At 59.5% G+C, this 57,671-nt stretch carries 37 protein-coding genes and 1 pseudogene (1 of these 38 running past the window's edge); 16 read left to right on the forward strand and 22 right to left on the reverse strand.

Annotated elements, in window-relative coordinates:
- Positions 1–335 precede the first annotated feature (335 nt).
- Positions 336–1,094 (forward strand): hypothetical protein, encoded by a 759-nt coding sequence (locus ACK6BI_RS19430; protein ID WP_409318341.1) that lies wholly within the window; start codon positions 336–338, stop codon positions 1,092–1,094.
- A gap of 129 nt (positions 1,095–1,223) precedes the next feature.
- On the opposite strand, the gene ACK6BI_RS19435 is transcribed toward ACK6BI_RS19430, so the two are convergent.
- From ACK6BI_RS19435 to ACK6BI_RS19465, 7 genes are all read right to left on the reverse strand, one after another.
- Positions 1,224–2,543 carry an MFS transporter gene (locus ACK6BI_RS19435; RefSeq protein ID WP_409318342.1) on the reverse strand — a complete coding sequence of 440 codons (1,320 nt, stop codon included), beginning with the start codon at positions 2,541–2,543 and terminating at the stop codon, positions 1,224–1,226.
- Positions 2,544–2,708: 165 nt separating this feature from the next.
- Positions 2,709–4,037: a sigma-54-dependent transcriptional regulator gene (locus ACK6BI_RS19440; protein WP_409318343.1), complete on the reverse strand. Its 1,329-nt coding sequence runs from the start codon at positions 4,035–4,037 to the stop codon at positions 2,709–2,711.
- Positions 4,037–5,797, reverse strand: coding sequence for an ATP-binding protein (locus ACK6BI_RS19445; protein WP_409318344.1), 1,761 nt, complete (start codon positions 5,795–5,797; stop codon positions 4,037–4,039). Before ACK6BI_RS19445 ends, ACK6BI_RS19440 begins: the two co-directional genes overlap by 1 nt.
- Positions 5,798–5,854: 57 nt before the next feature.
- Positions 5,855–8,704, reverse strand: coding sequence for an RHS repeat-associated core domain-containing protein (locus ACK6BI_RS19450; RefSeq protein ID WP_409318345.1), 2,850 nt, complete (start codon positions 8,702–8,704; stop codon positions 5,855–5,857).
- Between the two features lie 19 nt (positions 8,705–8,723).
- The gene (locus tag ACK6BI_RS19455; RefSeq protein ID WP_409318346.1) at positions 8,724–11,504 is read right to left on the reverse strand and encodes an RHS repeat-associated core domain-containing protein; all 2,781 of its coding nucleotides are present in this window, start codon (positions 11,502–11,504) and stop codon (positions 8,724–8,726) included.
- Positions 11,501–15,964: a SpvB/TcaC N-terminal domain-containing protein gene (locus ACK6BI_RS19460; RefSeq protein WP_409318347.1), complete on the reverse strand. Its 4,464-nt coding sequence runs from the start codon at positions 15,962–15,964 to the stop codon at positions 11,501–11,503. The genes ACK6BI_RS19455 and ACK6BI_RS19460 overlap by 4 nt, the downstream gene beginning before the upstream one ends.
- A gap of 152 nt (positions 15,965–16,116) precedes the next feature.
- The gene (locus ACK6BI_RS19465) at positions 16,117–17,640 is read right to left on the reverse strand and encodes a fumarate hydratase (RefSeq protein ID WP_260520759.1); all 1,524 of its coding nucleotides are present in this window, start codon (positions 17,638–17,640) and stop codon (positions 16,117–16,119) included.
- Between the two features lie 369 nt (positions 17,641–18,009).
- On the opposite strand from ACK6BI_RS19465, the gene ACK6BI_RS19470 reads away from it, so the two are divergent.
- The 3 genes from ACK6BI_RS19470 to ACK6BI_RS19480 all read left to right on the forward strand — a co-directional run bounded on the left by ACK6BI_RS19470 (position 18,010) and on the right by ACK6BI_RS19480 (position 20,944).
- On the forward strand, positions 18,010–19,116 hold the full coding sequence (locus ACK6BI_RS19470) for a diguanylate cyclase domain-containing protein (protein ID WP_409318348.1): 1,107 nt from the start codon (positions 18,010–18,012) through the stop codon (positions 19,114–19,116).
- Positions 19,109–20,044: an iron-sulfur-binding ferredoxin reductase gene (locus tag ACK6BI_RS19475; protein ID WP_409318349.1), complete on the forward strand. Its 936-nt coding sequence runs from the start codon at positions 19,109–19,111 to the stop codon at positions 20,042–20,044. The genes ACK6BI_RS19470 and ACK6BI_RS19475 overlap by 8 nt, the downstream gene beginning before the upstream one ends.
- 150 nt (positions 20,045–20,194) lie before the next feature.
- Positions 20,195–20,944, forward strand: a complete 750-nt coding sequence (locus ACK6BI_RS19480) for an enoyl-CoA hydratase-related protein (RefSeq protein WP_409318350.1) — start codon at positions 20,195–20,197, stop codon at positions 20,942–20,944.
- Positions 20,945–21,177: 233 nt separating this feature from the next.
- Here the strand turns inward: ACK6BI_RS19480 and pyk are convergent, their stop codons facing one another.
- Entirely contained in the window at positions 21,178–22,629 is a 1,452-nt protein-coding gene (pyk, locus tag ACK6BI_RS19485) for a pyruvate kinase (protein WP_260520754.1), read from the reverse strand.
- Positions 22,630–22,800: 171 nt separating this feature from the next.
- Between pyk and ACK6BI_RS19490 the strand changes: the two genes are divergently transcribed.
- Together ACK6BI_RS19490 and ACK6BI_RS19495 are read left to right on the forward strand one after the other, a co-directional pair.
- Positions 22,801–23,184 (forward strand): tetratricopeptide repeat protein, encoded by a 384-nt coding sequence (locus ACK6BI_RS19490; RefSeq protein ID WP_409318351.1) that lies wholly within the window; start codon positions 22,801–22,803, stop codon positions 23,182–23,184.
- A 216-nt stretch (positions 23,185–23,400) separates the two neighbouring features.
- Positions 23,401–23,760, forward strand: coding sequence for a PilZ domain-containing protein (locus tag ACK6BI_RS19495; RefSeq protein WP_065258563.1), 360 nt, complete (start codon positions 23,401–23,403; stop codon positions 23,758–23,760).
- 153 nt (positions 23,761–23,913) lie between these two features.
- Here the strand turns inward: ACK6BI_RS19495 and ACK6BI_RS19500 are convergent, their stop codons facing one another.
- A complete protein-coding gene (locus ACK6BI_RS19500; protein ID WP_409318352.1) occupies positions 23,914–24,315 on the reverse strand; it encodes a DUF6124 family protein in 402 nt (133 codons plus the stop codon).
- A 461-nt stretch (positions 24,316–24,776) separates the two neighbouring features.
- Here ACK6BI_RS19500 and ACK6BI_RS19505 point away from each other — a divergent pair, with 461 nt between their 5' ends.
- From ACK6BI_RS19505 to ACK6BI_RS19520, 4 genes are read left to right on the forward strand one after another with little or no spacing between them, the layout of a single operon-like run.
- A complete protein-coding gene (locus ACK6BI_RS19505) occupies positions 24,777–27,446 on the forward strand; it encodes a hypothetical protein (protein WP_409318353.1) in 2,670 nt (889 codons plus the stop codon).
- Positions 27,443–31,066 (forward strand): Tc toxin subunit A, encoded by a 3,624-nt coding sequence (locus ACK6BI_RS19510; RefSeq protein ID WP_409318354.1) that lies wholly within the window; start codon positions 27,443–27,445, stop codon positions 31,064–31,066. Before ACK6BI_RS19505 ends, ACK6BI_RS19510 begins: the two co-directional genes overlap by 4 nt.
- Before the next feature lie 58 nt (positions 31,067–31,124).
- A complete protein-coding gene (locus ACK6BI_RS19515; RefSeq protein ID WP_409318355.1) occupies positions 31,125–35,270 on the forward strand; it encodes a neuraminidase-like domain-containing protein in 4,146 nt (1,381 codons plus the stop codon).
- A 2-nt stretch (positions 35,271–35,272) separates the two neighbouring features.
- Positions 35,273–39,289 carry a hypothetical protein gene (locus ACK6BI_RS19520; protein WP_409318356.1) on the forward strand — a complete coding sequence of 1,339 codons (4,017 nt, stop codon included), beginning with the start codon at positions 35,273–35,275 and terminating at the stop codon, positions 39,287–39,289.
- A 29-nt stretch (positions 39,290–39,318) separates the two neighbouring features.
- On the opposite strand, the gene ACK6BI_RS19525 is transcribed toward ACK6BI_RS19520, so the two are convergent.
- The 6 genes from ACK6BI_RS19525 to ACK6BI_RS19550 are packed head-to-tail and all read right to left on the reverse strand — an operon-like array spanning position 39,319 to position 46,038.
- On the reverse strand, positions 39,319–40,650 hold the full coding sequence (locus ACK6BI_RS19525) for a DUF58 domain-containing protein (protein ID WP_409318357.1): 1,332 nt from the start codon (positions 40,648–40,650) through the stop codon (positions 39,319–39,321).
- Positions 40,647–41,648 carry an AAA family ATPase gene (locus tag ACK6BI_RS19530; protein WP_409318358.1) on the reverse strand — a complete coding sequence of 334 codons (1,002 nt, stop codon included), beginning with the start codon at positions 41,646–41,648 and terminating at the stop codon, positions 40,647–40,649. The genes ACK6BI_RS19525 and ACK6BI_RS19530 overlap by 4 nt, the downstream gene beginning before the upstream one ends.
- On the reverse strand, positions 41,645–42,811 hold the full coding sequence (locus ACK6BI_RS19535) for a DUF4350 domain-containing protein (protein WP_409318359.1): 1,167 nt from the start codon (positions 42,809–42,811) through the stop codon (positions 41,645–41,647). The genes ACK6BI_RS19530 and ACK6BI_RS19535 overlap by 4 nt, the downstream gene beginning before the upstream one ends.
- On the reverse strand, positions 42,808–44,352 hold the full coding sequence (locus ACK6BI_RS19540; RefSeq protein WP_409318360.1) for a DUF4129 domain-containing protein: 1,545 nt from the start codon (positions 44,350–44,352) through the stop codon (positions 42,808–42,810). The genes ACK6BI_RS19535 and ACK6BI_RS19540 overlap by 4 nt, the downstream gene beginning before the upstream one ends.
- Positions 44,339–45,316, reverse strand: a complete 978-nt coding sequence (locus ACK6BI_RS19545) for a stage II sporulation protein M (protein ID WP_409318361.1) — start codon at positions 45,314–45,316, stop codon at positions 44,339–44,341. The genes ACK6BI_RS19540 and ACK6BI_RS19545 overlap by 14 nt, the downstream gene beginning before the upstream one ends.
- A complete protein-coding gene (locus ACK6BI_RS19550; protein WP_409318362.1) occupies positions 45,313–46,038 on the reverse strand; it encodes an RDD family protein in 726 nt (241 codons plus the stop codon). Before ACK6BI_RS19550 ends, ACK6BI_RS19545 begins: the two co-directional genes overlap by 4 nt.
- Between ACK6BI_RS19550 and ACK6BI_RS19555 the strand changes: the two genes are divergently transcribed.
- Both ACK6BI_RS19555 and sbcB read left to right on the forward strand, forming a co-directional pair.
- Complete coding sequence (locus tag ACK6BI_RS19555; RefSeq protein WP_409318363.1) at positions 46,037–46,222, forward strand: hypothetical protein; 186 nt, start codon at positions 46,037–46,039, stop codon at positions 46,220–46,222. The two genes, ACK6BI_RS19550 and ACK6BI_RS19555, sit on opposite strands and share 2 nt — an antisense overlap.
- Positions 46,219–47,649 (forward strand): exodeoxyribonuclease I, encoded by a 1,431-nt coding sequence (gene sbcB / locus ACK6BI_RS19560; RefSeq protein ID WP_409318364.1) that lies wholly within the window; start codon positions 46,219–46,221, stop codon positions 47,647–47,649. The genes ACK6BI_RS19555 and sbcB overlap by 4 nt, the downstream gene beginning before the upstream one ends.
- A 98-nt stretch (positions 47,650–47,747) precedes the next feature.
- Here sbcB and mvaT read toward each other — a convergent pair whose 3' ends face one another.
- On the reverse strand, positions 47,748–48,125 hold the full coding sequence (mvaT, locus tag ACK6BI_RS19565) for a histone-like nucleoid-structuring protein MvaT (RefSeq protein WP_409318365.1): 378 nt from the start codon (positions 48,123–48,125) through the stop codon (positions 47,748–47,750).
- A gap of 338 nt (positions 48,126–48,463) precedes the next feature.
- On the opposite strand from mvaT, the gene purU reads away from it, so the two are divergent.
- Both purU and ACK6BI_RS19575 read left to right on the forward strand, forming a co-directional pair.
- Complete coding sequence (gene purU / locus ACK6BI_RS19570; RefSeq protein WP_409318366.1) at positions 48,464–49,312, forward strand: formyltetrahydrofolate deformylase; 849 nt, start codon at positions 48,464–48,466, stop codon at positions 49,310–49,312.
- An 86-nt stretch (positions 49,313–49,398) separates the two neighbouring features.
- The gene (locus tag ACK6BI_RS19575) at positions 49,399–49,575 is read left to right on the forward strand and encodes a hypothetical protein (protein ID WP_409318367.1); all 177 of its coding nucleotides are present in this window, start codon (positions 49,399–49,401) and stop codon (positions 49,573–49,575) included.
- Here ACK6BI_RS19575 and ACK6BI_RS19580 read toward each other — a convergent pair.
- The 5 genes and pseudogenes from ACK6BI_RS19580 to ACK6BI_RS19600 form a co-directional block, all read right to left on the reverse strand.
- Positions 49,559–50,557, reverse strand: a complete 999-nt coding sequence (locus ACK6BI_RS19580) for a lysylphosphatidylglycerol synthase transmembrane domain-containing protein (RefSeq protein WP_260520738.1) — start codon at positions 50,555–50,557, stop codon at positions 49,559–49,561. The genes ACK6BI_RS19575 and ACK6BI_RS19580 overlap by 17 nt on opposite strands.
- The gene (locus ACK6BI_RS19585; protein WP_409318368.1) at positions 50,554–51,330 is read right to left on the reverse strand and encodes a DUF2334 domain-containing protein; all 777 of its coding nucleotides are present in this window, start codon (positions 51,328–51,330) and stop codon (positions 50,554–50,556) included. Before ACK6BI_RS19585 ends, ACK6BI_RS19580 begins: the two co-directional genes overlap by 4 nt.
- Complete coding sequence (locus ACK6BI_RS19590) at positions 51,323–52,435, reverse strand: glycosyltransferase family 4 protein (protein ID WP_409318369.1); 1,113 nt, start codon at positions 52,433–52,435, stop codon at positions 51,323–51,325. The genes ACK6BI_RS19585 and ACK6BI_RS19590 overlap by 8 nt, the downstream gene beginning before the upstream one ends.
- Positions 52,436–52,563: 128 nt before the next feature.
- Positions 52,564–53,328, reverse strand: a complete 765-nt coding sequence (locus ACK6BI_RS19595; protein ID WP_371320922.1) for a methyl-accepting chemotaxis protein — start codon at positions 53,326–53,328, stop codon at positions 52,564–52,566.
- Positions 53,329–53,421: 93 nt separating this feature from the next.
- Positions 53,422–54,453 (reverse strand): annotated as a pseudogene (locus tag ACK6BI_RS19600) (cache domain-containing protein); the annotation flags it as partial.
- Between the two features lie 188 nt (positions 54,454–54,641).
- Here ACK6BI_RS19600 and ACK6BI_RS19605 point away from each other — a divergent pair.
- Positions 54,642–56,129: a helicase HerA-like domain-containing protein gene (locus tag ACK6BI_RS19605; protein ID WP_409318370.1), complete on the forward strand. Its 1,488-nt coding sequence runs from the start codon at positions 54,642–54,644 to the stop codon at positions 56,127–56,129.
- 9 nt (positions 56,130–56,138) lie between these two features.
- On the opposite strand, the gene ACK6BI_RS19610 is transcribed toward ACK6BI_RS19605, so the two are convergent.
- Positions 56,139–56,594 (reverse strand): DUF721 domain-containing protein, encoded by a 456-nt coding sequence (locus tag ACK6BI_RS19610; RefSeq protein WP_409318371.1) that lies wholly within the window; start codon positions 56,592–56,594, stop codon positions 56,139–56,141.
- A 309-nt stretch (positions 56,595–56,903) separates the two neighbouring features.
- Between ACK6BI_RS19610 and secA the strand changes: the two genes are divergently transcribed.
- On the forward strand, positions 56,904–57,671 hold the beginning of the coding sequence (gene secA / locus ACK6BI_RS19615; RefSeq protein ID WP_409318372.1) for a preprotein translocase subunit SecA. Its footprint extends 1,971 nt past the window's final position; only the first 768 of its 2,739 coding nucleotides appear in the window; the start codon lies at positions 56,904–56,906; the stop codon falls past the right edge of the window.

Genomic DNA, 57,671 nt, shown 5'->3' on the forward strand with positions numbered 1-57,671 from the left:
GATTCGATATTCGTTGGCGGTGTGTCTTGCATGGGTTTCATGCTACGCCAACTAAATTGATTAAAAAGCGCAAAATAATGCTAAAAACAATCGATTAACTTGATATTAAGGGCGGCGCATTCAGTTCGTCTCGTCGTGGGAGCGAGCGACGCGCAGTCAATCGATCAGGTAAGTGCAGGATGCGGCAGGGGCATTAACCGGTGATTAATGGCCGCTTTTGCAGTGTGTGACAGATTTTTCATACATTCCCGACCGGTTTTTCACCCTCGCAACGCCAGTCTGCCGGCGGCCAGAAAACCAAGAACCGGCCGTCACACACTGGAGCTTTACCTGCAATGAACAAACTGCCTCAAATCACCCTGGCCTTCTGGGTCATGAAAATCTGCGCGACGACCCTGGGGGAAACCGCGGGGGATTTGCTGTCGATGACTCTCAACGTCGGCTACGCCATGAGCTCGCTGATCCTGATCAGCGTGTTCGTCCTGACGCTGGTCACGCAACTGATGTCCAGGACCTACAAACCGCTGCTGTACTGGATCGTGATCCTGTCCACCAGTACCGCCGGCACCACCATGTCCGATTTCATGGACCGTACGCTGGAGCTGGGCTACGCCACCGGTTCCATGATCCTGATCGCGATCCTGCTGGCGATCTTCGCGGCGTGGCGCCTGAGTGGCGACTCGCTCAACGTCACCAAGGTGCAGAGCTTTCGCGGCGAGATGTTCTACTGGATGGCGATCCTGTTCTCCAACACCCTGGGCACTGCGCTCGGCGATTACCTGGCGGACGACTCGGGCCTGGGTTTTGCCGGGGGCGCATTGTTGATCGGTTCGGCGATTGGCGTAGTGGTACTGCTCAAGTACTTCACGAAGATTTCGACCGTCGCGCTGTTCTGGGTGGCGTTCGTGCTGACCCGGCCGTTCGGTGCGACCTTGGGCGACCTGATGACCAAGTCCCATGAGAAGGGCGGTCTGGATTTTGGCACCATAGGTTCGTCGGCGGTGCTGGCGGGGATTCTGCTGGTGATGATCGTGGGCGCGTCTTTTGCGCAGAAGCGTTATGGCGGCAAACAGGGCGTTGCCGAATTGTCCTGATACCGAGGTGACTTCAATCGCGAGCAAGCTCGCTCCCACAGGGGCAGTTGTACGCCGATCCAATGTGGGAGCGAGCTTGCTCGCGATGGGGCCAGAACAGCCACCTTTGCAGTGGCTGAATAAACCCGGTCAGTCAGTGACGATGCGCGAATGTTTCTGGGTGTCTTTCATGGTGATGTACACCAGCAGGGACACCGCGATGCACGCGGTCACGTACCAGTAGTAACCGGTTTCCATGCCGATGCTCTTGAACCACAGCGCGATGTATTCGGCGGTGCCGCCGAAGATCGATACGGTCAGTGCGTACGGCAGGCCGACGCCCAGGGCGCGGATTTCGGTCGGGAACAGTTCGGCCTTCACCACGGCGTTGATCGAGGTATAGCCGCTGACGATGATCAGCGCCGCCATGATCAGGAAGAACGCGCCCCACCAGGTCTGGATGGTGTGCAGGGTCATCAGGATCGGTACGGTGAAGATCGTCCCGAGCACGCCGAAGGCGATCAGGATCGGACGACGTCCGATCTTGTCGGACAGACCGCCGATGATCGGTTGCAGGCACATGAACAGGAACAGCGTGGCGGCGGAAATGGTGGTGGAATCGGAGATGCTCATGCCGACGGTGTTCACCAGGTATTTCTGCATGTAGGTGGTGTAGGTGTAGAACGCCAGCGTACCGCCCATGGTCAGGCCGACCACGGTGAGCAATTCCTTCGGATGACGCAGCAAGGTGCGCATGGCGCTTTCCTTGGATTTCTCTTTTTTCACGAAGGATTCGGTTTCTTCCATGCCACGACGCAGGTACAGCGCAACGATCGCGCAAAGCGCGCCGATGGCGAACGGAATACGCCAGCCCCAGGCGTACAGCTGTTCGGTGGTGAGTATCTGTTGCAGTACGATCAGCACGCCGAGTGCGATGAGCTGGCCGGAAATCAGGGTCACGTACTGGAAGCTGGAGAAAAAGCCGCGACGTTCCTTGGTGGCCATCTCCGACAGGTAGGTGGCGGAGGTTCCGTATTCGCCACCGACCGACAGGCCCTGCAGCAAGCGGGCGAATACCAGCAGGATCGGCGAGATGATGCCAATGGTTTCATAGCCGGGGCTGAGGGCGATCAGCAAGGAACCGAAGCACATCAGGTACACCGAGGCCATCAGTGCCTTTTTACGACCGACCTTGTCGGCGTACAGCCCCATCAGCCAGCCACCGATCGGGCGCATCAGAAAGCCCACGGCGAAAATCGCGGCGGTGTTCATCAACTGGGCGGTTGTGGAACCTGCGGGGAAGAAAGTCTTGGCGAAGTACAGCGAGAAGGCGGCATAGACGTACCAGTCATACCACTCGACCATGTTGCCGACGGAACCGCTGAAGATCGACTTGATGCGACTGGCGGTGGTTTTTTCTTTGACCGGCACAGCTGCCGACCCAAGAGGCAGGGCGTTGGAGTTATCCATTGAAGGATCCTTCGTTTAATTGTTTTTGTGGAGCGCGTTGAAACGCAGCCTGTGGGGGCTATAGCAGGAGCTGTGCCAACGGGGAGAGGGCCGGTTTAGAGGGGTGAGGGGGAGTTGTTGAGCGGGTTTTTGCCGATGAGCTGGAATGAATGAGCGGATTTCCGCTCATTCAGTGACGAACATTTCCCGGGTCAAACCATGCCGCTGCATCTTTTCATTGAAGGTGCGACGCGGCAGTTGCAGTTCCTCAAGTACGGCTTTCACATCACCCTTGTGTCGGGTCAGCGCGGCCCGCAGGCACTGCGCCTCAAACGCTTCCTGTTGCGCGGCCAGCGACTGGCCCGGATCGATGCCCTGCACCGGCTCATCCAGCCCCAACACCTGCCGTTCGGCGACGTTCGCCAACTCGCGAACGTTGCCCGGCCAGTCGTGACTCAGCAGATGACTCAATTGCGCACCACTGAGCGGCGGGAAGGTCCGGCCCAAACGTTGGGCAGCGCTCTGGGCGAAAGCTTCGAACAACAACGGAATGTCTTCGCGACGATCCCGCAGCGGCGGCAGGCGTAGCTCCGCGACGTTCAGGCGATACGCCAGGTCCTCGCGAAAACGGCCGGCCCGGGCTTCGTCCAGCAGATCGGGTTTGGTCGCCGCGACGATGCGCAAGTCCACGCGAATGCTCTGGTTCGACCCCAGCCGTTCCAGTTTCTGCTCCTGCAACACCCGCAACAGTTTCACCTGCTGAGCCAGCGGCATGCTTTCGATTTCGTCCAGGAACAGCGTGCCGCCATCGGCGTATTCCAGCTTGCCGATGCGTTTGCCGGAGGCTCCGGTGAAGGCGCCACTCTCATGGCCGAACAGCTCGGCTTCGAACAACTGCTCCGGGATCGCTGCGCAGTTGAGTGCCACGAAGGGTTTATCGGCACGCGGGCCGAAGTCGTGCAGGCAGCGGGCGACCAGCTCCTTGCCGCTGCCGGTTTCGCCACGGATCAGCACGTTGACCGGCAGGGGCGCCAGATCCAGCACCTGCCGGCGCAAGGTCTGCAAGCCACGGGACACGCCGAGCAATGTTGCATCGAGTTTCGCGCGGTTGTCGGCCTGCGTGTGCAGTGCGCGGTTCTCCAGCACCAGCCGGCGTTTGTCGAGCGCCCGGCGCAGGCTGCCGAGCAGGGTCTCGGGGCTGAAGGGTTTTTCCAGAAAGTCGTAAGCTCCATCGCGCATGGCTTCGACCGCCATCGGTACATCGCCGTGGCCGGTGAGCAAAATCACCGGCAGGTCGGCATCCCGGCGCTGTACTTCGGCCAGCAGTTCAAGACCGCTGAGGCCGGGCATGCGCACGTCGCTGAGAATCACCCCGGCAAAATGCTTCGGCAGCGCCGCCAGGCATTCCTCGGCGCGGCTGAACAGCTGCACCTCGAACCCGGACAGGCTCAGCCACTGTTCGACGGCGCTGCGGATGCTGCTTTCGTCATCGACCACCATCACCGCGTTGAGCATCAGATATGCGCCTCCAGATCGATCGGCAGGGTCAGGCTGAACACCGCGCCGTTGTCGCCATTCTCGGCACTCAGGCGCCCGCCGGACTCATGGACGATGGCGAAGGATACCGCCAGTCCCAGACCGAGGCCGTCGCCTACCGGTTTGGTAGTGAAGAACGGATCGAACACCTGTCCCAGATGTTCTTCGGCAATGCCGCCACCATTGTCGATGACGCTCAGGCGCCACAACTGTTCATCGGCTTCCAGACGGATTTCCAGACGCTTGCAAGGTTTGCCCTGCATCGCATCGAGGGCGTTGCGCAGCAGGTTGATCAGCACTTGTTCCAGGCGGATCGCATCGCCGCGCACCCAGGCCGGACGCGTCAGGTGCAGCACCAGACTGACCTGTTCGTCGCGCATTCTGGCGTCCAGCAATTGCAGGGCCTGATCGACCACCGTCGCCAGATCCAGCCGCTCGCGCAAACCGCTGGGGCTCTTGCGGGCGAAGGTTTTCAAATGGCCGGTGAGGGCAGCCATGCGCGTGAGCATCTCATCCACCGGTTTGAGTGCCTTGCAGGCGTCATCGACCCGGCCATGATCGAGCAGCAGACGCAGGGTCGCCAGCTGCATGCGCTGGGCGGTCAGCGGCTGATTGATTTCATGCGCCAGTGCCGCCGACATTTGCCCCAGTGCCGCCAGTTTCGCTGACTGCACCAGACCGTCTTGCGCAGTGCGCAAGTCGCGTGTTCGCTCTTCCACCAGTTGCTCAAGTTCTTCGCGACTGCGCTGGCGCATTTTCGCCAGGCGCCAGCGTTGATTGAGGAATAACAGCAGGAACACCAGCGCCAGCCACACTCCGGCGGCGGCGAGCCCGGCATTGCGCAGGTCTTCGAAGGACAGCTGCGGGCGACGCAGCAGGTGCAGGGTCCAGCCTTCGGCAGTCAGCGGCAGGGATTCCCACAGGTAATCCGCCGTGCCTTGCGGACCCTCGACCCTACGCAGGTCGCTGTTGTCATCGAAGCGGCGCAGCGACAAATGGGTCAGCGGCACCAGCGATTGTTTGTCGTATTGGCGGGTGGTCTTGATCTCCCGGTAATCGGCCGGGGTCAGCGGGTGCAGCAGGCGGTAGCGCCAGTCGGGCTGGTTGGCGATAAAGATGATGCCCCGGGCATCGCTGACCAGCAGCGTGTCGTTGCCGTGGCTCCATTCGCGCTCAAGCTCCGGGAACTCCAGCTTGACCACCATCGCCCCGAGGAACTCGCCGTTGTCGCCGAGCACCGCGCTGGACAGGAAATAACCGGGAATCCCGCTGGTCACCCCGACCGCATAAAAGCGCCCGGTGCCCTGGGTGCGGGTCTGGCTGAAGTACGGGCGAAAACCGTAGTTGTGACCGACGTAACTGCTGGGCAGACGCCAGTTGCTGGCCGCCACCGCAAGGCCGGTGTGGTCGAGCAGTTCGAGTGTCGAGGACTGCGCAGCGCCGTTGATTTTTTCCAGTTTCAGATTCAGCGCCGCTTGTTGTCCGGCATCCACGTGACCTGTCAGCGCTGCACGCAACTGCGGGTCCAGCGCCAGCACGGCGGGCAGGGCGCGGTAGCGGTCGATCAGGGTGTGCAGCGAGTTGGCATATAGCGCCAGCTGCTGGTTGGCGCGGGCGGCGTCTTCTTCCAGCGCCTGGCGCTCGGCGTGACGGATCGCAAGCGTCGCGGCGAGGGCGGCGCCAGCGAGGATCAGCAGGGTGTACAGTGTCAAGCGCACAAGGCGTGAGGTCGCGGGCATGGACGTATCAGGCGCAGAATGGGGCGAGCACGATAGCATGCACAGGCGGACTTCTCGCTAGGTGCCACCCTGGCGTGCACGTCTGATCACAGATTGGGTCTGCCTCAATTGTTTGATGGTTGCATTCGTTGCACTTCTCACTGTTTCACGTGTATCACCGACAGCGTTGCCGAAAATTTTGCTGAGCGGTCTGTAGGTGTGGATAGCGTCGCGCCCGGCGGCTTCGAACAGACTGTCCAGCACGCCCACGGCTTCATCCAGGATTTCGATCATTCCGGAAATGTGTTGGTCGGCACGGGTCAACTTTTCGTCCGTCAGTTCCTGACCCGCTCCTGCGATCTCATGCAGTATTTCGAAGGTGCCGGTCACCGTACTCAACGCCGCACCGATTTCGCTCGAGAACGGTGTATTGGCGGCCTTCATGCTAATACTGGTACCGATACTCAGAGCCTCTTTGCCGCCCTTCAGCCAGCCCTTTCTGTTCATTTCCACGACACCTAGCCCGATGCCTTTGAACTTGTTGTACGCGTACGAAGCATAGTTCATGGCCTTGTAGTCACCTTTATTGATGATCCTCTTCGGGTCCAGCTTCCCGGACTTGAATTTGACCGATGCGCTGAGGCTCGTGCGCTCCAATGCAAAATCAAGCCCTATGCTTACTGCCTTTTTCGTCACGACCCCGAGGGTCGCGCCAACGACGGTACCGGGGGGGCCAGCGACACTACCCAACGCCGCCGCGGTCAATCCGATGCCGAAGCCCGCTCCATAAGAGATGGCATTTGCAGCAACGTGTGCGCCAATTCTCAATGCAGCGGATTGTCCGTGTGCCCTGGCAGACTGGTGATTGTTGATTTGTGTTTCGGCCTCATGCGCACGTCGTGTAGTGAGTTGCAGGATTTTCGTATGTCGGTTCAATGCGCGAGATAGAGTCATGTCGGCCTGGTGTTGTTTTTTTAAGGCGGCGCTTTGGGACTGTCTTGTGGAGCGTTGCGGTTCGGTTTCGAGAAAGCTGTCCATGAAGTCCCATAGCTCTTGCCCGTCATCGTCGATGAAGGTGATCGGGGCATTCCCCACAAACGCATACAGGTTCAAACCGTCCACATCCCCGGCCGGATCGGCGCTGACCCAGCGCCCCAGCCAGTCGGCGTAGTAACGGGCACCGTAGTAATACAGGCGGGTGACATCCATTTCCTTACCCGAGTAACGGATGAACCGGTAATCCACTTCGATCAGGGTGCGCGCCGCCATCCAGGCGGTGGTGCCGAACGGCAAATAACCTTCGTGGCTGATCATCCGTGCCTGTTGGTCCAGCTCCAGCGAAACCGACCCCAGATGATCGCTGCAGGTGTAGCGCAGTTGATCGGCCTCGATGCCCGTCGGTCTGCCGGTCACCCAGTGCAGGCAGACCACGCTGCCACTGGCCAGCGGCAGGTTGATCAGGTGCAGTTCTTCAGCGTTGTCTTTGCTGCGAATTTCCAGCCCGGGACAATAGCGCACTTCGTGGAAGTGATTGACCTTCGCGGTGTGAGTGTCGTGGCGTTTGTAGACCCGCTCGCCCTGGCTGTAGCGATAATACTCTTCGTCGTTGGCGCTGCTGCCAACGCGTTCGACAAGCGTCACCCTTTCCAGCTCGCCGCGGTTGTTCCAATGCATCGGCACGCCGGGTTGCAGAGCCTGCAGGTTGCCGGCGGGATCGAACAGTTTTGTGAAGTCCGGGGAGGGGTCACCCTGTGTCCAGCGCACGCCCCGATTGCTTGACGGATCGATCGCCATCTCGGCGGTGTGGCTGGCGCCGTCGCGGATGTGAACGGTTTTGACGAGGTTGTCGCCGCTGTCGTACTCGTATGTTTCGATGTAGTTGCGCCGGTCGGCAGGATCGGTGGGCTTCGGCCGGCCAAGGTTGTCCGAGGGCGGGGCATCGGCATGGCCGGTGGCGTGGATCAGCCGGTACAGCGAGTCGTAACCGAAGGTGCGGTGGCCATCGACTTGCTGGTTGCGAAAGAAGGTCGGTGCCCAGGCGTGATCGAGAATACGGGTGATGTTGCCCATCCGGTCGTATTCATATTCGAAATTCTGAAGTGCCGGTCCCGATGCCTTTTGCACAGTGTGGCGATGCAGGCGACTGTTGGCGGCACGGTAGTGCCAGTGGCTGGTGACATCATTGCCGGTGAGTTGTTCGATGATCTGCCCGGCGGCGTTGTACTGCGCATCCTTCAACACCGTTTGCCAGTTGCTCTGCCCGTCGAGCTGAAGCTGAACCTGCGTGAGCTGGCCGGCAACGTCGTATGTGGTTTGTTGTGTGTGGCCACCCGCGTCGATGGTCTCCAGCACCGAGCCCAGCGGACTAAAAGAGCGGCGGCTGACAAACGCTTTGCCATCGTGGAAGGTTCGTTTCTCGCGCCGCCTGTTGCCCGTCAGCCCGATGCTGTCGAATTCGACGCTGCCGGACGGATCGCTCAGTTGAATCAGTTGTCCGCGCAGGTTGTGTCCGGGGGCGGCCGTGGCGTCGGCGTAGGTAAACGTATCGACGCGAGGCTCGCCGTTCTCTTCAACGCTTGTCGGGCGTAACTGATTGTCGTAGGACGTGCGTTGGTGATTGCCGTTCGCGTCCCAGGATTGAACAGGCTGATCGGCCAGGCCCGGCAGTGTGACGTTTACGCCGGTATCGACGCTGTTGATCTTCAGCACCTGCCCGTTCAAGGCAAAAACGCTGGAGGTGTTAGAGATGTTCAGGCGCGGATCACGTTGCGCCACGGGGCGGCCGGAAACGTCATGTTGCTGGCGGGTGATGAATGCCCGCACCTCCTCACCGGCCACCGTGCGCAGGTATTCGACCTGCCGGATCTCCAGTGCCCGTGGATCATGAACCCGCAAGGCGGGTGTGTGCCAGAAGATGGACTGATTCACAGGTCTGCTCCATACGGGGTCACCGACGGGCGCTGCGTTGCCGCATCAGGAACTGATTGTCGGTGGTGCCCATCTCTTTGTACCAGGCCATGCCTTTTTGCATTCGGTTGATATAGTCCAGCGTCTTTCCGGTCTGTTGTCGCAGCCCGGAGCGGGTGATCGGCGCGAGCGTTTCACGGGACGTCATGTGGGTGATATTGGGAATGTGATCAACGGGATTGATGACGTCCGTGCCCAATGCATCAAAAGCCGCTTCGGCCCAGGCGGAGCGTTGTTCGACTGCCTCTTTCCATTCACTGAGCATCGTTTCGATCTTGCCGATCTTGACGGGATCGAGGCGGTTCTTGATGTCTTCGGCTTCAACGGCGCGGGCAAGCAAATTGAACGCGCCGCCAAGGATCGATATCCATGCTCCGACCAGACGTCCCATCACGAATTCAGGATTGAGCACCGAGTTGAGTGCCGGGTGGATCAGTTCATCCTTGATGCTCCGCCAGTTGCCGTGGACATCATTGACGGCTTCCGGGACCCCCAGTGCATTATCGATCGCGGACACGGAGATGGTTGAAGTCTGCGGTATGAGTGCGCCGATCAGCCCCAGGCCTGTGACCGGAGCGGCCATGCCGCCTGAGATGTCTCCGCCGGCGTTGCCCCCCGTCGCCGCCTCGATGAAGGGCAAGCGGTTCACTCTGCTGTGAGAGGCGATGTGGCGCACATCCGGGATGAACTGACCGACCTGCTCTCCGCCAATGTTCCCGGCTTCGTAGCCGAATACCCCTGTGGCCACTTCGCCTGCAGTATTGGCCAGCAGGCTTCTCTTGATGTTTTTCTGGTGGATGACGTTGTCGATCTGCACCAATGTCTGCCCGGCAATGCTTTCCAGTGTCGACACAAAACCCGAGTACAGCATGATGACGCTTTCCGCCTTCGCACCTCCCGAAGGATCGACATAACGAAGCGGGTTGTTGGATACAAAGGCGTAAAGGTTCAGCCCGTCCACATTGCCGGCCGGATCGGCACTCACCCAGCGACACAGCCACGGCGCGTAATACCGTGCTCCATAGTAATAAAACCCGGTGACATCCATTTCCTTGCCCGAATAACGGGTGAACTTGTAGTCCGCTTCGATTTGCGAGCGGGCAGCCAGCGATGCGGTAGCGCCAAAGACGTAGTAGCTTTCGCGGCTGATCACCTGCGCCCGTTGATCAGTCTCCGTAACGCTCGATCCCGAATGGTCGGTATGGGAATAACACACTCGATCAGCGTCGATGCCGGGCGGTTGGCCGGCGACCCAATGCAGACACGTCACCTCGCCGACACCGGTGGCGACGGTGATCCGGTGCAGTTCTTCTCCGCTGCTGTTGGTGCGGATTTCCAGACTCCCCGCGTAATGCACTTCAGCCACATGGCTGACTGCGCTGGTATGGGTTTCATGGCGTTTGTATACCCTTTCGCCCTGGCTGTAGTGATACAGCTCCTGGTCGGGCAGACCGCTGGCGTGATCCACGAGGATCAGCGACTCCAGCTGATGGCGGCTGTTCCAGTTCATCGGTTGGCCGGGTTGCAGGGCCAGCAGATTACCGGCGCGGTCGAAAAGGGTGCTGAAGTCCGGCGCCGGGTCCCCCCGTTTCCAGCGCACGCCGCGATTGCTGGCAGGGTCGATGAACATCTCGCGGGTGTAGGTGTTGCCCTCGCGAACGTGGGTCAGTTTTTTCAGGTTGTTGCCGTCGTCGTATTCGAAAGACTCGACATAGTTACGCCGGTCATTGGGATCGGTGGGTTGCGGCCGCCCGGGGGTGTCCGCGGGAGGGGCGTCGCTGTAACCGGTGGCGCGGGTCAGGCGGTACACCGAGTCATAGCCAAATGTGCGTTCACCGTCGATCCGCTGGTTGCGGAAAAACGTCGGTGTGTAGGTGTGATCGATGATGCGGACGGTGTTGCCCACCAAGTCATATTCATACTCGAAATCCTGAATCGCCGGCTCCAACGCCTTTTGCGCGTACTGCCGAAGCAGGCGGCCGTCGGCTTCCCGGTAGTGCCAGTGGCTGGTCACGCCATTGCCGAGCTTTTGTTCGACGATCTGGCCGGCTGCGTTGTAATCCATACCGATCAAAATATCCTGGAAGGATTGCCCGCTGAGTTGCAGTTGTACCTGGAAAAGTTGTCCGGCGATGTCGTAATTCGATTGTTGAACGTGCCCGCCGGCATCAACGGTCTGCAGCAGCGCACCGGTGGCGCTGAAGCGCTGACGGCTGGTGCAGATCTTGCCGTCCTTGAAGGTGCGGGTTTCTTCCGTTGACAGGCCGCTCATGGTGAAGCGGTTGATTTGCACCGTGCCCGATGGATCGCTCAGCGCTGTCATTTGTCCGCGCAGGTTGTGCGTCGGGTCGGCCGAAGCATTGTCGTAGCTGAAGCTTTCGAAGTCGGTTGCCCCGTTTTCCGTGACGCTGCGCAGACGCCGTTGCGGGTCGTAGCTCATCTGCCGGTGATTGCCGTTCGCGTCCCAACTCTGCAAAAGCTCGCCGCCGGGCCCCGGCAGGAGCGCATTTTCGCCACCGTCGACATTGCGGGTCTTGACCACCATGCCGTCCAGTCTGAATACCGTTGTCGTATTGGGCGTGGGCAGACGCGGATCCCGCTGTGCAACCCGATGACCGGCAGCATCATGTTGCAGTCGGCTGATGAGCGCTCGCACCTCTTCTCCGGCCACTGTGCGCAGGTACTCGACTTGCCTGACGGCTTCGCCGCGAGGGCCGATTGCCGACAGCGTCGGTGTGAGAGGGTGTACGCTGGCGTTCATGATTTGATCCGTTTTGCGGGTCTTGCAGGCGCCGGTCTTTTCACGGGGCTGGCCAGCGGCGAGTCGTCCGTGTCGTTGTAGTCGTAGCTGAGCTTGAACCACGGATGCAGAATGTCGAACGCCAGATGACCCAGGGCATTGATGGTCTGGATCTGCCGGCCCGCAGCGTCGTAGAACATCCGGTCGTGGTAGCCGTGTTTGCGCATCGCGGTGTCATTGATGCAGCGATGAGTGTTGAGGAAATAAGGGCGGTAGACCCGGATGGTTTCGCCCTTGTGGTTGTATTCCACCCGGCTTTGTACCCGCCAGCGCTGGATGGCCGGCAGCTCGATCGGCCTGTCATCGGCGTCGGTCTGCAGGTCGTCTTCGGGTGTGGCCACAAAGGCATCGCCCGGCGGGACGAGCTGTTTGCTTTGCAACGCGCGACCGAAGCCGTCGACATAGCTGATGGTCATCTGAATCTGTTGCAGCGGATCGGTGTGGTAGCGGTCGGCGACCAGGCTGAGGCTGTGCACCGGTTGCCTGCGGGCGGTATGGATGAGGTCGAGCAGTTTCTGTTCGCTGACCGTAGGTTTTTTCCGGTTCAGCCAGCGCAGCGCGCAGGCGCGGATGTGGCCGTCGGGCAGGATCAGGCCGCTGGCGATCCACTGCTTTCTTTCGTGCGGGACCGCATCAGGTGAAAGCAACGGCATCCAGCTGAACAGCTCGGTGCGCACCGCGCTGGCAGCGGATGCCAGCACGGTTTTCGGATGGGCCAGGGCGTATTCGACGCTCAGGTCAGGCTGCGGCGGGTAAGCGGACAATGGTTCGAAACCGGCAGGCAGTCCCTCTTCGGTGCCATGAAAGCTGTGGGCAATCGGCTGGCCGCCCGGTTCGTACAGCACTTCCTGAATGTTCTCGTTGGGATCCGTGATGCTTTGCGGCAGCAGGGTGTGCATGTCGTGGTTCACGGACGTCACACAGCCGTCCGGCAGGGTGATGGCGATGGTCAGCAGATGGTCTGCGTCCCAGGTGATGTGCGTCACGCCATGGCTGGCGGTCTGCTGCACTTCGGTGACGTGGTAAAACCCTCTGGCATCGGTGTAGGTGAAAAAGCCGCTTTGCGCTGACCACAGGTTTTGCAGCAGATCCTGTGCAGGATCTTCCGGGAAGAACAGCTTCATGGGCGAGTAACCGATCTTTGTCAGCTCTTGCCGAATGACAATCGGGACATCGTGGTAGGCCTCCAGCGCCTTCTTGTCGAATACAGCCTGTTCTGTCGGCCCTTGTCGTGGCGGATAGAGGATCTTGCCGTCGTCCTCCAGATACGTATGTTGTGTGAGAGAGGTCAGTTCCCGGGCGGTTGTCCACTCGACGCTGTCCTTGTACTGGTCGAAGTTTTCGAAACTGATATCTTTTGCTTGCAGCCCGCCCGGCAACACCCCCTTGGGCAACATCAGCGCATTGCCGCGCTGGCGCCAGGGCAAACCGAGCAGCCGGTGGCCGTCAGTGATCAGGTGAATGAAGGCGGCGATTGATTCCGTCAGATAAAAGTACTGTTGTTGCTCATCGTGACTGTCCACCCAGGCCCGAAGCTGGTCTTCTCGATCAAAGGGCGGTTTGTCCGTCTCGGTGCGACGACGAGCACAGGCGACCGTCAATCCGTGAGTCAGGTAGCCGTATGCGTCGAATGCCAGATTGACTGCATGCTGGCAGTTCGGGTCGTCCATGAACCGTTCGTATCGATGGCTACGGGTTTCCAGTTCGAGCACCAGCAGACTGGACGGACTTTTGCTGACGACACGAACCCGATAGCGAAATTCGTTCAAAGAGAACAGGCGTGCAGGGGCGGGATCATCCGCCTGACAGACCTCGGAGCGCAGCAGGCGACCGGCCAGCGCATAGGCTATTTCGCGATGGTCGTCGGCCGTGTGCCGCTTGCGAGTGGTCTCTTTGCGGCGCTTGGCATCAAACTCCGAAATGACCGTGGATCCCAGTGGCGTGATTTCGTCGTCAAGTTCGCAGATGCCCTTCAAGTCCGGATCGATGCATCTGCCGGTGTGAAACCAGTGTGTCGCCCGCATCGGTGCCGTATGGCCGCTTTCAGCCTGGTCCGGTTCCAGTTCGCTGTCGGTCTGACAAACCTTGCCGAAACCGCGAAACTCGCGTTCGTAACCGTCGTAGCAGCCCTCGAAATATTCGTGGAACTGCATCAGGTAATTGCCGGTGATTTCATCGTCCTGACGCAACCAGTGAAGCACCATCTGTGGAAAAGGCAGAAGGCAGACCGGACGCCGACGCGCCATCAGTTCCAGGCGTTTTTCGTCCAGCCAGAATTGCGCACTGCTGCGATGTTTCAGCGTGGCGCCGTAGCCCATGTTGTTGTTGCAGCCGGTGAGCAGGTAGGGCCGTTCATTGACGAAGTGATACACCCAGTGCTGTGGTTTCATGTGGGGTTTGGTGAACAGCAGGCTGGCGCAGCCAATGCCTTGCACATCGGCGAAGCTCACCTGGCAGAGATTGTCATAGCGAACGCCTCTGGGCCACCGGACGATTTCCGGAACTTGTGCAAAGGCATTGCCACCGTAATTCCAGTAGATCTCGAAGTGATCGGAACAGAGCCTGATCAACGCAGGTGCGCCGGAACCGTCGAGATCGGCGAAGCGAATGTGGTCAGCATTGAAGTGCTGGTATTCGAAAGGCAGGTCGCTGATCTCGACACCCTGGCCGAATCTGCCATGACCCAGATTGGCCCACGCTTCGATTTTGTCGTGGCGAACCCTGCACAGTCCCGAGCGGTCGCTGGCGTGCAGATTGCCGAACATCACCAGTTCGGTGCGGGCGTCGCTGAACAGCGGCAAGCGATCCGGGGTATGTGGTACATCCTTGCCGGGCGCGAATCCATTCTCCCGCACATTGGCGTACACCCGGACGCTGTTCGGGCCGATCAGGGCCATGGAGTCCAGACCGTCGCCGCTCAGATCGCCCAGTTGCGCCAGTTGATGGAAAAATTCCACAGGGAACCGGCTGAACGGTTTGAACAACGACCAGGTGCCGTCCGGATCAAGGGTGTAGAAACCGCTGCCGCCGGGTTGCGCGACGACCCAGTCGAGGCGGCCGTCACCCGTGAGGTCGGTGAGGATCTGCACCACCGGTTTGTTGCTGTCGGCGTTCGGAATCAGCGGCAGCAGTGACCAGGGCCCGTAAACGATTTCGTCCGTGCCGGGTTCGCCGCGCAAGGGTTCGCGGTAGTACCAGACGCCGTCGTACTGGCAGAGAAATCCCGGCACGCCTTCGCCGTAAAGATCGACGCAATGATAGGGCTGGCCGTCGTTGAGGCCGGGCATGTGGTCGAGTTGCAGGAAGGGTTTGGGGAGGGTGTCGAGTGTCAGCGCTTCATAAAAATATTCCAGCGGCGGTAAATGCCTGACGCGACCTGTAGCGTCATAACTCATGTAATGCGCGGCTTTCAGGTGGTTGTACCGGTGCGCTGTGGGTTCGTGCTCCAGCAGCAGGCGATCGACCAGCACCGGAGCGGGGCCGGTGTGGTTGAACAACAGAAACTGCCGGCACAGGCGCCGGGTGCCGACTTCAAAGCCGTAACGATGATTGCGAAACGGGTCGGAACGTACCGGCCAGGCATCCTCGTTGGCGTCATACGATGGAACATCGTCATATCCGGCGACGCGTTCGCCGTAGTCAACGATCAGTCGGAACAGCCAGTCGAGTAATTCGGGTTGCGCGTTATCAAGGCAAAACAGATCGGCACTGGCGGTTTTGTTGCAATAGCAGACTTGCCGCAGGTAGCGCTGGGCACTGTAGTCAAAACGGGCGTCGGTGACTTTGTCGTCCGCCTTGTACTGGTAAAAGATGTTTTCGCCCACGGGATTCCTGACTTCCACCAGCAACCACACTGCGATAAGTGTCGGGTCCGCCGGGTCATGGATGCAGGCATCCAGGGTGTAGCCATAGCAATACAGAGTGCCGTCTGCTCCAAAGACCACCCAGAACGGGTGACCGCCACCGGTGGGGGTCCAGAGCTCGTAGCGGGTGAAATTCGTTTCCAGGCGCGGAATGTAGCGCACCACGGAATAGGTTTTGGCGCTCTCGCCTTTACCGTGTGTACGCTTTGCGGCCTTGATCTTGCCGTGCGTCGTCAGCTCGGGCCGCAGTTCGATGCCGTCGGCCAGCATGGCGTCCGTTGGCAGGTTGTGCGGCACGCCCTTGCTGGTTTTGCGCGAGATGGCAGAGTACGGCAGATCCCAGCCGAGGCCGCACTTGCCGTTGCCCCCGCTGCCGTCATAAACCAGCTGCAACTCGGGAACCAGCGTCCGGCCGGAGGCGGACAGTGTTGGTAGCGGCAAGGCGTAAGAGCGCTGCCCGGTCGCACCGATTTCACCCCAGCTGCGCCCATTCGTTGCAATGGACGCAGTCTTGGCAATGGAGGGCGGAGTGACAAGCGCATCTGCATCAAGGGCCATGGCAACGCAACCTGAAGACGTCGAGTCGTCACGCTAGCAGAGCGGTGGTGGGCAGGCACCTGTCAGATCTGACAGGTGTCGACTGACGGCAGGCGAAAAAAAACCGGACGGTCATCGCTGACCGCCCGGTTCTCTACAGGTCGCTGAAGCGCTTACTGCACTTCCACCGCCAGGCTTTCGCTGATCTTCTGTTGCCAGATCGCAGGGCCGGTGATGTGCACCGATTCACCTTTGCTGTCCACCGCGACGGTGACCGGCATGTCCTTGACCTCGAACTCGTAGATCGCTTCCATGCCCAGCTCGGCGAACGCCAGTACCTTGGACTTCTTGATCGCCTGCGCCACCAGATAAGCGGCACCGCCGACGGCCATCAGATACACGGCCTTGCTGTCCTTGATCGCGTCGATGGCGGCCGGGCCGCGCTCGGACTTGCCGATCATGCCCAACAGGCCGGTCTGCTCGAGGATCTGACGGGTGAACTTGTCCATCCGCGTGGCAGTGGTCGGGCCGGCCGGGCCGACCACTTCGTCACCGACCGGATCGACCGGGCCAACGTAGTAGATGAAGCGACCCTTGAGGTCTACCGGCAGGGTTTCACCCTTGTTCAGCATCTCGACCATGCGCTTGTGCGCCGCGTCGCGACCGGTAAGCATCTTGCCGTTGAGCAGGACCGTTTCGCCCGGCTTCCAGCTCTGTACTTCTTCCGGGGTCAGGGTGTCGAGGTTGACACGACGGGCCGACGGGCCGGCTTCCCAGACGATTTCCGGGTAGGCGTCCAGCGGCGGAGCTTCCAGCGAAGCCGGGCCGGAACCGTCGAGCACGAAGTGGGCGTGACGGGTGGCGGCGCAGTTGGGGATCATGCACACCGGCAGGGAGGCGGCGTGGGTCGGGTAATCCATGATTTTCACGTCGAGCACGGTGGTCAGGCCACCGAGGCCCTGGGCGCCGATGCCCAGCTGGTTGACCTTCTCGAACAGTTCCAGACGCATTTCTTCGATGCGGTTCTGCGGGCCACGGGCTTTCAGCTCGTGAATGTCGATGGACTCCATCAACACTTCCTTGGCCATCACCGCAGCTTTCTCGGCGGTGCCGCCGATGCCGATGCCCAGCATGCCTGGCGGGCACCAGCCGGCGCCCATGGTCGGAACGGTCTTCAGGACCCAGTCGACGATCGAGTCGGACGGGTTGAGCATGGCCATTTTCGACTTGTTCTCGGAACCGCCGCCCTTGGCCGCCACGTCCACTTCCACGGTGTTGCCCGGGACGATGGAGTAGTGGATGACCGCCGGGGTGTTGTCCTTGGTGTTTTTACGCGCACCGGCCGGGTCGGCCAGGATGGAGGCGCGCAGGACGTTTTCCGGCAGGTTGTAGGCGCGGCGCACGCCCTCGTTGATCATGTCGTCCAGGCTCATGGTCGCGCCATCCCAACGCACGTCCATGCCCACACGCACGAACACGGTCACGATGCCGGTGTCCTGGCAGATCGGCCGGTGGCCGGTGGCGCACATGCGCGAGTTGATCAGGATCTGCGCCATCGAGTCACGGGCCGCTGGCGATTCTTCGCGCAGGTAGGCTTCGTGCATCGCCTGGATGAAGTCCACGGGGTGGTAGTAGGAAATGAACTGCAGGGCGTCGGCAACGCTCTGAATCAGGTCGTCTTGCTTGATCACGGTCATGAGTCGCGCTCCTCTAAAAGACGGGAACATTTAATAGGGCAGCTTCGAGCTCCGAGCTTCGAGCGGCAAGTCAAGGACAGTACGTGGACTGCTTGAGCCTGAGGCTTGACGCTGGCGACTTGAAGCTGGCCCTTTGGGCCGGGCACGCCGGGGCTGCTGGCGCGACGCTAAAAAGGCGCGGCAGTATACCGCGCCTCGGTGGCGGGCACATCTGCCGGGAGTCATTCGTTGGTCGCATGGCTGCAGGTTTTTGACGCCAAATACCCGGCCCGAAAATCAATGGTCATTTATCGACTGGCCCTCTAAAGTGGCAGCCGGTCTGTAGAGTAGGACACTCGGTCAGCCTTTTATCGCACGGTGAGTCAACGATTGACCCATAACGCCATTCAACGTCTTTTGCTCAAACGCTTCGCCCTCGCTGCAGCCACCTATGGATTGGCCTTGCTGCTGCTGTGGCTGGCGTATTTCACCGGTCACTATGAAGATTCGCTGGCCGGCGTCGCCGTCGGCAGCGCGCTGGTGGTGATCAGCCAGGCGGTGCTGTTCGTCATCTTCCTTTCCGGGCGCAACCTGCGGTTCCCCGACCCGAGCCTGACCGAGGCGCAAGTGCTGCTCGGCCTTGGCTGGCAGACGTGGCTGATCGCCCATCTGGAGGAAGCCCGGGGCGAGTTCCTGGTCTTCTATGTGCTGATCCTGCTGTTCGGCCTGTTTCATCTGTCGCGGCGGGCCTTCGTGCGCTGCGCGATGCTGGTGTTCTTCAGTTTCTGCGCGATCACGCTGTGGGACGGTTACCACTTGCATCTGCACGACCCGGCACTGTCCGCGTTGCAGGCATGCATCCTGCTGATTGTGCTGGCGTGGCTGGTGATCTACGCGCGTTTCGTCCAGACCTCGCGCCAGCGCATGCGTCAGCGTCGCTTTGCCTTGCAGGCGCATCAGGACACGTTGCGCGGGATGATGCGTCAGCTCGAAGATCTGGTCGCGACCGACGAACTGACCGGGCTGTTCAATCGCCGACACTTCCTGCGCCTGGCCACCCGTGAGTTGAATGCGATGGAGGGCGACGTGGTGCATGGTCTGGCACTGATCGACCTCGACCACTTCAAGCGCATCAACGACCTGCACGGCCATGCCGCCGGCGATCAGGTGCTGCAGGCGTTCGCCGCAGTCGCCGGTGCCTGTCTGCGCGACGGCGACGTGCTGGCGCGTTATGGTGGTGAGGAATTCGTGGTGCTGCTGCCCGATTGCAATGCCGAGCGCCTGACCGCTTGCTGCGAACGGTTGCGCATCGCTTTCACCGACGTCGAACTGGTGGGCCTGAACGTGAAAAACCTGAGCCTGTCCGCCGGCATGACCCTGCTGGAGCTGGGCGATGATCTGGACGATGCCTTGCAGCGTGCCGATCAGGCGCTGTACCGGGCCAAGCGCGACGGACGCAATCGCTGCGCGGCGGCGTGGGAGAACATCGATGCCTGAGCTGCGAGTCGGTGAACGACAGTGGTCGGTGGCGGCGGGCAGCAACCTGCTCGATGCCCTCAACCAGAACGGTGTGGCGGTGCCTTACAGCTGCCGCGCCGGCAGTTGCCACGCGTGCCTGGTGCAATGCGTGCGGGGTTTGCCCGCCGACAGCCGCCCCGATGCCTTGAGTGCCGAACAGCGTGATCAGGGCTGGCGGCTGGCCTGCCAGTGTCAGGTGGTGGAAGACTTGCAGGTGCACACTTTCGACCCGCTCGCCGACGGTCGCCCGGCTACGGTCGAAGCGCTGGACTGGCTCGGCGACAGCGTGTTGCGCCTGCGCCTGACACCCCAGCGACCGTTACGCTACAACGCCGGCCAGCATCTGGTGTTGTGGGCCGGGCATATTGCGCGACCGTATTCGCTGGCGAGCCTGCCGGAAGAAGACCGCTTTCTTGAATTTCACCTCGATTGCCGTCAACCGGGCGAATTCAGCGACGCCGCCCGGCGTTTGCAGATCGGCGATCCGATCCGCCTCGGTGAATTGCGCGGTGGCGCGCTGCACTACGATCCGGACTGGCACGACCGGCCGCTGTGGCTGCTCGCCGCCGGTACCGGGCTCGGCCCGTTGTTCGGTGTGTTGCGCGAGGCTTTGCGTCAGGATCATCGCGGCGCCATTCGCGTCATTCATCTGGCCCATGATGCCGACGGGCATTACCTGGCCAAACCGCTTGCCGCACTGGCCGCGCAGCGGGAAAACCTCAGTGTCGAACTATGGACAGCGGCAGAGTTGCCGGGCGCTTTGGCACAACTGCGCCTTGTTTCCCGGCAAACCCTGGCCTTAGTCTGCGGCTCGACCGCCAGCGTCGACGCGTTTGCCAAGCGTCTGTTCCTGGCCGGACTGCCGCGCAATCAACTGTTGGCCGATGTCTTCCTGAGCCGTGGTTGAGCGCTGATCTTAATTGAGATTGAAGATCCTCCGTGGCGAGGGAGCTTGCTCCCGCCGGGCTACGCAGTAGCCCTGAAACCCATGAGTGCTGCGCACTCAAGCGCGAGCAAGCTCGCTCGCCACAAGGATCGCTGCCAACCAGGACACACCATGCCCGAAGCCATTCTGCTGCAACGCGAACGCGGTCTGCTGACCCTGCGCCTCAACCGCCCGGACAAGAAAAACGCCCTGACCCGCGCCATGTACAGCCAATTGGCCGAGGCATTGAAACAGGCTGATCGCGATCCGGAAATCAACGCCGTGCTGATCACCGGCAGCGCCGAGTGTTTCACTGCCGGCAACGACATCGCCGACTTCATCCAGCAACCGCCGAGCGACCTCGACAGCCCGGTGTTTCACTTCATGCTCGAACTGCTCGAATGCCGCAAACCGGTGATCGCCGCCGTGGCCGGGGCGGCGGTGGGGATCGGCACGACGCTGCTGTTGCATTGCGATCTGGTGTACGTGGCCCGGGATGCGCGGTTGCGCATGCCGTTCGTCAATCTCGGGTTGTGCCCGGAGTTTGGTTCCAGCCTGATCCTGCCGCGATTGCTCGGGCAGGCCAAAGCGTCGGAACTGTTGCTGCTCGGTGAAGGCTTCACCGGTGAACAAGCGGCGCAGTGGGGGATCGCGACCGAGGCACTGTGCAGCGGCGAAGCCGCACTGGCCAGGGCGCGGGAGATGGCGCTGCGGTTTGACGAGCTGCCGGCTGAAGCGGTGCGGATCAGCAAGCAATTGATGCGGGCGCCGGATCGCGAGTTGATCCGCAAGGTGATCGAGGAAGAGGGTGCGCTGTTCACCCAGCGGTTACGGTCGCCGGAGGCGTTGGCGGCGTTGACCGGGTTCATCAAACGCCATTGAGATATCCGCCGACCGCACTCCGCGCACTGATCGTTCCCACGCTCTGCGTGGGAATGCCTCAATGGACGCTCTGCGTCCGCTTCGGCATGGGACGCGGAGCGTCCCGGGCTGCATTCCCACGCGGACGGTTCGACGCCTCGACGTGGGAACGATCAAACCAGTAACGATCAGTCTGAAATGAAAAAGCCCCGCCATTCACATGGCGGGGCTTTTCATTTACAGCAACCGGTCACTCAGACCTGCGGGTCGCCCACGTGCAGGATCTTCATGCCGTTGGTGCCGCCGGTGGTGTGGTAGCTGTCGCCCTTGGTCAGGATCACCCAGTCGCCTTTTTCCACCACGCCGCGCTTGGTCAGTTCGTCGATGGCTTTCTGGCTGACTTCGCTTGGCGGCAGGGATGCCGGGTCGAACGGCACGGTGTACACGCCACGGAACAGCGCCGCGCGGGCCTGGGCTTCACGGTGCGGAGTGAAGCAGTAGATCGGTACCGACGAGCGGATACGCGACATGATCAGCGGGGTGTAGCCGCTTTCGGTCAGCGCGATGATCGCCTTTACGCCCGGGAAGTGGTTGGCGGTGTACATGGTCGCCAGCGCGATGCTTTCGTCGCAGCGCTCGAATTCCTTGCCGATACGGTGGCTGGAGGTCTTGCTGGTCGGGTGCTTCTCGGCACCGACGCAGATGCGCGCCATCGCCTGCACGGCTTCCAGCGGATACTGGCCGGCAGCGGATTCGGCCGAGAGCATCACGGCGTCGGTGTAGTCGAGCACGGCGTTGGCCACGTCGGATACTTCGGCGCGGGTCGGCATCGGGTTCTGGATCATCGACTCCATCATCTGCGTCGCCACGATCACGGCCTTGTTGTGGCGGCGTGCGTGCAGAATGATTTTCTTCTGGATGCCCACCAGCTCGGCGTCGCCGATTTCCACGCCCAGGTCGCCACGGGCAACCATCACCGCGTCAGAGGCCTTGATCAGACCGTCGAGGGTTTCGTCGTCGGCCACGGCTTCAGCGCGTTCGATCTTCGCCACCAGCCAGGCAGTGCCGCCGGCTTCGTCGCGCAGTTGACGGGCGTAGTTCATGTCGGCGGCGTCACGCGGGAAGGACACCGCGAGGTAGTCGACTTCCATTTCCGCGGCGAGCTTGATGTCGGCCTTGTCCTTGTCGGTCAGGGCCGGCGCGGTCAGACCGCCACCGCGACGGTTGATGCCTTTATGGTCGGACAGCGGACCGCCGATGGTCACCACGCAGTTCAGCTCGGTGGCGGTGGCGGTTTCAACACGCATCACCACGCGGCCATCGTCGAGCAGCAGCTCGTCGCCCACGCCGCAGTCCTTGACCAGGTCCGGGTAGTCGATGCCGACCACCTGCTGGTTGCCTTCGGTCAGCGGATGGCTGGTAGAGAAGGTGAACTTGTCACCGATCTTCAGCTCGATGCGCTTGTTGGCGAATTTGGCGATACGGATTTTCGGGCCTTGCAGGTCACCCAGCAGGGCGACGAAGCGGCCGTGCTTGGCAGCCAGGTCACGCACCAGCTTCGCGCGAGCCTTGTGCTCGTCGGGGGTGCCGTGGGAGAAGTTCAGACGGGCGACGTCCAGGCCAGCCAGAATCAGCTGTTCGAGAACTTCCGGCGAGTGACTGGCCGGGCCAAGGGTAGCGACGATTTTGGTACGACGGACGGACATGCAAAGACTCCTCAGGTTCAAGCGCCAGCGAAGGCTACTATGCTCGAAGGGTGTAGTCATTGTTCGTTTGCACTACTTACGATTTTCTTTTTTGAACGCGACAATCGGCGCAAACGGCTCTGAAGATTTCTCACAAAGGGTCGATACAGAGCACAAGACAGGAGAACCACCATGCGATTGTTGCCCATTGCCGCCCTTGCCCTCAGCGTCCTCGCCGCTTCGGGCTGCACCCGTTGGTCGATGAACCATCATCTGAACAACGCCTACAGCGCCTATGACCGGGGCAACTGCGAGCAGGTGATGCTCGAACTGTCCAAGGTCGAACGCGCCAGTCGCGCCCGCCCATACGTGTGGCCGGAAGTGTCGATGATGCGCGGCCAGTGCCTGGAACGGCAAAAAATGTTCATCGATGCGGCGCAGACCTATCAGTTCATCATTGCCTCGTACCCCAACAGCGAATACGCCTACCGCGCCCGTGCGCGTCTGGAAACCCTGCAGAGCCTGGGCCACTACCCGACCCGCAGTGCCGCTGCGGTGCCACCCGCCCGTTTCTGATGGCGGTTGTCATACAAAAGCTGGCTGCTTGTATAGGGTGAGCTATAGTCCAGAGACACCGGTGCAGATGCGTTCTGTACCGGCGCAACACCTGCGACCGGCATGAGCAGTACGTGGCGAGCGCCACACCGGAAGCGGGGAGAGCGGGCCTGTCGGGCAGGTTCGTTCCGAAGCACAGTGCGGCCCGTTTTTCGGGCCATGCATGGCGATACGCTCATGTTTACCGACCGTCGAATCGAGCGGCATCAGTTGCCGTATTTTCTGCGAGTGTTCAACAGCGTCACCGACAAACCGATCGGCTTTATCGGCAACGTCTCCGAAGACGGGCTGATGCTCATCAGCCAGTTGCCGATGATGATCGGCGCCGAGTTCAAATTGCGTCTGAAAATCCCCGTGGGCGACGGCTGTCAGCAGGTGATCGACCTGACGGCGTGCTGCCTGTGGTGTCACGAAGATGCAACTCCGCAACATTACGACGCCGGCTTCAGCCTGTTCCGCACGCCACCGGAATATGGGCAACTGGTCGAGGCGTTGAAGCAGTATTTCAGTTTTCAGCCGTTGCCGGCTTCGGCCTGATTCGAAATCTCAAAAGCATCGCTGACAAGCCAGCTCCCACAGGGCCAAGTGGTGAACACAGATACTGTGAGCACCGGTACTCCCTGTGGGAGCGGGCTTGCTCCGGGCGGCGATCCGACGATGGCGTCATTTCAGGCAACCCATAACCAAAGGTCAGGCAATAGCAATCGCCCGCTCGTTATCCAGCGTCTTTTCCGCCAGCAACAACCCCATCTCGCTCAACTGATAGATCGCCATCGCCAGGTGCCGCGGTTTGTCGTCCAGGCTGTCGGCCAGGTCAAGCAGCAGAATGCTCACCGAAGAAAAGGTCTCGTAGGTCTGGATGGCGATCGCCTCGGGGTTGATGTCCGGATCGACCTTGAACATCTGCATGCCGCGACCCACGGAGTTACGCGGTTTTTCGGCCTTGGGGTTGAGGTAGAAGTCGAGGGCCCTGTGGGCCGCGTCGTGGAGTTTTTTTGAATCGATTGAAGCGTAGGGGGAGACCGGATCGGGTTGATCGGTCGGGTCCTTTGGATCGGTGTCCGCAGGGGGATTTGGAACTGGTTTTTTCATGTGTTTCGTACTCGTCGTTAAGGCCACCATCTGGCTCGCGACTAAACGAGAAAAGGGTGGCGGCTGTAAGCAGGTTAGTCGACCGGGAGTACGTACCGGTGCGCCCGAGGGCGCCCTGCGAACAGCCACCATCGAGTGCGGGGATAGGGACTACCCGACTGGATGACGCTTATGCGCAACGTACTAAAGACCCCGGGCGACTAAACCCGGCCGCTGATTGGCAGCGACGGGGATCAAGTTACGGGGCAACGCCAAGGCGCACAAGCCGGCGGATTCTGAGGGATTTGTAGGCAACGGCACAAGGCGTCGTAGCCCGTTGTTACGACTTGCAGGACGCTGCCGAAGAGGGCTGTGGGAAGAGTTACCGTTTGTCGAGACTGTCAGATTTTACAGGTAGGCATGCGCCCCGTCCCGGCGTTAAATCCATCACCAGCACCGTTAACTCGACGCGAGATGATGCCATGACAAACGACCAGCAAAGTGAATCCGCGCAAGAGGCGTCTTTCCCTTTTCGAATCACCTCCCATCGTGATGGAGAAGTGATCGACAATGAATGGATAAGTATTGGTGGTGTCCTCTTTGCACTCTTGGCGTACTCAGTTGTTAGCGTAATGAGAAAGGAAGCCGATGGCACCGAAACGCTGATCGGAATTGGCACCACTATCCCGATTCCGCTTCCCGACCCTGCGGATCCTGGTGGGCCTCTGATCGTTGCATGGACGACCGTAAAACTGTTTTTAAAAGAGGGATCGCACAGGATCTTCGCTCGAGTGCTTCCTGAGGACGATCCTCCGGTAGATACCGCCTTTGTTAACCTCCACCTGACACTGCCACTAGGCAACCCCACTTTCTCGAGCCCTGTGCAGAACGGGACATATGATCGGGACCTGACTGTTTCGGGTAGCGTGGCTGCGGGGTCAACGACCACTGGCGTCATGGTGAAAGTGTACATGGACCTGGGAACGAGTCCTCTTGGTCAAGCCAATGTCGCTAATCGTCGTTGGTCAATGCCGATAAGATTCCAGCCTGGTGTTCAAAGTATTGTGGCTGAAGCGGTCAAAGGGGCGGCATCCACAGGCCGTGTTGGCTTGGTGAAATTCTACGTGCGTCCTGAGCCGGTGAGCGAGTTGAAGGCCACCGTTTCAGCTGGCGGCGATGTTACTTACACCGGCACCGGGTATGTCGGTGCCGAGGGTGAAATCTATGACTTGAACAACAATATGGAGCCAGTACTGTCTTTCCCGGTGGACAACACCCCGTGGTCGAAGACGGTTCCCGACTCGCCGCCGGGCTCATACCACATTGGTGCCCGGCAAAGCGTCAGCGATGGTGTGGGTGGTCGGATCTATTCGGTCCGTAGCAATGAAATCAGTTACACCGTTGAAGTCCCTACTCCCACCTTGGTCGTTAAAGTCAATCCTCAGAGCCTGCCAGAATTTTCCGGTGAAGGCAGGATCTGGCCTGAAAAGCAGACAACCATCCGGATTTACATTGATGGCATGCCTCACCCGGACGTTCCTGATGGCGAGGTCACGACTAAGGGTGACTGGCTGATCACTGCCCGGCAGGCGTTTCCACCGGGTGAGTATTCGGTCACTGCAGAGCAGCGTTACAACGGTTTGGCATCAAAACGAACAGAACCGCAGATACTGGTCATTGAACCCTCGCGTCCGGCGCCCCCAGAGATCGAAACTGTCAGTGACGACGGAAGGGTTCCGACAATCAGCGGTAAGGGAATCTCTGGTGCGAGGCTGAAGCTGGTTTACAGCGATGACAGCACCGAGCATCCCATCGAAATCAGAAATGGCCCATGGAGTTTCCAGCGAGCTGACAAACCGTTGGCCCCGGGGCTGCGTTCGGTAAGGGCTTGGCAGGAAGTGGATGGACTGGCATCGGAGTCCGTTTCCAGGGACTTTGTCGTAGTTACACCTCAACCGGAGATCACGCTGCCGAGACAGGATGATCAGGTTGGGCCAGATACGGACGTTGTCGGGAGCAACGCCGTTGCCGGTGCCGTCATGAAGATCTACGACTATATCTCTGAAGAGGTGCTCAACTCCGCTCCGATGACTGTCGAGCATGAGGAGAGTGGTTGGCAGGTTGCCCTGAAAAACCTGCCTTTTGGTCGTCGTCACATTTTTGCCGTGCAGGATTATGAAGGCCAGTCCTCCAAACCCAGTGAGCCCTATCGATCTTTTGACGTAGTCCTCCAGCCACCTCAGATAGATAGCCCGGAAGCGGGAACTCATGTGACCAGCACTTCTGTATTCAATGGCAAAGCCAGAGCCTTCGCACTGATTGAGTTGCGCTTGAAAGGGGCCGCACCCGAAGACCAGATCGAGCACGTTTACGCTGATGAAAAGGGTGAATGGAATATAGAACTGACGTTACCGCTGGGGCCATGTTCCGTCAGGGCGAAGCAATCCATTGATGATCAGGAGTCAGTGTTCACTGAGCCCAGGTCATTCACTGTTGTACCTCGCGCAGCATCGATCGAGACGCCCGCTGACCAGGAACCGGTGGAATCACAATGCGTCATCTCCGGCTCCGCCGACTCGCCGGGCACTGTGACAGTGGCGCTGTCCGAGGATTTGCCCCCACTAGGAACGGTACCTGTGAAAGATGATGGGACGTGGTCAACGACGGTAAATCTGGAAAATGCGCCCGCAGGTATTCATTCATTGATCACGCGACTTTCGCAGCAGGGATTTGACTCGCACTGGTCGCCCCCGCGTTCGATTGTGTTGCGCAAGCACCCACCCCTGACAGCCACGCCGGATCAAGGGAACTGGGTCAACAATCGCGTGATGTTTGCCGGAAAAGCCCTGCCTGCAGCAGTCATTGAGGTGACGGCCTGGTTCAACCCCGACATCGACTGGGCGCCGAAGGGAACTCAGGCCGGTGCGTCAGGCGATTGGAGCGTTGAGTCTGAAACGGATCTGGTGCCGGGACCGAATCGGGCAATTATTCGACAGCGCTATGTCGATGAGGGCGGTCAGGAACATATTTCCGAGGCTGAGGTGGGTGAACGCTTCGAAGTCATTCCAGACAACGAGGGGAGTTTTGGCATCGGATCTTCCTTACAGGTCAATCATTCTTCCACAGCCACCCTGACAGGACGTGAATCATGACCCGTTCGATTAACGAGCCTTCGGTAAAGCTGTTCGATGAGTCTTTCGATAAGCCGGAACGTGAAGAGTTTTCCGGATTGCGCGGGTATTTCGAGCAGGGAGGGTCGATCTTTCCTGTAGTGGAGCAAGGGATCAAGCACCTGATGGATCAATACGCCTTGCCCGCTGACAAGGCCCAAAGGTTTTTGCAAAGAGCGAATGCATTGGCAGCCTATGTGGCGCGTCAATTCATCGAACAGAGCCTGACACGCAGAGAGATCAAAGAGCGTGCGTTGGTTCCGGGAGCGCCGACCTTTGAAGAAATATCGGAAATCGACTTCAGTGCACTTTGTCCACAGGACGCGCTGGAGTCCGTTGATTCCGTGGTGGCGTATCTGGTGGCATTGTTCCAATGGTTGGCAAAGGTCGAGGCGTACGGCGACACCACAATGATGATGCCATTAAAGGACCGGCGTCCGGATCTTGAAAAGTTGTGGATCGATTTTGCCAGCACCCATGGTCGGCTGTCGTCGGTGGAGATGGGCACCCGGGTGCTTGAGTCTTTCATCCAGGAGCACGCGCAGAGCGACGACACTCCGGTGGATATCGACGAAGAATTGAAGCTCGCGTGCTACCCGTTTTTGTTGCCGTTCTATCGGTCCTGGGAGGCGCTGAACGCCATCGCCAGGTTTCACGAAATGTCTGTGGGGGATCTGGTGCGACGCAGCGATCCGTCCGGCCCTGCTTTTTTATCCAAAGACGCGAAAACCGCCTACAGCGACCGAGCCTTGCGGCTGAGTTCGACACTGGGTCCCTATCGTCAGGCACTTTTGACTGCCCCGCCGGTATTTCCCGAGTTCACGGAGCCAAAAGATGCAACGCCTGATATCAGCACACCAGAGGCAGAAGCGTTCTACGAAAAGTTCTTCGGGGCCGACGGCATCCAGGCGCAGACCCTGAATGAAAAGAAAGAGTTCGGGCGGCGATCCGAACAACGTACCGAGGATATTGAGTCGATCCTCTCGTACAAACACTTTGCGCCCATCCGTTCTCCGAATGTTTCGTCTGTGTTTATTGAGGATGAAAACCCTGTTGGCTCTTTTTACGTAAATGGAGGGTACTCACCTGCTCTTGATATTCATGAAGAGGGGGCGCGGCACTTGATCCGGCATATTCCCAACTGGCGTGAGGAGCGGCTCAGTCGTTTCATTCGATTGAAGGGGTGGATGCAAACTACTGCCGCCGAGACAGATGCCCTGTTCATGGCGGTGAACCGAATCGAGACATCGCAAGAGGGGGAGCATAAGTGCTGGATGAACACGAATACGATGCGGGCGTTGGGCCAGTTCCACACGTTTCGTCAACGCTTCGATTGTCGCGCCGAAGAGTACGTGGCCTGGCTGGGACAACTGTCAATTGATGGGAGAGGTGACCAGCTTTCCCAATTTGACCGCGTGTTCAACGCGGAGACGTTCTTCCCGGCGCCGCTGAAAATCGATGATAAGCCGTTTCCGGTTATCCCCGATCCTGCCAAGCCTGAGCAAATGCTCACAATTAACCTGTTGTGCAACGGCCTGCGCATCAATCTGGAAACGTATCTTTATTTGGCGGTGGTGATTGCCGAGGCACTCGGGCTGGGCAACCAATTGAGTCGCAGTCTGAACGTGTATTCGGCTTTTTTTCGCTTGGTCACATTATCCCGGCAGTTGGGAATCAGCCCTCAGGAGACTTGTTCGCTGCTTGTCGTACTGGGGGACGGCAAGGCCACCTGGCTCAAGGCGTTAGCTGGCAATCCGTGCATCAACCCCTCTGACGACACACAGATCGATGCATTGCGTGCCATTGATGCGTTGACGGAATGTGTGGGCTGGTGGCGAGCCCATCAATTGAATCCGTCGTGGGTCATCAAGCAGTTAATCGCCCAACCGGCCCCCACCGTTGTGTCCGAAGCGGCTGCCGCACTGTTTGCTCAAATGCGTATTCAAGTGACGTCGGTGCTATTGACTGAAACTACGTTGCAGGAAGCGGGCGTCACGCCGTTATCCGGCGGCCGTGAATGGCTTGTCCTGTTGACGGCGCTGGTCAATGAGCGGGGGATTGTCATCAGCCAGAGCGATGAGCGAGAAACGAACTATGCAGCGTTCGCCCGACCCTTGATCGAGGACGCCGTCAATCAAGCCATCGGCGAGCTGAACGCTGTTCTGGTCGAGACGATTCTGAACGTCTTGTTGATCTGTCGGGAGGGCCAGATAAAGGTTGTCAGAGAAGGTCTGGTGACCTATGCCGGCATTGCTTCCCCGTTTGCCTTGTCGGTGTTGGCCTGGGCCGGGGGGCAGGTGTCGCAGTTGCTGGTGCAGGCGCTCAAGCGGTCGACTTCAAGCGAGGGGGAGTTGGCGGGGGCGCCTCAGGCTGAAGAACCGGGCGACCCGTTTTTGGCGCTGCTTGCGGACGTGCTGCGGCGAGCGGAAGTTGTCAATGAACTGGCAATCCCCGAGCGGGTTTTGAGTGAATACCTGAATTACGGCTATCAAAAATGGCTGGCGCTTGAGAGCAAGGCTGAGTTTTCCTTGCGCGTACTTTATTACCTGACCGTCTTCATACCCCTGCTTGAAGTCGCACAGCAGCCACTTGAAGTGTTGCTTGACTACTTACGACGGGTCAATGCGTTGCCTCAGTTGACCTCCGCGGACGGGAAGCGCCTGGCGAGCGAGATGGCGGCGAACCAACTGGCTGCACTCCTGGGGTGGTCGGCTCGGGACGTACATGCCTGTGCATCACACCTGAACGAACAGGCATTGATTCGCACGCTGCCGGAACTGGATGTCTTGCTGGCGATTCACAAAACGGCTACCCAAATGGGTCTGGATGCCCGCACGATCATCGACATCGGCAAGCTTCCTGCCGAGCTGAAGCCTGATGAAGATGACACGGGCTATCGTCTGGTAGCCGAGCGGGCACTGGAAAGTGTCTCTCAGCAATCGATTGCGACTGATACGACAGCGCTCGAGGCCTTTGCGACGGACTTCAAATTCGAATGTAAAGTCGACAAGACGCTTCTGGTGGCTAACAAAGTAGATGATGTCGCTACCTTCACGCTCACTTTGACAAATACAGCCGGTACGCCCTTGAAAGAAGTCGGTATTCATTGTCTGGCACGACTCGGGTGTTTTGAAAAGGAGAGAGTTCAGACGAATGCGCAAGGAATTGCCATTGCCAGATTGTATTCCTTTGCCAGCGACCGCCGGATCGACCAAGGGGTGGAAACACCCCAGTTCACCGTGGATATGGATGAGCCTCGACTGGCGGACAGTGTGGTCGTAGACAGTGAAGTGTCCTCACTGAGGTTCGATCCGGAGATGAAATCCCCGGTTCCTGAAACGCTCGAACTCAATCAGGAAATCGAGTTGTACGTGGCGTTGTACAACGCTCATCCACTCAATAATCCGGGAATCGGGAAGCAAGTGGTCTGGTCCAGCGACCAGGGAACGATACGCCCCTCCACCACACTCACTGACAAGAACGGCGTTTCCCGGGTTGTATTTACCCGAACGAAGCCCGGAGTTTGCACGATCAGTGCCGAACATTTGCTCAGTAGTGCAACGACCGAATTTGAATTCCCGGCTCTCACAACATCCAGGTAAGCAACCAATGGCTATCCATTGCGGATGACGCACGGTACTGCCGGGCAGGAGACTGTTTATGAGCACCATTGTTGAGCAATTGAATGCTTCCCGGCGTGATGCGCTGGTGGCTTATGCCAAGGGAAATGTCGCGCGAAAGTTTCGATCCGCAGGCTATTCGACGTCGGAACTGGGCCAACTGTTGGCCCATGACGTCGAGGATGGTGTCGAAGTGCAAACATCGCCGGTGGCGGATGCCATCCGCACGGCTCAGAGGTATGTCACCGGTATCTATAACAAGATGGACCCGGGTTATCGGGATGTTGATTTTCCAAAGACAGAGCTGAGCGACTGGGAGTGGTTTTACCGGGAGTACTCGAACTGGTCGGCGAGGACCAGCATCGAATTTTATCCAGAGAACTTCATGACATCGGATTTGCGTTTCAGCAAGACGCGGTTGTTTGAAAGTCTGGAAATGTATATTGACCAGGGACGGCTTACCAACGACACCGTACTGGCTGGTGTTCAGGAGTATGTTCGTGAGTTTGAAGGCATTGCCAACCTCGATGTGCTCAGTTGTTGCATGGACAGCCACTCACCTCCCGATGGCAATTACTGTTTTGTAGCTCGTGATCGAGTGCCGCCTTACGGTCTTCATTGGCGCAAGGCTCAGGTGGCTCTTACCCATCAGTGCACTGGCCTCAATCCTACGGACTGGAGTGAATACACCCCGATTGACGTGCCACTGCCGGAACATTTCGTCGATGTTCGCCCCGTATGGTGGAACGGACAGTTGTGGCTGGTGTGGGTGGAGTGGCATGAGCCTCTCGTAAGAGATGTCGACGGCGAGCCGGTCATCGATGTCCCAAGTCGGTTGGAAATACAGGCAGCCGTCAAACGTGAGAACGATCACTGGTCCGCGCCGTGGACGCTGCACTCTGTCGAATCAGAGAACAATCAGGGTTGGCTGATTGCCACGGTGGTCGCTGATGATTTGCAGCCCCGTGGTGCATTGACGGTGGATTTTATCAATGACAAGGGCACGATTATTCGTGCAACGCGGGATGTACTGCTTCGTCCGTTGAAGGATCACCCGTTGGCTTTCCCCCTGCTGACCCGGTTTGTTTTTCCCCACAGGGACATTGTTCAGCGGCCGGTTTCGTTCAGAGGCACGGTGTCGATCAGTCCAGCAGCGGCGGAAACGCCGGGCAGCCTTGTGGGCAAATACGGTTTGCATGTTGTTGCCTGTCGCTCTGCTGGTAAAGATTATGTGCTGGTGCGCGCCTACTGCGATCCGCTCAATTCTGTTGCCAAAGCCAAGGCAAAAAACAAGACCAGGACCAGGAGAGAGGCGAATGCGGATTTTGAGCTGACGCTGGAGAATCGTAATACTGATGATCCTTCGCCGATCAAGCAGTCTCTCTCGGATCAGGGGGGGTGGGAGTTCACTGCCGTGATGGAAATCAGCAGGAGTGCAGGTAGTTTCACGGAGCTCAGCTTTCTCCTGGGAGGGACCGAAACCAACAAAGGGACGTTCGGACGCGACCGATTCAAAGTTAAAGTCGAGACGCCTTTGTCGTTCGCTCCACAACCATCGCTCGTTCTGAGCAACGCCCAGGGCGCGCAGTTTTTAAGGTTCAATCAATCTGACTATGCACTCAGGGCCGTGCGCCTCAATACCTTGTTTGCGGCGGCGCTGGTGGCGGCAGCTGCGATTTCCATCGAGGCGGTCCTGGACTGGGCCATGCAGTTTTTCGTAGAGCCGGAACTGGACGCAGGCACCCCGATCTTCGAGCCCAATGGTTGTTTCGACGGGGCCAACGGGCTGTATTTCTGGGAGCTCTTCTATCACTTGCCAGAGTATGTGGCATGGCGCCTGACCGATGAGGGGCGTCATCAGGAAGCCCAGGACTGGCTGCATTACATATTCAATCCGGCATTACCCGAGGTCGCGGCCCATCTATCGCCGGAATCCGAGTTCAAGCCGGATCCCATGAAGGCCTGGTGGCGCTGCCGGCCGTTGGTTTCGCAAGGCCATATCGGTTGTGGGGCAGCGAGAGTGGCCGATCCCGTGGCGATTGGTTACGAAAAACCCCGGCATTTCCGGATTTACATATTCATGGCGTATGTGGCCAATCTGATGGCCTGGGGTGATCGGTTTTACCGCAATTTCACCAGTGACAGCCTGGAGGTCGCCCGGTCACATTACCTAAGAGCACAGCACTTGATGGGAACTCCGCCGGTAGTTGTCACCGCTACTCGTTGGGTTCCCAAAACCTTGAAAGATCTGTTGGAAGACACAAAGCAACGAACCGTTCTGGAAGAGTTCGAACGATCATGCCCGGTCAATTCTGCCCAACTTCCCTCCCGGTCAGGCACAGCTCCGTGGCTGGGTGTTATCGGCACCGAGAACTTCCGGCTCCCCATCAATGCAGAAACGATCCGCGCTTATGAGCTGCCGGGACAACGGCTGTTCAACCTGCGCCATGGCCTGACAATTGACGGTGTGCCGGGGAACCTGCCGCTGTTCCAGCCCAAGGGTGATCCACGGCAGTTGCTGAGTGCCCTGGCCTCGGGTGGATCCGCTCCTTCTCTGTCGATGGCTGGGCGGGTCGCCGACACCAGGCGTCGATGGTCATATTTGTTCGACGTTGCGATGTCTGGAGTGGCGACGCTGCAAGAGTGGGGCAATCGGGTCCAGAGCCTGCTACAAGAGTGTGACAACGCCGAGATGCTGGAGCTGGAACGTGGTCATCTGGTGGCTATGGGGGAGTACGCCAGGGTGATGCAGGAGCAGACGATCGAGCAACTGCTCGCCACCCAGGCCGCGTTGGAGCAGAGCCAACGCATGGCGCAAGAGCGTGCAGACGAGTTTTCCCGACGACATGCCGAGAATATTTCCCCCAAGGAATATTCGGTCATGGAACTAATGAATGCGGCCAGGGAGACAAATCTGTTATCGACGGTGCTTACAACCGTCGGCGGAGGCCTGGATGCTTTACCCGTGATCTTTGGTCTGGCGACTGGAGGGATGAGGCCAAGCGGCATACCCAACGCTGCAGCAGCCGTTCTGCAAATCACGTCCATGGCCAGTTCAATGAGTGCTGAAAAGAGCGCTGCCATCGAAGGTTATCGCCGCAGGGCGGAGGATTGGGACCACACACGCAAGCAGGCACTGGCCGAGGTCAAGGTGTTCGAAGCGCAAATCAACGCACACAAGCTGGGGCTCGAGGCGGCCAGAACCGGTCTGGCGCAAACCATTAAAAGCACCGAACAGGCACTTGTACAATTTGAGTTCGTTCAGAAAAGAGCAGCGGGGCTGCCGCTCTACAGATGGCTGCTTTCCCAATACAAGGTCTTGTATTACAAGGCCTACGATGCAGTGCTCGGTCTATGCCGCAGTGCGGAAACCGCACTGAAAGTCGAAACCGGTAATTACGATTTGCAATTCATTCGTCCGAACATGTGGCAGGACGACAAACATGGTCTGACCTCCGGTGACTGGTTGCGTCTGGACATGTTGCTCATGCAGACCCATCACGCCCAGCACCGTGAGTATCGACTCGAAATTACGAGAACGTTCTCACTGAAAGAGTTGTTCGATGACCCGCTTGATCCACAGGATGCCTTTACCGATTGGGAAACGGCTCGCGGCTCGCTGGTGAGCAACGGCGTATTGAATTTCAAGATCACCCAATTGCGTCTGGATCGTGATTACCCGGGCCTCTTCTGTCGCCAGATTGATGGGATAGAACTGACATTTCCGGCGGTGACCGGGGCTTGGCAGGATATCCACGCTCGCTTGCTGCAGACGGGCAGCGTGACGCTGGTCAAACCGGCGATCGGTGCGGTGAAGTATCTGCATACACCAGAATCCTCGGCGCCGCCGGCTGAGGTGGTTTTCAACATATTGAGCGGTCAGTCGATTGCCTTGTCATCGGGCATCAACGACAGCGGTCTCGTCACGCTGAAACCTGATGACGGTGGACTCAAACCATTCGAGTACACAGGTGCGGTATCGCAGTATCGGTTGTCATTTCCTTACCCCGATGAATCCGGCCAATCACAGATTCTCAACTCAATCACCGATGTCATCGTGCGGGTGCGCTACACCGCCAAGGATGGCGGACCCGTGTTTACCCGCAGTGTGCAAGATCTGGTGAAACGAGCGCTGGATCCCGAGAAAAAAGCCTCTTTGAGTAAATCCTCTAGAGGGAGGAAATAACGATGATTGGTAATAATGCTACGCGTGCGGACAAGAGCTTTGTACTCAATGGCAAGTTCATGGAGGGTTACAGCCATTGGACGTATAACAAGAAGGGGGCCCGTGATCGGCCCAAAGGTGAATGGAATGGAGAGGAAATCAGGTATCTGTTGATCATGAACGAGGCGGCGTTTTCTCAACCGCTGGTTTTGCCAAGATATTCGGGTGCAACAGCAGCCTATTCTTTGCGCTTTCTTTATTTAACCGAACACCCGGAACCCGGCGGTGTGGAAATTCTCAATGAAAGAACTGGAGAGCGGCAGCTGATCGAGCTATTACCCGACTCTTCGTTTGTACCGCCAAGTCATACCGGGCAAGAAGACCGGGTTATCAATTTCAAAGAAATGGAGGTTCCCGTCGGACTGGCTATAGAGGAAGGTGACAAGGTAATTGTCACCGTGAGCAGCCCAGCCAATCCGACAGGTGTTCGTGGTTCGGTCAGTATCACCCGTATCGAATTGCTGATGGTTCTGGAACCGCTGGTGGCGGAATATCTGAAGCTCGATGAACAGACGATCAAGGAGGGTGACAAGCTGTATCTGTGTCTGGGAGCAAAAGGCGAATATTGTCATCACTTTAGCGTGCAGCCGGTTGCGGGCAATCCTTGGTGGGGAACGATGGCCGCTCTGGGGATTATCGACAATCCTCAGGAGGCAATCACCAGTCAGCCAGCCATGGGTGAAGATCAGCCGATTGAGGCTGAATGGCTGCTGCATTGTCCGGAGCCGGACCAGGAGAACTATGAACTCACCTTGCAACTGCGTAATGAGTACACCGCCGAAACCTGTTCCATCCCGGCTTCGCTGGGGCATCACCGACTGGCAATCGCCGAGCTACAACAAGCGTCCCATGACCCGGTTCTTGAATATTCGGAGGAAGTGACGGTGGGGGTGCGGATAATTTCCCACTACACCAATGCTTCGGTGTCGAACCGCGACGTGACGTTCACTCTGGCGGGACGCACGCTGGACATTATCAAGACGGATGCGCAGGGGTGGGCCCGTTTACTTTATAAACCTGCAGATCACGGGTTGCACGACATCACGGCCTCGGTTGAAAGTCGGTACTACACGTCAGGGGTAATCAAACAGTCGATACCAGTCTTGGTGCATGAGATGGACCCATGGAAAGAGGCTAAGGCTCTCTTCGAAGGGATGACGGCCGCACAGTGGGGCGAAAAAACCGGATTCCCGGATCGTGGGTATCGGTACAAGGCGACGTTGGATCTACCGGCAGATAGTCCTTTGATTGGAACCGAGATGTCGTTGTCCACCAATGGCGATCCATTGACAGAGTTGGATACAACGGTAGCGCCCGCCGAGTCGACGCCAGTCCCGATCACTGGGCGACAGACCACTTGGGACTTTGACTGCGGCGACAAAAAAGATGGTCAGTTTGGAATGCAGCTCAGATGCTCCAGGCTACTCAGGCCTTCGCCCTCGAACTTGATGTTGTTGGCACGCAATCGACTGAAGATCGGTCAAGTCGTTGAAGCCGACAAATCGCCAGTGGTTGATGAGCGGGAAAGTGTTCAGGTGTGGATCCAGGTGCTGGCCGCCATTAGCGGTGAGCCGGTGATCGGGGCCGAGGTTCGTTGGCAGATTCCGGGCTCAGAGATCGTCAACCGTACTGGCTTGGACGGTTGGGCCAGTGTGCTGCATACATTCACTGAGCCAGGGAAATATTCCATCGTCGCCCTCGTGCCGGTTCTCGGGAGTGATCAACCTTTGACCCATACGTTCGAAATGGAAGCCCAGGCGAGCAGCCCTTGGAAGGGTCTATTGGACATGACGCTTGACGGTGTACCTGTTGAGCCCACCGTAGGGTTGGTGTGCTGGCGAGGAGCGTCGCCTGTTCTGTCCCTGATACCTTCACCCGGTAGCACGCTGATCGGCAAGCCAATCACCTTGAACTCGCGCAATGGAGTGCCCATTGAAGGGCTGACGGCTGAACCGGATTTGGGAACGCCCCGTGTATTGCCGGCAGAGGGCCTGCGCTGGACCTTGACGGCGGGTGACCAGAGCATTCGGTTTGGTCTGGATCTGCACAGCGATCAACTGACGTCCAAGCGTGAGTTGTCCGGTCGGGTAGTGTCCCGAAATTTTGCTGATGAAGGGCAATGGATGCTCGATCAGATCCAGGGAGAACTGGATGGCGAGCCCTTTCATCCGTGTATCGGGGCGTTACACCGGTTGCGGTTTTTACCTCATGCATTGAGTCCGTTGGTGGGGTTGCCGATGGATGCAATCTGGATGGGGCCCCCGCTCGGTATTGTCGTTTCTCCTGCGCCGAGCGAGATTCAACCCGTTACGGCGGGCGGCGTGTTGTGGTCATTCGATTGCAGTGCAAGCACTGAGGCGGGAGCATTTTCATGGGCAGTGGCTATTGCTTTACTGGGACTTGAATCAGCGGCGAAGCCGATGCAGTTGGGACATTACAAGCTTGACCTTGGGGCAGCCCGCGAAGCCGCGGTGGATCCGGTCGAGGCATTGGATGAAAGTGCCGTCGTTGGCCTTCGGTTGTTCTCCCGCTTCACCGGTCAGGCGGTTGAGGGGGCGGTGGTTGAATGGGTGGAGCAGGGACGCACATCGAGATCCTCGCCAACGGATCCCCGAGGCTGGGCATACCATCGCTCGGCACCTGCCGCAGCGGGGTCGAAGGAAATCGAGGCGTCTGTTTTCAGTGCTTATGACGGCACGCGGGCTACGCAGTCGTTCCAGATCAAGACCGTGGCTGCCAATCCATTGGGCTCACTCAGAATGTCTTTTGACGGGGGAGCGGAAACGCTGTTTGGCAGCGAGACGGTGTTCCCACGCCGTAAAGGCAAACATCATTTGCGGTTGTTCACCCACGACAGTGCCTTGAGGGATCAATGCGTGGCTATAGGATTTCAATCCTATAAAGGGCCGCAAGCGCTTGATATTGGAATCGGGCCTGTAGGGTGGGGAGACTGGCAAAAGCTCGGCGAAAAGGGTTTGGAATATTCGCTCGACTTCGGAGATGTAGAGGATGCAAGTTGTTCCCTGCAAGTAGCCGCCTCCAGAGTATTGCAGCTTTCGAAAAAACAACCGATGTCTTTGGGGGAAGGCTCCTCAACCCTGAAAATTTTACTTCAGGAAAAATCTCTTGAGACGTTGGAGTGGGGGAGCGATTTTCATGCCTTGGTCAGGATCGTTTCCAGTATCACCGGCAAAGGATTGGCCGGGGTGAAAGTGGCTTTTGAAAGCGTCTTTCAGCAGACAATCCATGCAACCACCAACTACTACGGCGAGGCCCGCGTGCGTTTCAAACCGACGCACGCAGGCTTGGGGATTTTGACAGTCAGGGCAGGGGAGAGTGGTGATCAGTCGACGTCCCTTACATTGCGATATACCGTCGAACAGCCAAGGCTCATAGCTGAACTTACAGTGCCCGATTCGGCACCAAATTTAGGTCAGGAGGTGACAGCCCAGGCCCGGGTGGTTTCAAGCCATAGCGGCGCGTCGCTTCCCGGTGTCGAAGTGATGTGGCAGTTGCAGAACAAGCTACTGCGTTCCTCGTTGACGGATAGCCAGGGCGTTGCAGCCTGTAAATTCAGAATCGAGGAGGCAGGAGAGAACGAGTTGTTGGCCATGGTGCGGGGAAGTTTGGTGGGGTGGGATGTGATGGCGGTTACATTCCGCGTTTCGAAGCCTTTGAGAATGATGGCCGAATTCAAGGGTGGAGGTGACTACCCGATAGATGAGCTCGCTCCGATTGAGTTCCGAGTCGTTTCTCTCCTTGATGGAGAACCGATCGCGGGTAAGGAAATATATTGGGAGAGGTATGGTAAGCCGTTGGAAAAAACGTTTTCCGGTTCGGATGGAAGGGTAGGCAGATCTTTCTCTTCGGAAGGCATGGTGGGCTATAAGGTGATTCGTGTTTTCATCCTGGATGAAAAAAATAACGTACTCGACGAAGAGACCGTTCGGATCCGGTTTCACGGGCAGCCTTCTTCTTGAGGTTGTTATTGAGTCGAGTATGAATTTCGTCAAGCTATCCCGGCTTTTTTCAGGCTTATGTAATGCGACACTAACTCGCCCCCCAGCTCTGAGGGGCGAGTGTCCAGTACGGGGACTCCATAAGTCCTCAAGCGTTCATGAATTTGTTCCCGTGCATTCAAATAATCCACTGAGGTGCAATAGGTCAGTGCCTCCGACAAGGATTGCGTCGACATGTGCTGTAGCGTGGCGAACAGTTCCTCGCGCAGGCTCGCGACCAGTACTTGGTGTTGCTGGCTCAGGCGTTTGATTGAGCTGAATAGCCCCTCATCATCCTCATCCCGAATATTGGTCACCAATACCACCAACGCCCGGCGTTTTTGCCTCGCCAGCAACTGATTTACCGCCGCCGGATAATCAGCAGGTCGTTGTGTGCTGTCGAGGTCGTAAACTCCATTGAGCAACACATTCAGTTGCCCGGCCCCTTTGACCGGAGCAACGTAGCGCGGCTGATCGCCGGCAAACGTACTCAATCCCACCGCATCCCCCTGCCGTAACGCCACATGACTCAACAACAGACAAGCATTCAACGCATGATCAAAATGCGACAGCTCTCCATCCTGACTGCGCATCTGCCGTCCGCAATCGAGCATGAAGATGATCTGCTGATCCCGTTCGTCTTCGTATTCCCGGGCAATCGGTGTGCGATGGCGGGCGGTGGCTTTCCAGTCGATCTGGCGCAGGCTGTCGCCTTCGCGAAATTCCCGCAGTTGATGAAACTCCATCCCTTGGCCACGGCGTTGGCGCTGGCGTACGCCGAGCTGGCTGAGCCAGTTGTCCACCGCCCGCAACTGACCGTCGTAAACGCGGGCGAAGTCGGGATAGACGCGGGTCTGGTCGGTGAGGTTCAGCAGGCGTTTGCCGGACCACAGGCCGAAAGGGCTTGGCAGGTTGAGTTCGCAGGTTTCGAAGGTGAAGTGGCCGCGTTTGAGCGGGCGCAGGCGGTAGCCGATCAGGCTGCGCTGGCCGGGTTGCAGCTCGGTGTCGAGCGGCAGGTTTTCGAAACTCAGGCCGTCGGGGACATGGTCGAAAATTTGAATGACCTGTGGCTGATCGAAGTCGTGTTCGACTTCCAGCCGGATTTCGCTCCAGCGGCCCAGTGCCAGGCTGCCAGGCAGTTGCCGATGTACGCGGGGCGAGGGCAGGCGCTTGAGGCGCAGCGCATCCAGCAGGCTCAGCACAAACAGCGCCAGCAACAAACCCCAGTTGATCGACAGCAGGCTCGACGGCACCTCGACATCCAGCGCTTGCAATGCGCCCAGCACAATGCCGATGGCCAGCAGGATCGCCAGCCAGATCAACAACAGGCGCGAGGGTTTCACAGGCGCGGCGCCGGCACTTGGTCGAGCAATTGCTGGAGCACCTGATCGACTTGCAGCCCTTCGATGTCCAGTTCCGGCGCCAGGCGCACCCGGTGACGTAAAACCGCCAGCGCGCAGCCCTTGATGTCGTCGGGAATCACGAATTCACCGCCACGCAACAAGGCCCGGGCACGGGCACAGCGCACCAGTGCAATGGACGCTCGCGGCCCGGCGCCGAGGGTCAGCCCCGGCCAGGTGCGGGTGCTGCGGGCGAGGCGCACGGCGTAATCGAGTACCTGATCGTCCAGCGGCAGATCACTGGCGATGCGTTGCAGGGCCTGCACGTCCCTGGCCTGCAACACCGTGCGCAGCGGTTGCACGTCGAGCATGTCGGCGCGGGTCGAGCGACTGACCTGACGCACCATGTCCAGCTCCTGATCGGCATCCGGGTAATCCATGCGCACCTTGAGCATGAAGCGGTCGAGTTCGGCCTCGGGCAACGGGTAGGTGCCTTCCTGTTCGATCGGGTTCTGCGTGGCGAGCACCATAAACGGTTGGGCGATCGGCAGGGCGCGGCCTTCGAGGGTGACCTGGCGCTCCTGCATCGCTTCCAGCAGGGCGGCTTGTGTCTTGGCCGGGGCACGGTTGATTTCGTCGGCCAGCAGCAGGTGGGTGAACAACGGGCCTTTGCGCAGTTTGAACTGCTCGGTCTGCAGGTCGTAGACCGCATGGCCGGTGACGTCGCTGGGCATCAGATCGGGGGTGAACTGGATGCGGGCGAATTCACCGCCGAAGCATTTGGCCAGGGCCCTGACCAGCAGGGTTTTACCCAGTCCTGGAACACCTTCCAGCAGCACATGGCCGCCGGCGATCAGCGCGGTCAGCGCGTCGTCGATCACCAAGTTCTGGCCAATCAGTGCTTTCTGCAATTCACCGCGCACTGCCTGGGCCAACTGCGTGGCGCGCTGGCGCTGCTGGGCCACGTGGCCGGGTGAACCGGGTTCGATGTGTTCGGTCATAGCGAGTTCCTCAGGGCTTGCAGGTGGGCGACCTGACGGCAGAATTCGGCACTGGACAGGCGCCGCTTCGGTACCGGGCTCAGGGCCTGGCTGATGGCGCGGGTTGGCTGGCGGGACAGACGTGACAGCGCCAGCCATTGTTCGGCGACGTTCAACTGGTCGAAACCGGGGTGACGATGTCGGGCACGGCGCATCACATCCTGCTGCAGGGCTTGCAGCAAGGTCTGCTGACCGTTCTGACGCAGGATGAAATCGGCACTGGCGCGAAGGTGCTCCATCAACTGACGACGACCGCTCGGGGCGGGCACCTGCACCGGGCCGTGGCGCATACCTGCATGCCAGAGCCACATACCGATCAGGGCCAACAGGGCGACGATGGCTTGTGGGAAATAGCGCCAGAGCAGGGTCAGCAGACCGTCGTGTTCGGCGTTGTACAGCAGCGTCACGGCGGTGTCGGCGCTCAGGTACCAAAGCAGCCAGGCATTGTCGTGCTCTGCAATGGCCGGGGTCTTCCACAGGTCGGCATCCGTCACCACGGTGATCGTGCCGTTTCCGTACACCAGTTGCATCATGTGGGTGGCTCTGGCGCTGTTGGCCCAGGCCTGGGCGAGGTTTTTCGGGTCTTCAAGGTGGAACGCGGTGTCGAACCCGGCGTAGGCAGGGGCGTCTTCGTCTTCCAGATAGAGCTTGGTCAGGTTGGGGTAAGGGTCTTCGCCGGCATCCGGTGGTGGGTCTTTCAGATCCTTGCTCAGGGACTGACGCAGTTGCACGCGGTCGAGCAGCAGGTCATTGCTCTGGCCGGTCTTCTCATCCCATAGCGACTCGGCGACGAACACCAGACGTCCGCCCGCCCGGGCCCAGTTCAAAACCTGATCGACCTGACGCGGTGTCATTTTCGAGCGGTCGTTGAACAGCAGCAGCAGGGTGTGTTGGCGCGGATCGATTTCGGGCAATACGGTCAGACTTTCGGCATGGTCGACGTTTATCCCGTGACCGCGCAGAAACATTTCCGCTGCCAGATAAGGATTGGCTTGCGCGGCGGGGGACGGGCCGTGATCGACCACGGCCTGGTAAGGCGTGGCCTTGAGGTACAGATAAACGCCCAGCGCGCCCAACAAGGCAACACTCAATGCGCCGATCAGCCCGATTGCGCGCCGGTTCAACGGGCAGCTCCCTGGCCGAACAGTGACCGCCAGCCATCGCACAATTCCTGTTGCAGATGCGCCGCCGGCACGCGGTGCCCGTAGGCCATGTTCTGCCAGTGGCCGGTGAGATGACGGCTATAGGCGAGCAGGTCGGGACGCTGTAAGTGTTCGATCCGGGCCAGTACTTCGTTTTCGGTGTCGGCAGGTTTCAGGATCAGGTTGAAGTCGTGCAGCAGATGGCTGAGCAACGCCCGGTACAGCAGGCCAAGCGCCGCGCGGGGCCGGGTTTGCCAGAGCTGTTCGGCGCTGGCGGCGATGTCGTCGGGCAGGGTTTCCCTGCTCAGGTCGAGACCGAAGGCTTGCTGTGGCACGGGCCGTTTTATCCCCACAGGCAGGGACGGGCGACGACTGACGAACGTTTGCAGAAGCTCGCGATAGCGCCAGATCAGCCAGCCGAGTGCACCGATCACGACGGCCCACAGCAACACTTCAATGGCTTTGGCCAACCCGTTCAGGTGTTGACCGTCGAGCCGGTCCAGCAAGGTTTTCAGCCATTGTGGGGCTTTGCTGTCCTCGGTCTTTTCGACGGTGGCAGGATCTTCGCCGAAGCGATAACGGGTGACGGTTTCCTTGTTCTTGAACGGTGGCTGTTCGAGCAAGGCCTCGATGCTGTCGCGGGATGCCTGACTGGTCAGTGGCTGATTCAGTAGTCGTGGCGCATCCGGAGCGATGGCGGGGGCGGCGGCCCATGCTGAAGGCACTCCCGGCAGCAACAGGCAAACCACCAGCAGCAAACCGAGTGCGCTGCTGTTCAGGCGCTGACGCAAGCGGCGGAAAACCAGTTCGATGTCCCACGCTTCCAATACCGTGCGCCGGTTCAGATACAGGCTGAAACCGCAGGCGACGTAGACTGGCTCCCAGATCACCAGCACCAGTGCATAGAAAGCATTGGTCAGGTGTTCGAGCCAGCGCCATTGATGGTCGGCGGCGAAGATCAGGCTCTGCCAGTCCCAGTCGGTTGCGACCTGCTGCGGCAGGAGCAGGTAGAACAGCACCATCAGTCCGATCCACAGCGCCGTTTCCAGATGGACGCCGATGATCGTCAGCCACTGGGCCGCGCCGGCTTTGCGTTGCAGCAGCACCCGCAGACGCTGCTGGCGGGCAAGGCCGCCCAGGCCTTCGAGCTGCACCACCGGCATCAGGAAACTGCGACTGAAGCTCAGGCGTCGCCAGGTCAGGCTGGCCAGCAGCTGTGGTTTGAGCAGGCGCGGCCATTGGCGTAACGCTTCTTTCAGGGTGGGCGTTTCGCCGAACAGGGCTTTGGACAGGATGTACAGCGGCAAACGTTCGTAAGCGGGTTTCAGCCACCAGAAGATGAACACGGCGAGCGATGGCGAATCCCAAAACAACAGGCTGAGCACCCCAAACAGCGGAAGGGTGATGATGGCCCAGCTGGTCATCAACAGACGCCGGTGTTGCTGGCTCATGCGCACGCCCAGGTCCATGGCTTCCCAGGTGGTACGCGGGCGGATCACCACGGTGGCGTCACTCAGGCGCATGGCGAGTCCTTCCGGCGAACAGCAGATAGGTCGCCACGCAGAGCCAGAGCCCGGCGCCGACCAGGTATTTGGTCTGCGGCGTAACCCCGGTGCGTGATGACCAATAGGCCTCGATAAACGCGGCGATCAGCAGGAACAGCATCACCCCGCAGATCAGCAGTACGCTCTGGCGCGCCGCGTGCCTCAGAGCCTCGCCCCGCGTCAGACGTCCCGGTGCGATCAACGCCCAGCCCAGTTTCAGCCCCGCAGCACCCGCCAGGGTGATGGCAGTGAGTTCGAACGCACTGTGACCGATCACGAACGACCAGAAGGTCTGACCGAAGCCGATTTCACTCAGATGCCCGGCCACGCTGCCGATGATCTGGCCGTTGTAGAACAGGAAAAACGCACTGCCCACTCCGAGCAGCAGGCCGCTGGCGAAGGTCTGAAAGGCAATGCCGATGTTGTGCATGATGTAGTAGCCGAACATCACCCAGTTTTCGCTGGCGGCGCGTTCGGCAGTGCGCCCGAGATGGCCGGCGACCGGATCGTACATGCCCTGCATCTCGCGTACCTGCTCGGCGGGGATCAGGTTGTAGATCAGTTCGGGATTCAGATACACCAGTACGCCGAATCCGATCAGGCTGCCGAAGAACAGCAGCGCGGCGACCAGCACGAAGCGCCATTCGGCCCGTACCAGACGTGGCAGCCCGGCCAGGATAAAACCCAGCAGGTTGGCGCCGAGCCGGCTGCGATGACGGTAAAGCTGTTGATGGCCGCGCAGCACCTGCTGCTGTAGCGAGTCGATGAGAAAACTGCTGTAGCCACGGTCCTGTGCCAGCGCCAGATGATGACAAAGTCGGCGGTAGGCCTTGGGAAAATCGGCCACTTGCGAGGTGTCCTTGCCTCGCTCCAGACGTTCGAGCGCGAGGGTGAAACGCTCCCATTCCGCCTTGTGACGACTTTCGAACAGGCTTTGCTTCATATCGGCCCCATCAGTCCGCGGGCGATGCCATTGAGTTCGCCGACGGCTTTCGGTGCGCTGATGTGCAGCGGCTGGGCCAGTAGCGCCGCGAGTTCATTGACCCGTGCCGTCGACAGTTCACCCTGGCGCTCGGCAAAGGCGAGCAGGGCGCGTTGTTCGTTCAGGGTAAGCGGGACGGGGGAGCGACGAGGCTCGGCATCAGGCAATGACGGACGCTTGAGCGGACGCTCGCTATAGACCACCAGCGTACCGGCCGCGATGTCACCGAGGCGTTTGAACGCAGGATGTTGCAGGCAACTGAGGGCGCCGAGGACATAGCCGAACGGCATCAGATCGACAAAACGCAGCAGATTACGCAGCAGCGAGGCCGACCAGCCTACCGGTGTGCCATCGTCGTGAACGACCCGCAAGCCCATCCACTGCTTGCCCGGCGAGCGCCCCTGGCGCAGCACCTCGAACAGCACCATGTACCACCAGCTTACGGCGAACAACAGCAGCGAACCCAGGCCGATGCCGAGTTTGCCGAGCAGTGCCAGCAGCATGAACAGCAGCCCCAGGATCAGTCCGCGCAACACCAGATCGATGGTGAACGCCACGGCACGCACCATCAGGCCGGCGGGACGCAGCGGCAGGTCGATGCCTTCCGGCGTTTCGACCTGATGCCGTGTGTCCAGGGGCGGGTCCAGCGTTGCTTTCCATTGCGGTGCTGAGGTCTCGAGCATGGGCTACCTGATGTTGCCGGATCGGGATACGAGTGAATCCGATGCTAGCAGCCTCACGGGGGAAAACGACATAACTATGTATCGCCCTTCGCTCAGGCAAGTGTGCCTGAATGATGCCGTGCTGGCCGCGACGGCGGTCGAACGCCTAGACTTTGCCGATCTTCAGTTCAGGAACCGCCCGTGACTTCCATCTTCTGGTACGACTACGAAACCACCGGCATCAATCCCCGATGCGACCGCCCGTTGCAGGTTGCCGGGATTCGTACCGACCACGATCTCAACGAAATCGACGAACCGGTCAATCTCTACTGCCGGCCCAGCGAAGATATCCTGCCGCACCCGGCAGCGTGTGCAATCACCGGCATTACCCCGAGCCGCCTCGCCGAGCAGGGCTTGAGCGAAGCCGATTTCATGACCCGGGTCCACGCCCAGCTCGCCGCTCCCGGCACCTGCGGTGCCGGCTACAACACCTTGCGCTTCGACGACGAGATGACCCGCTACAGTCTGTACCGGAATTTTTTCGATCCCTACGCCCGAGAATGGCAGGGCGGCAACAGTCGCTGGGACCTGATTGATGTGGTGCGTGCCGCTTGTGCGTTGCGTCCCGACGGACTGGTCTGGCCCACCGATGACGAAGGCAGGGTCACGCTCAAGCTCGAACGCCTGACCGCCGCCAATGGCATCGATCACGGCAACGCCCACGAGGCCTTGTCGGACGTGCGCGCCACCATCGCCCTAGCCCGGCTGATCCGCGAGAAGCAGCCGCGGTTGTACGACTGGCTGTTTCAGCTGCGCAGCAAACAAAAGGTGCTGGATCAGATTCGTCTGTTGCAGCCGATGGTGCACATTTCCGGACGGTTCTCGGCGGCGCGCAGTTTTGTCGGCGTGGTGCTGCCGCTGGCCTGGCATCCGCGCAACAAGAACGCGCTGATTGTCTGTGATTTGCATCTGGACCCGCAGGGCCTGCTCGATCTGGATGCGCAAACCTTGCGTCAGCGCCTGTATACCCCTCGAGACGAATTGGCCGAGGGCGAACTGCCGGTGCCGCTCAAGCTGATTCACATCAACAAGTGCCCGGTGGTTGCACCGCTGTCGGTGCTGCGTGTCGAAGATCAGCGGCGTCTGGGGCTGGACATGGCGCTTTATCAGGCCCGAGCATTGCGACTAAGTGACGCACACCAAGTTTGGAAAGATAAGATCCCGGCGATTTATGCCAGCGAAGATTTCACCCCGAGTGAAGATCCCGAACAACAGTTGTACCACGGATTTATCGGTGATCGAGACCGGCGACTATGTGAGCAAGTGAGGACGGCAGATCCCGCGCAATTGGCGCGAGAACAATGGCCGTTCGATGACGAACGTTTGCCTGAATTGTTGTTTCGATATCGAGCGCGTAACTTTCCGGATTCGTTGAATTCCGAAGAGCAAGAACGCTGGAAAATCTTTTGCCGACAACGCTTGTCCGACCCTGAATGGGGCGCTCCTAATACCCTGGAATCTTTTGCAGAGGCCGTGGAGCAATGGTTGCTAAATGCGACGCCGATGCAGAGTGAGGTGCTTGTTGAATGGCGGAATTATGTCCAGGCATTACGCAAACGTTTGAATCTTTGAAATCGAACATGTCTGCCACATGAATGACAGGCATAAAAAAACGCCAGCGAATGCTGGCGTTTCTGTTGTCGCAGGTGGACTGCAACAGGAGCTGCGGCTTAGCCCAGCAGGGTCGCCCAGCCTTCAACCACGTCAGCACCCCACTTGGCTTTCCACTCTTTCAGAGTCTTGTGGTTGCCGCCTTTGGTTTCGATGACTTCGCCGTTGTGCGGGTTTTTGTATTGTTTAACTTTGCGTGCACGCTTGGTGCCGGTAGTTTTTACCGCACCGCCACGTGGGGCTTTGGTTTTGGAATCCGGATCCAGCAGCGCGATGATGTCGCGCAGGGACTTGGAATATTCACCCATCAGGGTGCGCAGTTTGCCTTCGAATTCCAGCTCCGCTTGCAGTTTGTCGTCTTGCGACAGGTTCTTCAAACGGGCTTGCAGCTCTTTGATTGCTTCTTCTGTGGCGCGATATTCGTTGATCAAGGACATGATTACTACCTTATGTAGGAGTGCACGATGGCAGGGGACAGTGTGGCAATAATAGTCAGGCTGTTTCATCAAGTAAACATTTAGCCGGGGTTTTTATTTGAATTAGTTACGTCGAAAAGCGCTGATTTGAATGTTCAGTTAAATAATGTGATGCAGTCTTCACGAATATTCACAGTCACCTGTTCGTACATGGCGGTTGTTGCGCCATGATCCTGACGTATGGCTGTGTCAAAAAAACTGAAGCGAGTCGCGACGAGGGCTGAAGCTCACGAATACTGCAGTTTTGTGGCGCAGTCGCTAGAATGGCCGCCTTTGCGAAGTTCTGGAGTTTCCCCCTCATGCGCACTTTTCGGCTGGTGATTTCTTGCCCGGACCGCGTTGGCATCGTTGCCAAAGTCAGTAATTTTCTGGCAGCCCACAATGGCTGGATCACCGAAGCGAGCCACCACTCGGACAATCAGGTCGGCTGGTTCTTCATGCGTCACGAAATCCGTGCCGACTCCCTGCCTTTCGGTATCGAAGTATTGCGCGAAAAGTTTGCGCCGATCGCCGAAGAGTTCTCGATGGACTGGCGCATCACCGACACCGAGCAGAAAAAACGTGTGGTGCTGATGGCCAGCCGCGAATCCCACTGCCTGGCCGATTTGTTGCACCGCTGGCACAGCGATGAACTGGACTGCGAGATCTCCTGCGTGATTTCCAACCATGATGACCTGCGCAGCATGGTCGAATGGCACGGCATTCCTTACTACCACGTCCCGGTCAATCCGCAGGACAAGCAACCGGCCTTCGATGAAGTATCGCGCCTGGTCAAGCAGCACAATGCCGACGTGGTGGTGCTGGCGCGCTACATGCAGATCCTGCCGCCGGACATGTGCCGCGAATACGCGCACAAGGTCATCAACATTCACCATAGCTTCCTGCCTTCGTTCGTCGGCGCCAAACCGTATCACCAGGCGTCGCTGCGCGGCGTGAAGCTGATCGGCGCGACCTGCCATTACGTGACCGAAGAGCTGGACGCCGGTCCGATCATCGAACAGGACGTGGTGCGTGTCAGCCACAGCGACAGCATCGAAGACATGGTGCGTTTCGGCCGTGACGTCGAGAAAATGGTGCTGGCTCGTGGTCTGCGCTATCACCTGGAAGACCGCGTGCTGGTGCACGGCAACAAGACCGTGGTGTTCTGATCGAAGCTTTGCGGTTGAAAAAACAAGGGCCTGGGCGTTCAATCGCTCCAGGCCCTTTTTTTTGTTTCAGCCCCGGAGAAATGTCGATGAGCGATCCACTGGAGAAAGCCACCTCCAAAGCGCCCGCCACTTTGGGTGAGGGCTGCCTGAGCCGCTATGACCCGGATGACATGACGCCCGAGGACGGCACGGAGTTTCCCGGCGCTGCCGAGTTGTGGGAGCAGCTTCAGGAAGAACAGGACGACGTCAGGAAGCCTGCCTGACGCTCAGCAGCTTCTTGAGCAGCGGTCGGCCCAGCATCAGCACAAAGACCGGGCCACCGACCAGCAGATAGAAATAATAGGTCACCACGCGCCAGATCAGGATTGCCGCAGCGGCGGTGGATTTGCCGACCATCGGAGTCAGCAATGCCGCCGAGGTCAACTCTGCTGCGCCGGCGCCACCCGGTAGCAGGCTGAACTGGCCGGCTCCCAGCGAAAGCATCTGGATCAGAAAGGTCCAGGCCCACTGCAAGTCCGCCCCCAATCCGCGCAACGCCAGATACAGCACGCTGTAACGCAGCAGCCAATGCACGCACGCCAGGGCAAAAACCTTGATCAGGGTCGGCCATGGCAATTTCAGGGCGTCGGTGAAGGCCGCGAGAAAATGCAGCAGCTTGCGTGCCCAGCGTCGCCGCGTGCCCGGTTGAACGTTCAGGCGAGCCAGCAGCCGGCCACTCCAGCGAATCAGCAGGCGGTGATAGCGCGCCACCAACACACAACTGAACAGACCGCCGAACAACGACACGGCGCTGACCGTCAGCAGCCATTCCATACGGTCGCTCAGATGCTGAAACAGGGCATAAATCAGAATCCCGCTCAGGGCGCAGAGGAAAAACAGCAAATCGCTCAACTGATCCATGGCAAACACCGCGCTGCCCCGGGCCGGACGTACACCGTTGCGGGCCAGCAGCGCCATGATCGTCAGTGGCCCGCCACTGCCGCCGGGCGTGGCGCACCAGGCGAATTCGGCGGCCATCACCACGCCCAAGCTTTTCAGCGGCGTGACCCGGTCCCGCTGATCGCCGAGCAACAGCCGCAGGCGCAAGGTGTTGATACCCCAGCACAGCAGGACCATGGCGAACATGAGCAACAGCCAGTGCAGCGGGAAGGCTTGCAGGCGTCCCCAGGTTTCGCCGCCGCCCAGCAGAACCGGAATCAGCACTGCGGCCAGCAGGCCGATCAATAACAGCATGCCGCGATTCATGCGGGGTATTCCGGTTGCGTGCCTTGTCGCCCCAGCCAGTCGATCTTGGTCATTGGTTGTCGTCCGTCCGCCAGCAGGCGTTCAAGGGTTTGCCACCAGTAATCCCGGGAAAACCGGTGGCGCATGTCCACCGGATGCAAGCCTAGTCGAATCACCGGTGCCTGACGCCAGCGTTGTTCACGCTGTTCGCTGACCAGTTTCGACAGGCCGCGACGCCACGGACTGCGTGCGCTCCAGACCAGACCCGGAGCCTTGACCGGAATGAAGTCCGGCAAGTGATAAAGGTGCTGTGCATCGCTGGTGTAGCGCAACGGCAATTCACCCAGGGCCTGGCGAGTGCCTGCGCTCATCAGCCAGGCCGGGGCGACGAAACCGTGCAGTGGCCAGTCGTGGCGCCGGAACAGCTCGAGGCCCGGATGAAGGCGGGACAGCGCGGCATTCCGGGACAGCTGAAAAAATTCGCCTTCATGGGTGTAGATCCGACGCATGAACCAGTCTCGCGGGGTTCGCGGGCCGGGCTCGATGTCTTCATGGAAGCAGCCGTGCAGGGCCAGTTCGTCACCGCGCGCCACACGTTCGTCGAGCATCCGGTAAAACCGGGGATGGGCATCCACTGCAGCCTGTCGATGGAAATCCGGCACCACCAGCCACGTCATCGGGACGTTGCCCAGCCCGTCAACGGCCTCGACGAAGGCTTGATAGTCGGCCCAGGTGGAAGGCGCCACGTCGTGCAGCACCAGCAACACGGCAGGCCGCTCGAGAATCTCAGCCATTGGCCACCCGCGCTGCCGAATCACCGAGCACGGCGTGATAGTGGCCCAGCAGGCTGTCGACCACTCTGTCCCAGGCGTAATGCCGTTCGACATGCTGGCGCGCCTGTCGACCCAGGCGTGCAGGATCCCTGCTGAACAGCTCGCGTACGGCATTGGCCATGGCTTGCGGATTGTTCGGTGCACAGAGCAGGCCGCAGGCGTCGTTGACGATTTCCTCGAAGGCTCCGGCCGCCACTGCGACCACCGGTGTACCGCAGGCCATTGCCTCCAGAATCACCAGGCCGAAGGTTTCCTGATCGCCGGCATGCACCAGCGCATCGGCACTGGCCAGCAAGCGCGCGACTTGTGCTGCCGGGCAGAAGCCATCGATTACGCTGACGTTGTCGGGGACCGCCGCCGGCATCGCCGAGCCGACCAGCAGCAAGTGATAGCACGGGCCGAGGCGCTGCATGCATTTGAGCAGCACCGGCAGGTTTTTCTCTTTGGAGCCGCGTCCGGCAAAAATCAGCAGGCGGGCGTCTTCGGCAATGCCCAGTTCCGCCTTCAACCCAGGATCACGCGCCTCAGGATGAAAGGTTTGCAAATCCACCCCCAGAGGCTGGACGAAAACATTGCTCACCCCCAGACCGCGCAGCTTGTCGGCCATCACCCGGCTTGGCGCCAGTACCCGGTCAAAGTTGCCGTACAACCGGCTGACATACGCCTCGACATTCGGTGTGACCCAGTGGCCCATGCGGTTGCTCGCCAACAGCGGCAGATCGGAGTGGTAAAAGCCGATCACCGGCACGTCCAGTTGCCGGCGTGCATCCAGCGCCGCCCAAGCCGTGAGATAGGGATCCCCGACTTCGATCAGATCCGGTTGCAAGTCGTGCAGGACGTTACGCCACGGCGCCAGTCGCAGCGGAAAACGATAACCCTTTCCAAAGGGCAGAGCCGGGGCGGGAACCTTGTAAACGCCATCCTGCTCGCCGTAACGCGCGCCAGGAATAAGCAGGCTGTGGTGAATGTCGGGTTTGAGGCCCAGACGACGGTGCTTGGCATCCAGATAGGTGCGTACGCCGCCGCTGGCCGGGGCGTAAAACATGGTGATGTCGGCGATGTGCACGTTGAACGGCCCTCCGCTCGTTGATCTCCCTCGGTTGACCTTTATCAAGAATAGATGTTCGGTCGGGATCGAGCAGGGGGGCGAAAGCGCCTGTCCCTCTCCGGGGAGGAGAGGGCAGGTTATCGAATTTAAATGCGGAAGCTGCCGACCAGTTGCTTCAGGCGCGAAGCCTGTTGTTCCAGATCCGAGCAGGCACGCAAGGTCGCCTGCAGGTTCTCGACGCCTTCCTGGTTCAACGTATTGATCTCGGTGATATCGACGTTGATCGACTCGACCACGGCGGTCTGTTCCTCGGTCGCGGTGGCCACCGACTGGTTCATGCCGTCGATTTCGCCGATGCGCTGGGTCACGCTGTTCAGGCGCTCGCCGGCGAGATTGGCGATTTCCACGCTGTCCTGGCTGTGGCGCTGGCTGTCGCTCATGGTGCTGACGGATTCCCGGGCGCCGACCTGCAGCTCCTCGATCATGGTCTGCACCTGCTGCGCCGATTCCTGGGTGCGATGGGCGAGGTTGCGCACTTCATCTGCTACCACCGCAAAACCGCGACCGGCTTCACCGGCCCGGGCTGCCTCGATGGCGGCGTTGAGCGCCAGCAGGTTGGTCTGCTGGGAAATGCTGGTGATCACTTCCAGGATCTGGCCGATGTTCACGGTCTTGCTGTTCAGCGATTCGATATTGCTGCTGGAAGCGCTGAGCATGCTCGACAGTTGGTTCATGGCCTTGATGCTGCGATCCACCACTTGCTGGCCGTCTTCGGCCAGGCCACGGGCGTCGCTCGCCTGAGTCGAGGCCTGAGCGGCGTTGCGGGCGATTTCCTGGGCCGCGGCACCGAGCTGATTGATCGCCGCGGCCACGCTGTTGGTGCGCGAAGCTTGCTGGTCGGAGTTGTACATCGACGAGTTGGACGCCGCGACGACCCGCAGCGCGACTTCGTTGACTTGTCCGGTGGCCGACGACACTTCGCGGATCGAACCGTGAATGCGCTCGACGAAACGGTTGAATGCCGTGCCGAGCACGCCGAATTCATCCTGGTTCTGAATGGTCAGACGCTTGGTCAGGTCGCCTTCGCCGTCGGCAATGTCTTCCATGGCGCGGGTCATGACGTGCAGCGGCTGGATCAGGATACGGATCAGCATGCCGAGCAGGGCGATGATGATTGCCACCGCGATCACGGTCGCGATGACGGCCGAGGTACGGAACTGGCTGAGCATCGAGAAAGCTTTGTCCTTGTCCACCGACAGGCCGATGTACCAGTTCACCGACGGCAGGCCCTTGATCGGGGCGAACGTGACGATGCGGGTCTTGCCGTCGGCAGTGACTTCACTGAAATCGCTGCTGATGCGCGGCGTGTCCTGCGGATAGGCTTCCTTGAGCGACTTCATTACCAGCGTTTTGTCCGGGTGCACCAGGATCTTGCCGTCGGCGCTGACCAGGAACGCGTAGCCCATACCGGAGAAGTCCCGGGCGCTGAGGGTGTCGATCAGGGTTTGCAGGCTCAGGTCGCCGCCCACCACACCGACGCTCTGGCCGGCTTTTTTCGCGGCGGTGGCGATGGAAATGATGGTCTGGCCGGTGGCCGCGTCGATGTAGGGTTCGGTCAGGGTCGAGGTGCTGCTGCTTTCGGCACCCTTATACCAAGGGCGAACCCGCGGATCGAAACCGTCCGGCATCTTCGCGTCCGGACGGATGGTGAAGTGCCCGGTGGCGTCGCCGAGGTAGGACGCCATGAAGGTCGAGGTCAGGGCTTTTTGTTCCAGCAGGCTGGCAACAGCAGCCGGTTCGGGATTGATAGCGATGTTCTGTGCCGCGTTCTCGATCAGCAGGATGCGCCCGCTGAGCCAGGTCTGGATGTTGTCGGCAGTGACCTCGCCCATTTCGTTGAGGTAGTTGTTCAGGTCATCGCGAATCGCATTGCGCTGCAGCCAGTCGTTGTACAGCGTGAACGAGGCGAAGGCGGCAATGACGATGAGGGCGGCGGCAAGCAGGATTTTATGGCTGAAGCGTAGATTTTTGTTCATGGCTTGGGGTTCCGCTAAGGTCTTAATGTCCAGCGCGTGCTTTTATAAGAGCGCGCAAAATGGGCAGGGGTGAAAGCTCACTGATATTTCCGTCTCTCCTTAGGGAAATCTCAGACCGGATTTTTGATCGGGTCTCTCATTTCTCTCTATCGGCCATGCTCGACAAAGATTAACTATTGGGTGACCAAATGCCTGACTCTTCGCAACTCGTTATCGGTGCCGATCTTTCCGGGCAACCGATCGCCCAGGCGATGCGCCTGGCCAACCGCCACGGATTGGTGGCCGGCGCGACCGGCACCGGCAAGACCGTTACCCTGCAAAGGCTGGCCGAAGCCTTCAGCGATGCCGGCGTCGCGGTGTTCGCCGCCGACATCAAGGGGGATCTGTGCGGCCTCGGCGCTGCCGGCAACCCTCAGGGCAAGGTCGCCGAGCGCATCGCCGGCATGCCTTGGCTCAATTACCAGTCCAGGGCTTATCCCGTCACCTTGTGGGACATTCACGGAGAGTCCGGTCATCCGCTGCGCACCACCCTGAGCGAAATGGGGCCGTTGCTGATCGGCGCGTTGCTGGAGCTGACCGACAGCCAGCAGTCGGCGCTGTACGCGGCGTTCAAGGTGGCGGACCGCGAAGGTTTGTTGCTGCTGGATCTGAAAGACCTGAAAGCGCTGCTCAACCACCTCAAGGACAACCCGCAACTGCTCGGCGAAGACGCTGCGTTGTTCACCACCGGCTCCAGTCAGGCGCTGTTGCGGCGCCTGGCAGTCCTCGAACAACAGGGGGCCGAAGCCTTGTTCGGCGAACCGGCGCTGCAACTGGAAGACATCCTGCAACCGACCGCCGACGGTCGTGGACGGATTCATCTGCTCGATGCCAGTCGTCTGGTGCATGAAGCACCGAAAGTCTACGCAACGTTCCTGCTGTGGTTGCTCGCCGAGCTGTTCGAGCAACTGCCGGAGCGGGGCGATGCCGACAAACCGCTGCTGGCACTGTTTTTCGACGAAGCGCACTTGTTGTTCGGCGATACGCCCAAGGCCTTGCAGGAGCGTCTGGAGCAAGTGGTGCGGTTGATCCGTTCCAAAGGTGTCGGGGTGTATTTCGTCACTCAGTCGCCGGGCGATCTGCCGGATAGCGTGCTGGCGCAGTTGGGCTTGCGGGTACAGCACGGACTGCGGGCGTTCACCGCGAAAGAGCAGAAATCCCTGCGGGCGGTGGCGGACGGGTTCCGCCCGAATCCGGCATTCGATACGTTGTCGGTATTGACCGAACTCGGGATCGGCGAGGCGCTGGTCGGCACCTTGCAGGAAAAGGGCACGCCGGAGATGGTCCAGCGTGTGCTGGTGGCACCGCCGCAATCGCGGATCGGGCCTTTGAGCGAGACCGAACGCACGGTGCTGATTGCCGGATCGCCGTTCAAGGGGCGGTATGACAAGCCGATCGACCGTGAGTCGGCGTATGAGATCCTGACGGGACGCAAGCACTTGGGGCCTGAAACCGAGGCGATCCCCGGTAAACCGGCGGCAGAGGAGCCGAGTCTGGCGGACAAGGCCGGGGAATTCCTCGGCACTGCCGCAGGGCAGGCGCTGAAATCGGCGATGCGTCAGGCGGCGAACCAGTTGGGCCGGCAGTTGGTGCGCGGGTTGATGGGATCGTTGCTCGGTGGCAGCAAGCGCCGCTGATCGGGAGCGTCAGGGTTTGGTCCTGGCGTGCGCCGCGAGGCGCTCCAGGGCCGCCCGCAGGTTCGGATCGCTGATCCCTTCGGCGGTCGACTGAATGGTCGCGGCGGCATCCGTCGACAGGTCCAGCGTGTTTCCGGCCGGCCCGGGCTGGATGACGGGAGGGCGCACCGAGAACTTGATCCGTGTCAGGCTGGTGAACTCGTCGAACATCTGCAGTTGCCGCAGCAGGCGTTTCTGCTGGTAGCGCAGGCGCGTGGCCCAGTGGCCGTCGGTGACCACCAGCGACAGCTCGCCTTCGCGCCACTTGGCCACATGGCAGTGTTCGCGGGCAGCGGGCTGCAACTGGCTTTCGAGCAGGCGTTGCAGATGGGCCAGACGTTGGGCCTGGCCAAGGATGGCTTTCAACGGCCTGGCTTCGCGTAACAGAACGGCGGGCGCCTTGGCCGTAAGTGGGCGAAATGCCATGATCCAACACCTTATCTGACTGAGGCGCCATGGTAGCAGATGGCTCCCATTTCAATCGCCCATTGCTTTTGTCCCTGCTTTGCCCATTAAATCAACGATTAACTTCTGTCGCCAAAGGCTTGAAGTTGAGCAAAACGTCCCTATTTTAAGTGAGCCCCGTCAAAGCGCAGTGCCAGCATCGTGGAATATCCCCACTTTCCTCACTTCCGTTTCCGGGTAGAATGCTCGTTCGCATGCGGCCATGAGGGCTGCACGGGCGACGCTCACGGGGCCGCCCTCCATCCCTTTAGTGTGGAAGATCCTGCCGATATGTTTGCGCCTTTGTTAAAGAAACTTTTTGGAAGCAAGAACGAGCGTGAAGTCAAACGCATGCTCAAGACGGTGCAGCTCGTCAATGCCTTCGAAGAGAAGATGGTCGCCCTCTCGGACGATCAACTGCGCGCCAAGACCGCAGAGTTCAAGGACCGCATCGCCAAGGGGGAGACCCTCGACAAGCTGTTGCCCGAAGCCTTCGCGGTCGCCCGCGAAGCCGGCAAACGCGTCATGGGCATGCGCCACTTCGACGTCCAGCTGATCGGCGGCATGACCCTGCATGAAGGCAAGATCGCCGAAATGCGCACCGGTGAAGGCAAGACGCTGGTGGGTACCCTGGGGGTTTACCTCAACGCGCTGTCCGGCAAGGGCGTGCACGTTGTGACCGTGAACGACTACCTGGCCCGCCGTGACGCCAACTGGATGCGTCCGCTGTATGAGTTCCTTGGCCTGAGCGTCGGCATCGTGACGCCGTTCCAGCCGCCGGAGGAGAAACGCGCCGCCTACGCCGCCGACATTACCTACGGCACCAACAACGAATTCGGGTTCGACTATCTGCGCGACAACATGGCGTTCAGCATGGAAGAGAAATTCCAGCGTGAACTCAACTTTGCCGTGATCGACGAAGTCGACTCCATCCTCATCGACGAGGCGCGTACGCCGCTGATCATTTCCGGTCAGGCCGAGGACAGCTCGAAGCTGTACATCGAGATCAACAAATTGATCCCGAAACTCAAGCTGCACGTTGAAGAAGTCGAAGGCGAA

Source organism: Pseudomonas sp. KCJK9016, from assembly GCF_046231795.1.
Classification (GTDB): Bacteria; Pseudomonadota; Gammaproteobacteria; order Pseudomonadales; family Pseudomonadaceae; genus Aquipseudomonas; species Aquipseudomonas bananamidigenes.

Bases quoted from the DNA above. Each gene is read 5' to 3' on its own strand.
- ACK6BI_RS19430 (WP_409318341.1), top strand. From the start codon at position 336: ATGAACAAACTGCCTCAAATCACCCTGGCCTTCTGGGTCATGAAAATC.
- ACK6BI_RS19435 (WP_409318342.1), bottom strand. From the start codon at position 2,543: ATGGATAACTCCAACGCCCTGCCTCTTGGGTCGGCAGCTGTGCCGGTC.
- ACK6BI_RS19440 (WP_409318343.1), bottom strand. From the start codon at position 4,037: ATGCTCAACGCGGTGATGGTGGTCGATGACGAAAGCAGCATCCGCAGC.
- ACK6BI_RS19445 (WP_409318344.1), bottom strand. From the start codon at position 5,797: ATGCCCGCGACCTCACGCCTTGTGCGCTTGACACTGTACACCCTGCTG.
- ACK6BI_RS19455 (WP_409318346.1), bottom strand. From the start codon at position 11,504: ATGAACGCCAGCGTACACCCTCTCACACCGACGCTGTCGGCAATCGGC.
- ACK6BI_RS19460 (WP_409318347.1), bottom strand. From the start codon at position 15,964: ATGGCCCTTGATGCAGATGCGCTTGTCACTCCGCCCTCCATTGCCAAG.
- ACK6BI_RS19465 (WP_260520759.1), bottom strand. From the start codon at position 17,640: ATGACCGTGATCAAGCAAGACGACCTGATTCAGAGCGTTGCCGACGCC.
- ACK6BI_RS19475 (WP_409318349.1), top strand. From the start codon at position 19,109: ATGCCTGAGCTGCGAGTCGGTGAACGACAGTGGTCGGTGGCGGCGGGC.
- ACK6BI_RS19480 (WP_409318350.1), top strand. From the start codon at position 20,195: ATGCCCGAAGCCATTCTGCTGCAACGCGAACGCGGTCTGCTGACCCTG.
- pyk (WP_260520754.1), bottom strand. From the start codon at position 22,629: ATGTCCGTCCGTCGTACCAAAATCGTCGCTACCCTTGGCCCGGCCAGT.
- ACK6BI_RS19490 (WP_409318351.1), top strand. From the start codon at position 22,801: ATGCGATTGTTGCCCATTGCCGCCCTTGCCCTCAGCGTCCTCGCCGCT.
- ACK6BI_RS19495 (WP_065258563.1), top strand. From the start codon at position 23,401: ATGTTTACCGACCGTCGAATCGAGCGGCATCAGTTGCCGTATTTTCTG.
- ACK6BI_RS19500 (WP_409318352.1), bottom strand. From the start codon at position 24,315: ATGAAAAAACCAGTTCCAAATCCCCCTGCGGACACCGATCCAAAGGAC.
- ACK6BI_RS19505 (WP_409318353.1), top strand. From the start codon at position 24,777: ATGACAAACGACCAGCAAAGTGAATCCGCGCAAGAGGCGTCTTTCCCT.
- ACK6BI_RS19510 (WP_409318354.1), top strand. From the start codon at position 27,443: ATGACCCGTTCGATTAACGAGCCTTCGGTAAAGCTGTTCGATGAGTCT.
- ACK6BI_RS19515 (WP_409318355.1), top strand. From the start codon at position 31,125: ATGAGCACCATTGTTGAGCAATTGAATGCTTCCCGGCGTGATGCGCTG.
- ACK6BI_RS19520 (WP_409318356.1), top strand. From the start codon at position 35,273: ATGATTGGTAATAATGCTACGCGTGCGGACAAGAGCTTTGTACTCAAT.
- ACK6BI_RS19530 (WP_409318358.1), bottom strand. From the start codon at position 41,648: ATGACCGAACACATCGAACCCGGTTCACCCGGCCACGTGGCCCAGCAG.
- ACK6BI_RS19540 (WP_409318360.1), bottom strand. From the start codon at position 44,352: ATGCGCCTGAGTGACGCCACCGTGGTGATCCGCCCGCGTACCACCTGG.
- ACK6BI_RS19545 (WP_409318361.1), bottom strand. From the start codon at position 45,316: ATGAAGCAAAGCCTGTTCGAAAGTCGTCACAAGGCGGAATGGGAGCGT.
- ACK6BI_RS19555 (WP_409318363.1), top strand. From the start codon at position 46,037: ATGGGCTACCTGATGTTGCCGGATCGGGATACGAGTGAATCCGATGCT.
- ACK6BI_RS19550 (WP_409318362.1), bottom strand. From the start codon at position 46,038: ATGCTCGAGACCTCAGCACCGCAATGGAAAGCAACGCTGGACCCGCCC.
- mvaT (WP_409318365.1), bottom strand. From the start codon at position 48,125: ATGTCCTTGATCAACGAATATCGCGCCACAGAAGAAGCAATCAAAGAG.
- purU (WP_409318366.1), top strand. From the start codon at position 48,464: ATGCGCACTTTTCGGCTGGTGATTTCTTGCCCGGACCGCGTTGGCATC.
- ACK6BI_RS19575 (WP_409318367.1), top strand. From the start codon at position 49,399: ATGAGCGATCCACTGGAGAAAGCCACCTCCAAAGCGCCCGCCACTTTG.
- ACK6BI_RS19580 (WP_260520738.1), bottom strand. From the start codon at position 50,557: ATGAATCGCGGCATGCTGTTATTGATCGGCCTGCTGGCCGCAGTGCTG.
- ACK6BI_RS19585 (WP_409318368.1), bottom strand. From the start codon at position 51,330: ATGGCTGAGATTCTCGAGCGGCCTGCCGTGTTGCTGGTGCTGCACGAC.
- ACK6BI_RS19595 (WP_371320922.1), bottom strand. From the start codon at position 53,328: ATGTACAACTCCGACCAGCAAGCTTCGCGCACCAACAGCGTGGCCGCG.
- ACK6BI_RS19605 (WP_409318370.1), top strand. From the start codon at position 54,642: ATGCCTGACTCTTCGCAACTCGTTATCGGTGCCGATCTTTCCGGGCAA.
- ACK6BI_RS19610 (WP_409318371.1), bottom strand. From the start codon at position 56,594: ATGGCATTTCGCCCACTTACGGCCAAGGCGCCCGCCGTTCTGTTACGC.